The sequence below is a fragment of the Streptomyces sp. NPDC048606 genome, assembly GCF_040650855.1.
Classification (GTDB): domain Bacteria; phylum Actinomycetota; class Actinomycetes; order Streptomycetales; family Streptomycetaceae; genus Streptomyces.
Map to the genome: position 1 here is coordinate 1 of NZ_JBEZIB010000030.1, position 56424 is coordinate 56424.

Here is a 56424-nt window from a genome sequence, read left to right on the forward strand (position 1 = left end):
ATGAAGCCCTGGACGGCGGCCAGGACGGCGTAGTCACCGCAGCCCGGGCACCAGCGGACCTCCTGATCCGACTTGAAGTCCTTCATGGACTGCTTCGCCTCGGCCTTGGGGACCAGGGAGAGCAGGGTGGGAGCGTCCGTCACCTCAGTCATTGATGGCCTCCTTGAGAACCGTCGCGAGCTGCTCCGCCTTGAAGGGCATGCCGTTCACCTGGTTGTACGACCGCGCGTCCACCAGGTACTTCGCCCGGATCAAGGTGGCGAGCTGTCCGAGGTTCATCTCGGGCACCACTACCTTGTCGTAACGCTCCAGGACCTCCCCCAGATTCCTCGGGAAGGGGTTGAGGTGGCGCAGGTGGGCCTGGGCGATGGCCTCCCCCGCCGCGCGCAGCCGGCGGACCGCCGCCGTGATCGGGCCGTACGTCGATCCCCACCCCAGGACGAGGGTGCGGGCGCCGTCGGGGTCGTCGACCTGGAGGTCGGGGACCTCGATGCCGTCGATCTTGGCCTGGCGGGTGCGGACCATGAAGTCGTGGTTGGCGGGGTCGTAGGAGATGTTTCCGGTGCCGTCCTGCTTCTCGATGCCGCCGATGCGGTGTTCGAGGCCGGGGGTGCCGGGCACCGCCCACGGACGGGCCAGGGTCTGCGCGTCGCGCTTGTAGGGCCAGAACACCTCGGTGCCGTCGGCCAGCGTGTGGTTGGGACCCGACGCGAACTGCACCTTGAGGTCCGGCAGGTCCTCCACGTCCGGGATGCGCCAGGGCTCGGAACCGTTGGCGAGGTAGCCGTCGGAGAGCAGGAAGACCGGGGTCCGGTAGGTCAGGGCGATCCGGGCCGCGTCCAGGGCGGCGTCGAAGCAGTCCGCGGCGGTGCGGGGGGCCACGATCGGGACGGGGGCTTCTCCGTTGCGGCCGTACATGGCCTGGAGGAGGTCGGCCTGCTCGGTCTTGGTCGGCAGGCCGGTGGAGGGGCCGCCGCGCTGGATGTCGACGATCAGCAGCGGCAGCTCCAGGGAGACGGCCAGGCCGATGGTCTCGGACTTCAGGGCCACACCGGGCCCCGAGGTGGTGGTGACCGCGAGGGCGCCGCCGAAGGCCGCTCCCAGGGCCGCGCCGATCCCGGCGATCTCGTCCTCGGCCTGGAAGGTCCGTACGCCGAAGTTCTTGTGCCGGCTCAGCTCGTGCAGGATGTCCGAGGCCGGGGTGATCGGGTACGAGCCCAGGTAGAGCGGGAGGTCCGCCTGCTGGGCGGCGGCGATCAGACCGTAGGACAGGGCCAGGTTCCCGGAGATGTTGCGGTAGGTGCCGGTGGGGAAGGCCCGGGTGGCCGGGGCGACCTCGTAGGAGACGGCGAAGTCCTCGGTGGTCTCGCCGAAGTTCCAGCCGGCGCGGAAGGCGACGATGTTCGCCTCGGCGATCTCGGGCTTCTTCGCGAACTTCTGCCGCAGGAAGCTCTCCGTACCCTCCGTCGGACGGTGGTACATCCACGACAGCAGGCCCAGCGCGAACATGTTCTTGCTGCGCTCGGCCTCCTTGCGGGAGAGCCCGAAGTCCTTCAGCGCCTCCACCGTGAGGGTGGTCAGCGGGACCGGGTGCAGGTTGTAGGCGTCCAGCGACCCGTCTTCCAGGGGCGAGGTGGCGTAGCCGACCTTGGCCATGGGGCGCTTGGTGAACTCGTCGGTGTTGACGATGATCTCCGCGCCGCGCGGGACGTCGGCGATGTTGGCCTTCAGGGCGGCCGGGTTCATCGCCACCAGCACGTTCGGCGCGTCGCCGGGGGTGAGGATGTCGTGGTCGGCGAAGTGCAGCTGGAACGAGGACACGCCCGGCAGGGTTCCGGCGGGGGCGCGGATCTCGGCGGGGAAGTTCGGGAGCGTCGAGAGGTCGTTGCCGAAGGACGCCGTCTCCGAGGTGAAACGGTCACCCGTCAGCTGCATGCCGTCACCCGAGTCACCCGCGAAACGGATGATCACACGGTCGACGCGGCGGATTTCCTTGTCGGCTCCACCCGGCTGGGGCGCGGTGCGCTGCTCACCGATGGACCCTCCGGCCCCATCGGCCTGCTCGGCCGGAGTACTGACCTGGCTGGTCACTGAACTGGACCTCCTTCGAGGCGTGGGCGCTCGTTCCCAAGGCCAACCCTACGTCCGCGAGGATGTTCGTCCCTGGGCCGCCCGCATTCTGGACCGCCCGTCCAAGGGGCGGTCTGTCCGACAGACGTCGTGCTCTACACGGAAACTTCCAAACCCCCCGGTGGTCACCCCGAAGGTGACCACCGCGCCTTGCCCGACGGGCCCTACCTGACAGAGTGTCAGTCGATCAGGACTTCAGATAGGTGAGGACCGCCAGTACACGCCGGTGATCCCCGTCACTCGGGGACAGCCCCAGCTTCATGAAGATGTTGCTGACGTGCTTCTCCACCGCCCCGTCGCTCACCACGAGCTGCTTGGCGACCGCCGAGTTCGTGCGCCCCTCGGCCATCAGGCCCAGCACCTCGCGCTCGCGCGGCGTCAGACCGGCCAGCACGTCCTGCTTCCGGCTGCGCCCGAGCAGCTGGGCCACGACCTCCGGGTCCAGCGCCGTACCGCCCCGCGCCACGCGCACCACGGCGTCCAGGAACTCCCGGACCTCGGCCACGCGGTCCTTCAGCAGATACCCCACCCCGGTGGTGGATCCGGCCAGCAGTTCGGTGGCGTACTGCTCCTCCACGTACTGCGACAGCACGAGCACGCCTATGCCGGGGTGATCGCGCCGCAGCCGGACGGCCGCCCGTACGCCCTCGTCCGTGTGCGTCGGGGGCATCCGTACGTCGGCCACCACCACGTCGGGCAGCAGGTCCTCCGCCGCCAGGTCCGCCACCGTCTTGATCAGGGCTTCCGCGTCCCCGACGCCCGCCACGACGTCATGCCCCCGGTCGGTCAGCAGCCGGGTCAGGCCCTCACGGAGCAACACCGAGTCCTCGGCGATGACCACCCGCACCCTGTCTTCCACGTTCAGCAGCTCCCCGTCCACTCGTCGTGCGCGACCCGCTCGGCGGCGGGTCGTGCCTGGCAGAGCCAAGCATCCCAGCTCGACGCGCGGTGGAGGCGCAGTCCCGGCCAACACGTGGGTGGTCGGAGCGAGTTTCGGATGTCCGAGGAGCGTCGGGGCGCTTTTCGGGGCGCGGCGGCCCCGCCGGAGGTCAGTCGCGCCAGGGCAGCTCGGCCGTCACCGTCGTGCCCGCGCCGGCGGGGGAGTCCACCAGCAGGACGCCGTCGACCGCGTCCAGCCGCTCCGTCAGCCCCGCCAGACCGCTGCCGCCGGCCGGATCGGCCCCGCCCCGGCCGTCGTCGGCGACCTGGATCAGCAGCCGCCCGCCGGAGCGCCACACGTCCACGCTCGCGGTCCGGGCCCGGGCGTGCTTGCTGACGTTCTGGAGCAGCTCCGAGACGGTGAAGTAGGCGATCCCCTCGATAGCGGCCGCCGGCCGGGCCGGCAGGTCCACCGACACCTTCACCGGAACGACGCACCGCGAGGCCACCGAGGACAGTGCCGCGTCCAGCCCCCGGTCGGTGAGGACCGCCGGGTGGATGCCGCGCGCCAGGTCCCGCAGCTCCCGCAGGGCGAGCTTCACCTCGCCGTGCGCCTCGTCCACCATCCGGGAGGCGGCCCGCGGGTCCTCCGTCATCTTCTCCTTCGCCAGCCCCAGGTCCATGGCCAGCGCCACCAGTCGGGCCTGGGCCCCGTCGTGCAGGTCCCGCTCGATGCGCCGCAGGTCGGCGGCGGCCGTGTCCACGACCACGCCCCGGTCGGACTCCAGCTCCCGCACCCGGCTGTCCAGCCGCGACGGCCCCAGCAGCGAGGTCACCAGCAGCCGGTCCACCGAGGTCAGCGCACGGATCACCCACGGGGTGGCGAGGGTGAGGGCGGCGCCCATCAGACAGGTCCCGGCGATGCTCAGCGGGGCGTCCAGGTAGAAGGAGTAGTCGCCGTTCTGGAACAGCTGGAGGCCCGGCTGGTTCGTGAAGGCCGGGAAGACCCAGAAGTACAGCGGGTACAGCAGGCTCGCCCACCCGGTGGCCCACAGCGTCAGGGCCAGCGAGAAGGTGAACACCGCCCACGGGAAGTGGACCACCGAGTACAGCACGTGCCGCCAGGCGCTCCCGCTCCGCAGCATCGCTCCCATCGTGGCCATCGCCCCCGACTTCCCGGCCCCGACCGGCGCCGGGGTCGCCACCGCGACCCCCAGCAGGCTCCGCGTCCGGGCCCGCTCCACGTGCCCGAAGCCCCGGCACATCGCCAGTACGCCGAACAGCACCGGCACCCCGACGAAGGTGATCAGCAGCCCGGCGCCCACGCTCACCCCGGTCACGGCGAGGCAGAAGTAGACCCCGCTCAGCGGCAGGCCGATCAGCAGGTAGCCGAACTCCCGCCAGGTCCGCGCCGCCACGGGTGCCCGCAGCACCGACGTGATCCCCTTGCCCTCACCCATGATCCCGACCCGCCCTCTTCGCGTCCGTCCCTACGCCACCAACCCTGCCGCCCGGCCCTACGCCGCCACCATGCGGCGGGTCGGTCTGCGCGCCCGGGGGTTAACCCCACCCCGCCCCGCCCGCGCCCGGCCCCGCGCCCGGTGCCTGCCCCGCCTACGCGCGGTCGCGCCACGGCAGCTCTGCCGACACGACCGTGCCCTCCCCCTCCGGGGAGTCCACCGTGAGCACCCCGTCCACCGCCCGCAGCCGCTCCGCCAGCCCCGCCAGTCCCGTACCGCCGGACAGCAGGGCCCCGCCCCGGCCGTCGTCGCCGACCCGCAGCAGGATCCGCCGCCCCGAGCGCCACACCTCGACCGTCGCGCCGCGCGCCCCCGCGTGCTTGCTGACGTTCTGGAGCAGCTCCGACACCACGAAGTAGGCGATCCCCTCGATGGCCTCCGCCGGCCGGGCCGGCAGGTCCACCGACACCTTCACCGGCACCAGGCACCGCGAGGCCACCGAGGACAGCGCCGCGTCCAGCCCCCGGTCGGTGAGGACCGCCGGGTGGATGCCGCGCGCGAGGTCCCGCAGCTCCCGCAGGGCGAGCTTCACCTCGCTGTGGGCCTCGTCCACCATGGCCGCAGCCCCCTCCGGGTCCTCCAGCAGCTTCTCCTTCGCCAGGCCCAGCCCCATCGCGAGCGCCACCAGCCGGGCCTGGGCCCCGTCGTGCAGGTCCCGCTCGATGCGCCGCAGGTCGGCGGCTGCCGTGTCCACGACCACCCCGCGCCCCGACTCCAGCTCGGCGATCCGCCGCTCCAGCTCGTCCGAGGGGAACAGCAGGCCCCGCACCATCGCCCGGTCGAGGTTCGCGAGCCCGCGCACCACGTAGGGCAGTACGGGCCACAGCACGAACAGGCTCGTCAACGTGACGGTGAAGGTCAGCACCCCCCAGGGCAGCCGGACCACGCCGTACAGCACCGTCCGCCAGGCCACCGGGTCCTTCAGGCACGTCCACAGCCAGGGGAAGAACCCCCCGGCCCGGCCCGGTCCGGGCAGCGGCGAGGGCTCCGCCACCCGCAGTCCCAGCAGCGCCCGCGCGCGGGCGCGGGCCAGCCGGCCGAACTGCCGCGAACCCCACAGGCCACAGGCGAGCAGGGGCAGCCCGACCGCGGTCACGGACAGGCCTCCGGCGGTCGCCAGCATGAAAATGGTGTAAACAAAACCGATCAGCGCCTCCGGCAGATTGCCGAAGAGGTACGCGATCTCCTTCCACGTGGCCCGGTCGAGCACGGGTCGCACGGGAGGAGGGGCATCGGCTTGATCGTTCACGGTCATGCGGCCCAGCCTGCCAATTCCGCTCCGGCGATGCCATGGGGTGGCCAGGCGCCAGTGAACGGGGGATAACCCCACCCCGTGCGGACCAGGCCCTAGACTCCCGTCCGTACCGGATCAACCAACACGATCGACCCCGATCGTCGACAGTGGCCGAGGAGCGAGGAACGGACGTGTCCGACCCAACGGTATCGACCGTGACCGTGATCGCCGCGGACTACTTCCGGAGCTATTCGGTCGTCGGCCTGCTCGCGGTCCTCGGCGTGCTCTTCGTCGCCGTGGCCTTCGGCGCCGGCCGCCTGCTGCGGCCCGTCGTGCCGACCCCCGAGAAGCTGCTGACGTACGAATGCGGCGTGGACCCCGTGGGCGAGGGCTGGGCGCACACCCAGGTCCGCTACTACGTGTACGCCTTCCTCTACGTCATCTTCGCCGTCGACTCGATCTTCCTCTTCCCGTGGGCGACGGTGTTCGCCGCCGCCGGTTACGGCGCCACGACCCTCGTGGAGATGTTCGTCTTCCTCGGGTTCCTGGCCGTCGGCCTGCTCTACGCGTACAAGAAGGGCGTCCTCGAATGGACGTGACACCCCCGTCCGCGGCGACGGCACAGCCCGCCGCGGCAGCCGCGCAGCCCGTGCTCCTCCCCGAACCCAAGCGCCTGGGAGTGCTCTCGCGGCTCGCCCCCGAGCCGATGAAGGTGGTCCTGAACTGGGGCCGCCGCTACAGCCTGTGGGTCTTCAACTTCGGGCTCGCCTGCTGCGCGATCGAGTTCATCGCCGCCTCCATGGCCCGGCACGACTTCATCCGCCTCGGCGTGATCCCCTTCGCACCGGGACCGCGCCAGGCCGACCTGATGATCGTCTCGGGCACGGTGACGGACAAGATGGCCCCGGCCGTCAAGCGGCTCTACGAGCAGATGCCCGAGCCGAAGTACGTCATCTCCTTCGGCGCCTGCTCCAACTGCGGCGGCCCCTACTGGGACTCGTACTCGGTCACCAAGGGCGTCGACCAGATCATCCCCGTGGACGTCTACGTGCCCGGCTGCCCGCCGCGCCCCGAGGCCCTCCTCCAGGGAATCCTCAAACTGCAGGAGAAGATCGCTCGAGAGTCCCTCGCGGAGCGGTACGCGGCCACGCCTTCCGTTTCCCAGCTCACCAGCGGTCTGGTCGCACCCCCGGCCGCCCTCCCGGGAGCCGGCGCGTGAACCTCTACGACACCCTCCCCGACGGGGCGCCGACGGTCTTCGGAGCCGAAGCCGTCGGCAGCTTCGCGTACGACGTCCTGACGGTCGACGTCCCCGTCGGATCCTGGATCCCCGCGCTGGAGATCGCCCGCGACAAGCTGGGCTGCACCTACTTCGACTGGCTCAGCGCCGTCGACGAGCCCGGCACCGGATTCCGGATCTGCGCGCACGTCGTCGCCCTGGAGAACCGGCGTGTACGCCGCCTCCTGCTGCGCACCACCGTCCCGCACGGCGCCCCCTCCCTGCCGTCCGCCGTCTCCGTGTACGCGGGGGCCGAGTGGCACGAGCGGGAGACCTTCGAGATGTTCGGCGTGACCTTCACCGACCACCCGAACCTCGTCCCCCTGCTGCTCCCCGCGAACTTCGAGGGGCACCCGCTGCGCAAGGACTTCGTCCTCGCCGCCCGTGTCGCCAAGGCCTGGCCCGGCGCCAAGGAGCCGGGCGAGGCGCACGACCCCGACGCCCCCAAGCGCCGGCAGATGCTGCCGCCGGGCGTACCGGACCCGAACGACTGGGGCCCCCTCAAGGGCCAGCTCCCGCCGGCCCCCGCCCGCCCGGCCCGCACCCCGCGGGCCGCCGCGGGAGCCGCGGCCGGTGAACGTCCGGCCCGACGCCCCCGCCCCGACGCGGCGGCGGGCGGTGCCCCCGGCGAGGCCCCCGCGCGTCCGGTGCGGCGCAGCCGGTCGGTGTCGGAGGGTTCGGCCAGTCAGGCCGCCGCGGCTCCGGCCGAGGGCGCGGCCCCCGCCGGCGAGGCCCCGGCGCGTCCGGTGCGGCGCAGCCGGTCGGTGTCGGAGGGTTCGGCCAGTCAGGCCGCGACCCCCGCGACCCCGACGCAGCCGACGGCCCCGACCGCTCCGGCGGACCCGGCCGGCGGGCCCGAGGCGCCCGCGCCCCGACGGACCGCGCCGCGCAGCGCCGACGCGCCCTGGCACAACCCGACCCCCGCCTTCGAGGAGGCCCCGGCCGCGCCCCCGGACCCGACGCCCGGGCCCGACGCCGCCTCCGCCCCCGGAAGCGAGCCGAAGCCGAAGCCCGAGCCGAAGCCCGCCCCGGCGCCCGACACCGAGACCGACCCGAAGACCGAACCCGACACCACCGGAGGCGACGCGTGAACGACGTCCTCGACGTCGCCCTGCGACTGATCGTCGTCTTCGCCGTCTTCCTCGTGTTCCCGCTCGTCGTCGGGCAGGCCGAGCACAAGGTGATGGCGCACATGCAGGGCCGCCTCGGCCCCATGTACGCGGGCGGCTTCCACGGCTGGGCCCAGCTCGTCGCCGACGGCGTGAAGTTCGCGCAGAAGGAGGACATCGTCCCGGCCGAGGCCGACCGGCGGATCTTCCAGCTCGCCCCCGCCGTCGCGCTCCTGCCCTACCTCCTCGTCCTCCTCGCCATCCCCATCGGCCCGGGCGAGGGAGCCGTCGGCCAGGTCATCGACGCCGGTCTGTTCTTCGCGCTCGCCGTCATGGGCGTCGGCGTCCTCGGCAGCCTCATGGGCGGCTGGGCCTCCGCGAACAAGTTCTCCCTGCTCGGCGGCCTGCGCACGGCCGCCCAGCTGCTCGCCTACGAGCTGCCGATGCTGCTCACCGCGGCCTCCGTGGCGATGGCCGCCGGGACCGTGTCCCTGCCCGGCATCGTCGAGGCGTTCGAGTGGTGGTGGCTGCCCTGGCAGATCGTCGGCGCGCTGGTCTTCTTCACCGCCGGCCTCGCCGAGCTCCAGCGGCCCCCGTTCGACATGCCCGTCGCCGACTCCGAGATCATCTTCGGCGCGTACACCGAGTACACCGGCCTGCGCTTCGCGCTGTTCCTGCTCGCCGAGTACGCCGGCATCGTCGTCCTGTGCGCCCTGACCACCGTCCTGTTCCTCGGCGGCTGGCACGGTCCCTTCGGCGGTGACGACCTCGCCTGGGTCTGGACCCTCCTGAAGATCGCGGTCCTGGCCTTCGTGGTCATCTGGCTGCGCGTGAGCTACCCCCGCCTGCGCGAGGACCAGCTCCAGAAGCTCGCCTGGACCGTACTCATCCCCCTCGCGCTCGCCCAGATCGCGCTGACCGGCATCGTGAAGGTGGCGATCCAGTAATGCCCCCGATCCCTGGTTCCGGCCTGGCCAAGGGCCTGGCCGTCACCCTGCGCACCATGACCCGGCGGGCCCACACCGCCCAGTACCCCGAGGTGCAGCCCGAGCTCCCGCCCCGCACCCGCGGGGTCATCGGCCTGTTCGAGGAGAACTGCACGGTCTGCATGCTGTGCGCCCGCGAGTGCCCCGACTGGTGCATCTACATCGACTCCCACAAGGAGACGGTGCCCGCCGCCACCCCCGGCGGTCGCGAACGCAGCCGCAACGTGCTGGACCGCTTCGCCATCGACTTCTCCCTCTGCATGTACTGCGGCATCTGCATCGAGGTGTGCCCCTTCGACGCCCTCTTCTGGTCGCCGGAGTTCGAGTACGCGGAGACCGACATCCACGAGCTGACCCACGAGCGCGACAAGCTGCGCGAGTGGATGTGGACCGTGCCGGCCCCGCCCGCCCTGGACCCGGCCGCCGAGGAACCCAAGGAGATCGCCGCCGCCCGCAAGGCCGTGGAGAAGGCCGAGACGGCCGCCGCGGCAGCGGCCGCTGCCGCCGCCGACACCGGGGCGAGTGCCGCCGGCGACACCCCGGCGGGAGACGACGCCTGATGCACCCCGTCCACCACCTCGCCGCGACGGCGGGCACCGGTCCCGGATTCCTCTCCCCGACCGGCGTCGAGATCGCCTTCCTCCTCGTCGGCCTCGCCACCCTCGGCGCCGCCGTCATCACCGTCACCACCCGGCAGCTCGTGCACGCCGCCCTGTGGCTGGTCGTCGCGCTCGGCGGGATCGCCGTCGAGTACCTGCTGCTGACCGCCGAGTTCATCGCCTGGGTCCAGGTGCTGATCTACCTGGGCTCCGTGGTCGTCCTGCTCCTGTTCGGACTGATGCTCACCAAGGCCCCCATCGGCCGCTCCCCGGACGCCGACTCCGGCAACCGGTGGGTGGCCCTCGGCGTGGCCGTCGTCGCCGGACTGTCGCTCGTCTGGGTCGTCGTCGACGCCTTCCGCACCACCTGGATCGACCTCGACGGACCCGCCCAGGGCTCCACCAAGGTCACCGGCGAGATGCTCTTCCAGCACTGGGTGCTGCCCTTCGAGGCGCTGTCCGTGCTGCTCCTCGCGGCCCTGATCGGCGCCATCGTGCTCTCCCGCAGGAACACCCCCGCCGAGGACGCCGCCGACGCCGCCGCCCGCTCCGGCGACCTGAAGGGGCCGCGCTGATGCACCTCGCCTACCCCGCCGTCCTGGCGGCCCTGCTCTTCGCCACCGGCCTCTACGGGGTCCTGGCCCGCCGCAACGCCATCCTGGTCCTGATGTCCGTCGAGCTGATGCTCAACGCCGTCAACCTCAACCTGGTGGCCTTCGACGTCTGGCTGCGCGACACCCTGCACGCCGGCCAGGCCCTCACCCTCTTCACCATCGCCATCGCCGCCGCCGAGATCGGCATCGGCCTCGCCATCGTGCTGATGGTGTACCGCAACCGGGGCACCTCGGACGTCGACCGCCTGCGCGACACCGCCGAGGGCCACGAGCCCGACCAGACCACTGCCCGGCCGGAGGTCGCCGCGTGAGCACCACGACCCTCGCGGTCCTCGTCCCCCTGCTGCCCTTCCTCGGGGCCGTGGCCGGCCTGCTCCTCGGCCGCACCGCGCCCGGCTTCGTCCGCCCCCTGGCGGTCCTGCCGGTCCTGGCCGCCGCCGTCCTCGCCGTCCTCGTCGCCGTCCGCCAGGGCGGGGGCGCGGCCATCGACGCCGCGACCGAACTGACCCCGACCGGCTCCGTCCCCATCGAGCTGGCCTTCCACATCGACGGCTTCGCCGTCCTGGTCGCCGCCCTCGTCGGCGTCGTCGCCACCTGCGTCCAGCTGTACTCGACGGCCTACCTCCGCGAGGACCCGCGCTACCCGTCCTACGCCGCGCTGGTCTCCCTGTTCACCTCCGCCATGCTGCTCGTCGTCTACTCCGGCGACCTGATGGTGCTGCTGGTCGGCTGGGAGATCATGGGCATCTGCTCGTACTTCCTGGTCGGCCACTACTGGGAGACCGAAGCGGCCCGCTCCGCCTCCCTGAAGGCCTTCCTCGTCACCAAGCTCGGCGACGTCCCCTTCCTCATCGGACTCTTCGCGCTCGCCGCCGACGCCGGCTCCTTCCGGATCACCGAGATCCTGGACACCGTCGCCGCCGGCGGACTCGACCACCCGACGCTGATCGCGCTCCTGCTGCTGGCCGGCGTCGCGGGCAAGTCCGCGCAGTTCCCGCTCCACACCTGGCTGCCCGACGCCATGGCCGGCCCCACCCCCGTCTCCGCGCTCATCCACGCGGCGACGATGGTCGCCGCCGGCGTCTACTTCATCGCCCGCCTCCTGCCGGTCTTCGCGGCCTCGCGCGCCGCCCTCGTCGTCATGGCCGTCATGGCCGCCGTCACGATGATCGGCTCCGGTCTCGCCGCCCTCGCGCAGGACGACGTCAAGCGGGTGCTCGCCTACTCCACCGTCGGCCAGCTCGGCTACATGACCGGCGCGCTCGCCGTCGCCGACCGCGGCGCCGCCGTCTTCCACCTGCTGTCCCACGGCGCGTTCAAGGCCCTCCTCTTCCTCGGCGCCGGCGTGATCATCCACGCCGCCGGGACGAACTCCCTCGCCGCCATGTCCCGCATGGACGGCCTGGCCAAGCGCGTCCCCGACGCCTTCTGGACGATGACCCTCGCGCTGCTCGCGCTCGCCGCGATCCCGCCCTTCGCCGGCTTCTTCTCCAAGGAGGCCGTCCTGGTCGCCGCCGAGGAAGCCGCCGCCGGCCACTCCGCCCTCGCCCCGGGCGCCGCAGGCTGGACCGTCCTCGTCTCCGGCGTCCTCGCGGCCCTGCTCACCGCCGCCTACGCCACCCGGCTGTGGCTCATGGCCTTCCGCGGCCGGGGCGCCGCCGCCCCCGACCACGGCCGCGAACCCCTCGCCATGACCGGCGTGCTGTGGCTCCTGGCCGTCCCGACGCTCGGCTTCGGCCTCGCCGCCGGCCCCCTCGCCGACTGGTTCGACGGCGAGCCCCTCACCCCGACCGTCACCACCTCGCTGCTCGGCACCGGCGCCGCCCTCGTCGGCGTGCTCCTCACCTACGGCCTGTGGCAGCGCGCCGCCGTCCGGGCCGCCGCCGGCGCCCGCACCGGGACCGGCATCGAGACCGGCGCCACCGCCTCCGCGGCCGCCGCCCGCTCCGCCGCCGAGACCCCGGAGGTCGCCGAGGTGACGCACGAGCACCCCGCCGCCCCGACCGGCCCCGTCGCCGACCCCGGCTTCGCCCTGCTGGGCCCCCTGCACCGGCACGCCGCCGCCGGCTTCCACGTCGACGCCCTCTACGACCGGCTGTTCGTCCGCCCCACCCGGGCCGCCGCCGCACTGGTCCGCTTCCTCGACCGCGAGGTCGTCGAGACGTACGTCCGCGGCGCGGGCGCCGGCCCCCGGCTGCTCGGCGGCCTCGTCCGCCGGGCCCAGACCGGCAACGTGCAGAGCTACCTGAGCGCCCTGCTCGCCGGCGCCGTGGTCCTGGCGATCGCCACCGCCGTATTCGCCAACGTCAACGCCGGATCGTGAGCCGTGAGTCAGCCGTGATTGATATCAGCCCGTCCGTGATGCAGTTCCTCCTGGCGTTCGTCGTGGCCGCACCCCTCCTCGGGGCCGTCGCCGCCCTCCTGCCGGCCCCGCCCGGCCTCAAGGGCAGGAGCCCCGAACAGGCGGTGCTCCGCCACGGCGTGACCGTCACCGGCGTCATCCTCGCCGCGGCCGTCGCCCTCACCGTCGGCTTCGACCACGACGCCCCGTCCCGCTTCCAGGCGACGACGGACGTCAGCTGGATCCCGGCGCTCGACATCCGCATCCACCTCGGCGTCGACGGCATCTCGCTGCCCCTGCTGCTGATGACCGCGCTGCTGTTCTTCCTCTGCGCGCTCTACAGCTACTTCAGGCTCCCCGAGGGCCCCTCCGCGAAGGCGTTCGTCGCCCTGCTCCTGGTCCTGGAGTCCGGCACCCTCGCCACCTTCGCCGTCCTCGACCTGATGCTGTTCTTCCTCGCGTTCGAGATGGTCCTCATCCCGATGTACTTCCTCATCGCCCGCTGGGGCGGTGCCCAGCGGCAGGCCGCCGCCTGGAGGTTCATCCTCTACACCCTGCTCGGCTCCGTGGTCATGCTGCTCGGCCTGCTGCTCATCGGCCTGAACGGCGGCACCTTCGACATGGTGGCGCTCGCCGCCGACAACGGCCGCGAGCTGTCCCACACCACCCAGCTCCTGGCCGTCCTCGCCATCGGCGTCGGACTCGCCGTGAAGACCCCGATGTGGCCGCTGCACAGCTGGCTGCCGGACGCCCACACCGCCGCCCCCACCGTCGGCTCCGTGCTCCTCGCGGGCGTCATGCTGAAGATGGGCACCTACGGCTTCGTCCGCATCCTGCTGCCCGTCACCCCCGACGGCATGCACACCTTCGCCCCCTACCTCGGGGCCTTCGCCGCCGTCGGCATCGTCTACGGGTCCTTCGCCTGCCTCGCCCTCACCCGCAAGGGCGGCAAGGGCGACCTCAAGCGGCTCATCGCCTACTCCTCCGTCGGCCACATGGGCTTCGTCCTGCTCGGCATCGCCACCATGACCCCCACCGGGGTCAACGGCGCGCTCTTCGCGAACATCGCCCACGGCCTGATCACCGGACTCCTCTTCTTCCTGGTCGGCGCCCTCAAGGACCGCTACGGCAGCAGCGACCTCGACACCCTCGCCGGAGCGACCGGCGCCGCCCTCTACGGCCGCGCCCCCCGCCTCGGCGCCCTCCTCGCCTTCGCCGCCGTCGCCTCCCTCGGCCTGCCCGGCCTCGCCGGGTTCTGGGGCGAGATGCTGGCCCTGTTCGGCGCGTTCGACCCGGCCGAGGGCCTCTCCCGGCCCGCGTTCCTCACGTACATGGCCGTCGGCGCGTTCGGGACCCTGCTCACCGCCGCCTACCTGCTGATCGTCGTACGGCGCGTCTGCATGGGCGACCCGAAGGCGGGCCCCGAGGTCTCCCTCGCCGACGTCCAGCGCTACGAGTTCGCCGCCTGGACCCCCCTCGTCGCCCTCACCGTCCTCGCCGGCCTGTGGCCCGCGGTCCTCCTCGGCCTCACCGACCCGGCCGTCCAGAAGCTCCTCGCAGGAGGCAACTCATGACGGCCCTCACCGTCGCGGCGCCCTCGGCCCCGAACCTCGTGCAGTCCGTCGACTGGCTCGCCATCGCGCCCGTGGTCGTCACCGCCGCCGTCGCCCTGGTCGTGCTCGTCGCGGACCTGTTCCTGCCCGAGCCGCGCAAGCGCCTCCTCGGCTGGGTGTCGGTGGCCGGACTGGCCGCCGCGACCGCCCTGCTGCTGCCGCTGCGCACGGGCGAGCGCACCACGTTCTGCCTCACCGGCGACCCGACCGCGTGCAGCTACACCGCCGACCACTTCGCGCTCGTCGTCCAGTTCCTCGTCCTGGCCGGCGCGCTGGTCACCGCCCTGCTGTCGGTCACCGCCGTCCGCGACGCGCGGATGCCGGCCGGCGAGTACTGGTTCCTGCTGCTGTCCTCGGCCGCCGGCGCGGCCCTGCTGCCCGCCTCCCGCGACCTCGCCACCCTGATCGTCGCCCTGGAGGTCGCCTCCCTGCCCGCGTTCGCCCTCGTCGGCATGCGGCGCGGCGACCGGCTCTCCTCCGAGGCCGCCCTCAAGTTCTTCCTGTCCTCGGTCACCGCGACCGCCGTGTCCCTGCTCGGAGTCAGCTTCGTCTACGCCGCCACCGGCTCCCTGCACCTGACGCAGGTCGCCGACCGGCTCGAAGAGGTCCCCGGACAGCTCGACACCCTCGCCATGGCGGGCGTCGCCCTCACCCTCGTCGGCTTCGCCTTCAAGACCGCCGCCGTGCCCTTCCACTTCTGGGTCCCGGACACCTACGTCGGCGCCCCGCTGCCCGTCGCCGCCTACCTCTCGGTGATCGGCAAGGCCGTCGGCTTCACCGGCCTCGTCCTCGTCACCGTGATCGCCTTCCCGGCGTACTCCGACATCTGGGGCCCCGCCCTGGCCGTCCTCGCCGCGCTCACCATGACCCTCGGCAACGCGGCCGCCCTGCGCCAGTCCGCCGCCCGCCGCGACGGCGCCGTACGCCTCCTCGCCTGGTCCTCCGTCGGCCAGGCCGGCTACCTGCTGGTCCCGATCGCCGCCGCCGCGTACTCCGACCGCGACCAGATCGGCGCGACCGTCGCCTACGCCCTCATGTACGCCGTCGTGAACCTCGGCGCCTTCGCCGTGGCCGCCCTGGTGGCCCGTACGAAGCCCCTCCAGCGCATCGCCGACTACCGCGGCCTGTACGCCGAGCGGCCCCTCGCCGCGCTGTCCCTGGCCTTCTTCCTGCTGTGCCTGGCCGGGCTGCCGCCGGGCATCGTCGGCCTCTTCGCCAAGGTCGCCGTCTTCCGCTCCGCGGTGGACGCCGGCCTCGGCTGGCTCGCCGTGGTCATGGCCGTCAACGTCGTCGTCGCCCTGTACTACTACCTGCGCTGGACGGCGCTCCTCTTCCGCGGCCCGGACCCGGACGCGGACGCGCCGGAGCCCGCCGACCGGGAGGCCCCCGCACCGGCCCGGGCGCCCCGCCCCGTCGTGGTGGCCATCGCCGTCACCGCCGCGACCGCCGTGGTCCTCTCGGGGGCCCCGCAGCTCGTCCTGCGCTTCGCCGCCGGCAGCCTCTTCCCGCAGTAGGGCCGCCCGCACCCCGCCCGTCCGCGAAGGCACCCGTACGAGGACGCGTACGGGTGCCTTCGCGCGTACCCACCCGAACGGCCCAACGGCCACCGCCGCCGCGCCGGCCCCTCCCGCGCGCCCCCGCCGGGGCCCGCCGGGCCGCCCGGTGCCCCGGGGCGGCCCCCGGCGGCCGGGAACCAGACACCTCCACCTCGCGTTGACCAGGAAGGGAGGGTCCACTGGACCGAAGGCCCCGGTATCCGTCACGGGGTTCTCCCACCGCACCACTTGGAGGGCGTACCGTGCACCGCCGGCACAACGGGCTGAAGACCGCCGTACTCCTCGGCGGGATGTCCGCACTCATCATCGTCATCGGAAGCTTCTTCGGACGGACCGGCCTCATCGTCGCCGTCCTCGTCGCCCTCGGGACGAACGCGTACGCGTACTGGAACAGCGACAAGCTCGCTCTACGCGCGATGCGCGCCCGCCCCGTCAGCGAGTTCGAGGCACCCGAGCTCTACCGGATGGTGCGCGAGCTCTCCACCTCCGCGCGCCGGCCCATGCCGCGCCTCTACATCTCCCCGACCGAGGCGCCCAACGCCTTCGCGACCGGCCGCAACCCGCGCAACGCGGCGGTCTGCTGCACCGAGGGCATCCTGCGCATCCTCGACGAGCGCGAGCTGCGCGGGGTCATCGGCCACGAGCTCAGCCACGTCTACAACCGCGACATCCTGATCTCGTCGGTCGCCGGCGCCCTCGCCTCCGTGATCATGTTCCTGGTGAACTTCGCCTGGCTGATCCCCATCGGCCGCTCCAACGACGACGAGGGCCCCGGCCTGCTCGGCATGCTGCTGATCATGCTCCTCGGCCCGATCGCCGCCTCCGTGATCCAGCTCGCCATCAGCCGCTCCCGGGAGTACGAGGCCGACGCCTCCGGTGCCCAGCTCACCGGCGACCCCCTCGCCCTGGCCAGCGCCCTGCGCAAGCTCGACGCGGGCACCAAGCAGCTCCCGCTGCCCCCCGAGCCCCGCCTGGAGACGGCGAGCCACATGATGATCGCCAACCCCTTCCGCCCCGGGGCCGGACTCTCGAAGATGTTCTCGACCCACCCCCCGATGGCCGAGCGCATCGCCCGGCTCGAACAGATGGCAGGACACAGCCGGTGAAAACCATCCTCAACGTCATATGGCTCGTGCTCAGCGGGATCTGGCTGTTCCTCGGCTACTGCCTGGCCGGCGTCCTGCTCTGCATCACCATCATCGGCATCCCCTTCGGCATCGCGGCCTTCCGCATCGCCGTCTACGCCCTGTGGCCCTTCGGGTACACCACCGTCGAGCGCCGCGACGCGGGCGCCGGCTCCTGCGTCGGCAACGTCCTGTGGCTGATCCTCGCGGGCTGGTGGCTGGCCATCGGCCACGTCGTCACGGGCGTCCTGCTCTGCGTCACGATCATCGGCATCCCGTTCGGCATCGCCAACTTCAAGATGGTGCCGCTCTCCCTGCTGCCCCTGGGCCGCGAGATCGTCCCGACGGACGCCCCCTTCGCCACCCGCTGAGGCCCCGGACGCCCCGGTCGCCCCTCCGCGGTCATCCCGAGGGGCGCCCGTTGCACCGGCAAGCATCCGCCCCGCGCGTTCGCGACCGCACAGATCCGGCGGGTGCCGACGACGAAGGGCACAACGCGGGCGGCCGCCGGGCGAACCCGGCGGTCTGCCCCCGTTGTGCCCCTCGGGTCAGACGGAGACGAACGCGATCGTGATGATCAGCGGTAGTTCACGAACTGGATCGCGAAGTCCAGCTCCTTGCCCTTGAGGAGGGCCTGGACGGCCTGGAGGTCGTCACGGCTCTTGGAGCTGACGCGCAGCTCCTCGCCCTGGACCTGGGCCTTGACGCCCTTGGGACCCTCATCGCGGATGATCTTGGCGACCTTCTTGGCGTTCTCCTGGGAGATGCCCTCCTCGATGGAGGCGAAGATCTTGTACTCCTTGCCGGACAGCTGGGGCTCGCCGGCGTCGAGCGCCTTCAGCGAGATACCGCGCTTGACCAGCTTGGTCTCGAACACGTCGAGGACCGCCTTGACGCGCTCCTCGGAGACGGCCTCCATGAGGATCTTCTCGCCGGACCAGGCGATCGTGGCGCCCGTGCCCTTGAAGTCGTAGCGCTGCGAGAGTTCCTTGGCGGTCTGGTTGAGGGCGTTGTCGACCTCCTGCCGCTCGACCTTCGAGACGATGTCGAAACTGGAGTCGGCCATGTGCTGTGGCTCCTTGAAGTCGGCTGTGGTGTGCCCCGAAGGGCGCGGCCGGACATCCCCGGCCCGCTCCGCAAAGCCTAGCCACCACGCCCACGTGCGGCGCAGATCAATCCGGTGGCGAACCACCCCCGCACATCGGGTATCGTTTACGTCGTTGCCAGGGAGCGCCGCCGCAAGGCGGAAAAAATGGCAGCGTCTCTTGGCGGTGTGCCCGAGTGGCCAAAGGGAGCAGACTGTAAATCTGCCGGCTCAGCCTACCCAGGTTCGAACCCTGGCGCCGCCACGCGAGTGGAACCCCCGTTCATCTGCGGAAACGCGGTGACCGGGGGTTTCTTCGTTTTCCGACCCCCGCCGCGAGGGTTCGCCGCCGCGCTCGCCCCTGCGTAGGAGCGGGCGCCGCGAGCCGGACGCTACGGGGCGGTGACCGTCAGGTGGTAGGTCGTGTCCACCCAGAACCCGTTCGTGGCCGAGGCGTCGATCTCCAGGACGAACTGGCCCGCCGGGAGGGGCTCCACCACGCACCACAGACCCCACGCGATCCGGGGTATCCCCACCGCCCCGAACAGCGGCGAGGAGAACTCGGCCACGTCCAGCGGAGAGCTGTTCAGCGCCGCCGACGCCCGGGTCACCTCCATCCGCCACGGCTTCGTCACGAACGGCACGGCCGGACGCTGCGTGTTCAGCACCGGGAAGAACAGCGGACGGCCCGCCGGGATGCCGCACCGGCGCACCACCCGCCCGCCGTAGGTGCCCGCGAGGAACCACACGTCCTCCGGCTGCCGCCACCCCGCGTGCGCGCCCGTCGTGTCGGCCACCGGGCTCTGGTCGAGCGGCGCCGACAGCGCCCACTTCCACCACCGGGCCGCGAGCCGCCCGCCCTCCACCGCGCCGACCTGCCGGTTTCCGTCTCCCATGACCCGCCCCCACCCCTCCGTACGACGACGGCCACCCCCCGGTGGCCGATCCTCGTGACCCTATCGGGCGCCTCCCGCGCACCGATGGGCGCGGCCCGTCGTTCACGGGGCGTGACATGGACATCGGACACACGGGGGAAGGTCGGCGGCGGCGTCCTGATGGCCCTGCTCGGCGCCGGGATCCCGGCCCTGGTGGGGGCGGCGCTGGACAGCCACGTCGGGGAGCCCTACCGCGAGACCCGGCTCTACTTCGGCACAAAGCGCCCGGGCGCCGCGGGCCCCGTCACCCCGGCGGAGTTCACCCGGTTCCTCGACGGCGAGGTCACCCCCGCGTTCCCCGAGGGGTTCACCTTCCACGAGGGGCACGGCCAATGGCGCGACGCGCGGGGCGCGCTCGCCCGCGAGAGCGCGTACGAGGTCGTGCTCCACTACCCGGAGCAGGAGGCCGAGGAGCGCGGGGCGCACGTCGAGGCGATCCGCAGGGCCTACGAGAGGCGCTTCCACCAGGAGTCCGTCGGACGCTCCGACGACAAGCTGGAAGCGGAGTTCTGAGCCGGGCTCAGCGCCCGTCCCACGCCCGTCCGTCGCCCGCCCGACGCCCGGGGCCGGGATCGTCGTCCCCGGCCCGGTCGGCCCCTCAGTTGCCCGCCATGTCCTTCACCGCCACCGACACCGGCGTGGAGCCCTGGACGAGCTCCAGCGTCAGGCCCGCCGTCGCCGGCGTCTCCACCAGCTCCGCCAGCACCGCCGCGACGTCGTCACGGGTCACCGGGCCCCGACCGGCGTGCGCCTCCAGGCGCACCAGGCCCCGGCCGGCGTCGTCGGTCAGCGTCCCCGGCCGCAGGATCGTCCACTCCAGGCCCAGCCGGGTGCGCAGGTGGTCGTCCGCCTCGCCCTTGGCCCGCAGGTACACGTCGAAGACCTCGTCGCCCTCGCGGCGGGCGTCCGAGCCCATCGTGGAGACCATCAGGAAGCGGCGCACGCGGGCCCGTTCGGCGGCGTCGGCGAACAGCACCGCCGCGGCCCGGTCCACGGTGTCCTTGCGCGCGGCCCCGCTGCCGGGACCGGCGCCGGCGGCGAACACCACCACGTCCGCGCCCTGGAGGATGCCCGCCACGTGCTCGACGGAAGCCGACTCCAGGTCGCACAGCACCGGTTCGGCGCCCGCCTCCCGCAGGTCGTCGCCCTGCTCCGGGTCGCGGATGATCCCCGCGACCTCGTACCCGCGCGCGGAGAGCAGCCGCTCCAGCCGCAGCGCGATCCGACCGTGTCCACCAGCGATGACGATGCGCATGTCCCGACCGTACGACGAGCCGGCCGCCCACGCCCGCGATGGTGCGCCCGCGCACCGGGGCGGGATCAGGGCCCGGGCTCCACACGGCCCTGCCTGGGCAGGTCCAGGGCGACCGCCACGGCCGAGTCGCAGTACTCCCGTACGGCACTCGTCCGGGCTACGACGCGCCCCCGGTGGATCACGATCCGGCTGTACGCCAGGGAGAGCACCCCCGCGATCCGCTCCCCGCGCACGGCCAGCAGCTCCGCCGGGAACCCGGCCTCCACCCGGACCTCGGGCAGCGCCATGGCCTCGCGGGCGTGGGCGCTGACGGCCTCGTAGGCCTCCATCGGCCGCAGCCCGCCCTGGGAGGCCAGCAGGTACGCGGCTTCGAGCGGATCGCCCCGGCCCACCGGGTTGCCGGCGTCCCGCAACGCCCCGCTGCCCGCGGCGACCCGGACCCCGGCGGAGCGCAGCAGGCGGACGGGGGCGGTGCGCAGGCCGCGGCGTTCCAGGGCCGCGCAGTCGCCCTGGGGCAGGCAGGTGACCCGTACGCCGGCCGCGGCGAGCCGGTCGGCCGTGCGGGCGGCGACGTCCAGGGGGAGGCGCGACAGACCGCCGCAGGGGCCGATGGTCACGCCGGGCCGCAGCCCCCCGGCCATCGCGGCCAGCCGGGCGAGGCGGCCCGGGTCGTCACCGTCCGTGTGGAGGTCGACGGGGCAGCCGTGTTCGTCGGCCAGTTCCAGGACCGCTTCGAGGAAGCCCGTCGGGTCGGGGTCCAGGTCGGGGCAGCCGCCGATCACGCAGGCGCCCATCTTGACGGCGTCGCGCAGCATGGCGAGCCCGTCGGCGCCGGCGGCCCCCGTCAGCAGTCGGGGCACGGCCACGGCGGTCAGGTCGGCCAGCCCGCGCAGGGAGCGGCGGGCCTGGAGCACGGCCTCCAGCGGGCCGAGCCCGTGGACGTCGCCGATGCGCACGTGGGAGCGGACGGCCGTCGCCCCGTGGCCGAGCTGGAGCAGCGCGGCCTCGGTGGCGCGGCGCTGCACCTCCTCGGGGGCGTACGAGACGGGCCCCTCGGCGTCGGCGGTCAGGGCGGTGTCCCCGTGGGCGTGCGGTTCGGCGGGGGCGGGCAGGAGCAGGTACCCGCGCAGGTCGACCCGGGCCAGGGCGGGCGCGGGGAGGCTGCCCGCCGTGCCGACGGCCTGGATGCGCCCGGCGCCGATGCGGACGTCGACGGTCCGCCCGTCGGTCAGCCGGGCCCCGGTCAGGAGCAGGCCGGTGCCCTCGGGGCCGGGGGTGCCGAGGGGCGGACGGGCCGGGTTCCGGGCGGGCCCGCCGGCCCCGGCCTGGTTCCGCGAGGACGGGGGCGGCGGCTGCTGCGGCTGGCTGTCGGACATCGCGCTCCTGCGGGGGCTCGGGCGGTTCCTGTGCCGTGGCCGCGGCCTGCGGCCCAAGATCACGCAGCGTGCTCAGAGCCTAGGGCGCGGGGGTCTTCGGTTCGCGGAAGGGCGCAATAGTCGTACCGGTGTGTGCCCGGGGGTCGTGGGTCCCGTGCGGTCCCGGCGCCCGCGCCCGTGTCCGTGCCGTCGGACGGGCCCGCGCCGCCGGACGGGCCCGCGCACGCGCCGCCGGGCACACCGCCGCACGCGCCGCCGGGCGCGCCCGCGCGGGCGCGGGCTGTGACCCCGGCCACAAACGGGCCGAAAAACGGCCCGGAAGCCCTCCGGGCGTTGATCGAAATCCCGGCCGGACCTCTTCCGAGGCCAGTCCCCGCAAAGGATTTGGGCGATCGGCCGGCAACCGTGTAATGTCTTCCTCGCTCGCCCCAATAGCTCAGTCGGTAGAGCGTCTCCATGGTAAGGAGAAGGTCTGCGGTTCGATTCCGCATTGGGGCTCTGGTGAGAGAGGTTCCCCACCCTCGGGTGGGGAACGGATCTCATCAAAGCGGCGTAGCTCAGTCGGTAGAGCAAGCGGCTCATAATCGCTGTGTCACCGGTTCAAGTCCGGTCGCCGCTACCCACAGTAGCCGATTGCGGGGTCGGTCTCCCGATCGGCTACTCTTTTATGCGTTCATCCGTCCCATAGTCCGTCAAGGAGCACTCACGTGGCTGCCACCGACGTCCGCCCGAAGATCACGCTGGCCTGCGTGGAGTGCAAGGAGCGGAACTACATCACCAAGAAGAACCGGCGTAACAACCCGGACCGCATGGAGATGAAGAAGCACTGCCCGCGCTGCAACTCGCACACCGCGCACCGCGAGACCCGCTGATCCTGGCGAAGTCTCGAATATAGGCACCGTCATGAGGTCGTCCCCTTCATTGGGGGGCGGCCTTGTGTCGTTTCCGGACCGGGATCTTTCGTGTCCCTTCAACAGGAGGTAGTGAGCCATGGCCCTCGACCAGACCTTCGTGGGGCGGACCTACCCGCCCACCGAGCCGTACGAGGTCGGCCGGGAGAAGATCCGCGAATTCGCGGTCGCGGTGGGTGACGGGAATCCCGCCTACACCGACCCCGAAGCCGCCAAGGCGCTCGGTCACCAGGATGTGATCGCTCCGCCGACTTTCGTGTTCGCGATCACGTTCGCGGCCGCGGGCCAGGTCATCGAGGACCCGCAGCTGGGTCTGGACTACAGCCGCGTGGTGCACGGGGACCAGAAGTTCTCCTACGTCCGCCCCGTGCGGGCCGGCGACCGGCTCACCGTCACCTCCACCATCGAGGCCGTGAAGTCCCTCGCGGGCAACGACATCGTCGACATCCGCGGTGAGGTCCACGACGAATCCGGCGAGCACGTTGTCACGGCGTGGACCAAGCTCGTTTCCCGCGCCCCCGAGGAGGCCTGAGATGACCGCGCAGATCCAGTACGCCGACGTCGAGGTCGGCACCGAGCTGCCGGCGCAGTCCTTCCCCGTGACGCGCGCCACCCTCGTCCGCTACGCCGGTGCCTCGGGTGACTTCAACCCGATCCACTGGAACGAGAAGTTCGCCAAGGAGGTCGGGCTGCCGGACGTGATCGCGCACGGCATGTTCACCATGGCCGAGGCGATCCGCGTGGTGACCGACTGGGCGGGCGACCCGGGCGCGGTCGTCGAGTACGGCGTCCGCTTCACCAAGCCGGTGGTCGTCCCCAACGACGACGAGGGCGCGCGCATCGAGGTCTCCGCGAAGGTCGCCGCCAAGCTGGACGACAACAAGGTGCGGGTGGACCTGGTGGCCATGAGCGCGGGCCAGAAGGTCCTCGGCATGTCCCGTGCGGTGGTCCGGCTCGCCTGAGCGGTCCGCCGCGCCGCCCGGGGCGGCCGGACGGGGGGACCCCGTGGGTACGGGGTCCCCGCCGATCGGGGCGGCCCCACCTCCTTGACGTAGTTAGTGAGTGCGTACTAACTTCGTCGTATGGCAAGGATGAGTGCGGAGGAGCGGCGCGAGAGCGTCATCCGGGCGGCGGTCCGGGAGTTCGCGCGCGGTGGGTACCACGGGACCTCCACCGAGGCGATCGCCAAGCGCGTCGGCGTCTCCCAGCCCTACCTCTTCCGGCTCTTCCCCGGCAAGCAGGCGATCTTCCTCGCGGCCGCCGCGCGCTGCATGGAGACCACCCGCGAGGCCTTCGCCGGCGCCGCCGAGGGGCTGGAGGGGGAAGAGGCCCTGGACGCGATGGCCGGCGCCTACACGCGGCTGATCGCCGAAGACCCGCACGTGCTCCAGATGCAGCTCCAGATGTACGTCACCGTCGCCGCGGCCGAGGCCGCCGGGGACCACGAACTCGGCGAGCTCGTCCGGGCCGGCTGGCTGGAGCTGTGGGACACCGTCGCGGTGCCGCTCGGCGGCGACGTGAAGGGGGTCACCTCCTTCATGGCCCTCGGGATGCTCATCAACACCCTCTCCGCCATGGGGTTCCCGGCCGGGCACCGCATCTGGGAGGGCATCCACCCCGTGGAGGGGGAGCCCGAGAAGGGGTCCGAGGGGCCCGAGGAGTCCCAGGGGTCCGAAGAGCCCGAGGGGCCCGAGGGGGTCGTCGTCGGGGCGGCGTGATCCGCGGGGGCGTTCGCGCCCCTTTTTTTGCCCGAGAAAGTTAGTCAGCAATAACTAACCAATCAGGGGGACCGCAGAGATGGAACAGCCGAAACTCCGGGAGACCGGCAGCCTCAAGGGCCCCGCCGCGTGGGCGCTCGTCCTCACCGGCGTCGCGAGCTTCATGGCCGCCCTCGACAACCTCGTCGTCACCACCGCCCTCCCCGCCATCCGCGCCGACCTCGGCGGCGGACTGGAGGAACTGGAGTGGACGGTGAACGCCTACACCGTCACCTTCGCCGTCCTGCTCCTCTTCGGCTCCGCCCTCGGCGACCGCTTCGGCCGCCGCCGTCTGTTCATCGGCGGCCTCGCGGTCTTCACCGCCGCCTCCGCCGCGGCCGCCCTCGCCCCCGGGATCGACGCCCTCATCGCCGCCCGCGCCGTCCAGGGCGTCGGTGCGGCCGTCATGATGCCGCTCTCCCTCACCCTGCTCACCGTCGCCGTCCCCGCCGCCCGCCGCGGCGTCGCCCTCGGGATCTACGGAGCCGTCGGCGGCATGGCGGTCGCCAGTGGCCCCCTCATCGGCGGCGCCCTCACCGAACACATCTCATGGCAGTGGATCTTCTGGCTCAACGTCCCCCTCGGCCTCGCCCTGATCCCGCTCGCCCGCCTGCGCCTCGCCGAGTCCACCCGACCGGACTCCCGCCTGGACGTCCCCGGCACCCTCCTCATCAGCGGCGGCCTCTTCGGCATCGTCTACGGCCTGGTCAACGCCAACTCCCACGGCTGGACCAGCCCCCGCGTCCTGACCGCCCTGACCGTCGGCACCGTCCTCGTCGCCGCCTTCGTCCGGCACGGCTTCCGCGCCGCGGACCCCGTGCTCCCCATGCGCCTCTTCCGCGACCGGGGATTCTTCGGGATCAACATCGCCTCCCTCCTGATGTACCTCGGGATGTTCGGCTCGGTCTTCCTGCTCAGCCAGTTCCTCCAGGGCGTCGCCGGCTACTCGCCCACCCAGGCCGGCCTGCGCATGCTGCCCTGGACCGGCATGACCGTCCTCGTCGCCCCCGTCGCCGGCATGGTCGCCGACCGCATCGGCGGCCGCCCCGTCGTCGTCACCGGCCTCGCCCTCCAGGCGATCGGCCTCGGCTGGTTCGCGGCGGCCCTCGACACCGACGTCCCCTACGTCGACCTGCTCCCCGCCCTCGTCCTCAGCGGCATCGGCATGTCCCTCTACTTCGCCCCCGCCAACCACGTCCTGATGTCCACGGTCGCCCCCGCCGACCAGGGCAAGGCCTCCGGCACCAACAGCGCCCTCCGCGAGGTCGGCGGCGCCCTCGGCGTGGCCGTCCTCGCCTCCGTCTTCTCCGCCCGCGGCGGCTACGAGACCCCGCGCGCCTTCACCGACGGCACCGTCCCCGCCCTGTGGATCGGCGCGGCCGTCGTCGCCCTCGCCGCCGCCCTGGCCCTGCTCCTGCCCCGCCGCACCCGGCCCGCGCCCGCGCCCACGCCCCCGAACGGCGCCGCCCCCACCGGATCCACCACGGCCGCCGTCCCCGCACGGGCCAGGTGACCGGCCCCCACACCGGCCCCCGCACCCGCCGCCACGCGCAACCGCACCCGGCACCCCCCGAAAGGAACGCGCCGTCATGCCCGACCTCCCCTGGACCACGCCCACCGCGCCCCACCCCGACGCCGAGGTCCACGTCATGGCCTCCCGCTTCGAGACCGCCACCCTCCTCGGCGCCGTACGGTTCTTCCTCAAGGCACCCGGCATCATCAAGCAGCTCCGCACCGCGCCCGGCGCCCACGGAGCCGCCCTGCGCGCCCGCGTCCTCGGCCGCACCTTCGTGACCCTCTCCGCCTGGGCGGACCCGGAGGCACTCCACCGCTTCGCCCGCGCCGAGCCGCACCGCACCAGCGCCCGCGCCGCCGCCGCCCACACCAAGGAGGCCGTCTTCACCTACTGGACCGCCCCGGCCTCCGCCCTCCCCATCGGCTGGGACGAGGCCGAACGCCGCCTCGCCGAGGAACGGAGCCGCCGCGCGACGGGCCACGGGCACGGCCACGGGCAGAGCCACTGAGTGCCCCGCCGTGAAGCGAGGGGGGTGGACCGTACTCTTGTCCACGTGCAGGAACTCCACGATGCCCCCCTCGCCCCGCTGACCACCTTCCGCCTCGGCGGTCCCGCGACCCGGCTCGTCGTCGCGACCACCGACGCCGAGGTCGTCGAGACCGTCCGCGCCGCGGACGCCGACGGCACCCCACTGCTCGTCATCGGCGGCGGCAGCAACCTGGTCATCGGCGACCAGGGCTTCGAAGGCACGGCCCTGCGCATCGCCACCACCGGCTTCACCCTCGACGGCACCACCCTGGAACTCGCCGCCGGCGAGAACTGGAGCGACGCCGTCGCCCGCACCGTCGAAGCCGGCCTCGCCGGCGTCGAATGCCTCGCGGGCATCCCCGGCTCCGCCGGCGCCACCCCGATCCAGAACGTCGGCGCGTACGGGCAGGAGGTCTGCGACACCATCACCGAGGTCGTCGCCTACGACCGCACCACCGACGAGACCGTCACCCTCACCGCCGCCGAGTGCGCCTTCCGCTACCGCGACAGCACCTTCAAGGACCAGCCCGGCCGCTACGTCGTCCTGCGCGTCCGCTTCGCCCTGGAGGACGCGGGCGGCCTCTCCGCCCCCATCAAGTACCCCGAGACCGCCCGCGCCCTCGGCGTCGAGGCCGGCGACCGCGTCCCGGCCGCCCTCGCCCGCGAGACCGTCCTGCGCCTGCGCGCCGGCAAGGGCATGGTCCTCGACCCGACCGACCACGACACCTGGTCCGCCGGCTCCTTCTTCCACAACCCGATCCTCACCGACGAGGCCTACGCCGCCTTCCTCGCCCGCGCCCACGACCGCCTCGGCCCCGACACCGCCCCGCCCGCCTACCCGGCCGGCGAAGGCCGTACGAAGACCAGCGCCGCCTGGCTCATCGACAAGGCCGGCTTCACCAAGGGCTACGGCACCGGACCCGCCCGGATCTCCACCAAGCACACCCTCGCCCTCACCAACCGGGGCGAGGCCACCACCGAGGACCTGCTCGCCCTCGCCCGCGAGGTCGTCGCCGGCGTGCACGAGGCCTTCGGCGTCACCCTCGTCAACGAGCCGGTGACGGTCGGCGTCCGCCTCTGACATGCACTGCCCCCTGCACGGGGCCGGTACGGACCCGACGCGCCTGGTGGGACGCCGGATCAACCGGGTCGTCGCTTCCTGGCACCTCTGCGAAGGCGAACGCTCCGAGGCGCCGCTCGACGTCTGGCTGATCGACGACTCCGGCGACTCCATCCGGATCACCACCGGGTCCGACCAGTGCCTCATCGTCGAATCCGCCACCCCCCACGAGCCCTACGACATGGGGGAGTGGGGGCGCGTCGAGGTCGGCGAGGACCTGGGCCACCACCCCTTCCTGCGCCACCTCGGCGAGACGGTGACCTCCGTCGCCGAGTTCGCGCTGCCCGACCGGGGCCGCACCCACCTGGAGATCGGCTTCCCGGACGGCCGGCGCGTACGGGCCGACTGCCACGAAGGGGACCTGCGGCTCACCCGTTGAGCCAGTGGTCGACCCCCGCCAGCAGCTTGTCCTTCACCTCCTGCGGAGCCGCCGACCCCCGCACCGACTGCCGCGCCAGCTCGGCGAGTTCGGCGTCCGTGAAGGCGTGGTACCGGCGGGCGATCCCGTACTGCGCCGCCAACCGCGACCCGAACAGCAGCGGGTCGTCCGCACCCAGCGCCATCGGCACCCCGGCCTCGAAGAGCGTGCGCAGCGGCACGTCCTCGTGCCGCTCGTACACCCCGAGCGCCACGTTCGAGGCCGGGCAGACCTCGCAGGTGATCTGCCGGTCGGCCAGTCGCCGCAGCAGCCTCGGATCCTCGGCGGCCCGCACCCCGTGCCCGATGCGCGAGGCGTGCAGGTCGTCCAGACAGTCCCGGACCGAGGACGGCCCCGTCAGCTCCCCGCCGTGCGGGGCCGCGAGGAGACCGCCCTCACGGGCGATGGCGAAGGCCCGGTCGAAGTCACGGGCCATGCCGCGGCGCTCGTCGTTGGACAACCCGAAGCCGACGATGCCGCGGTCGGCGTAGCGGACGGCCAGGCGGGCGAGCGTACGGGCGTCCAGGGGGTGCTTCATCCGGTTCGCCGCGATCAGCACCCGCATCCCGAGCCCGGTCTCGCGGGAGGCAGCGTCCACGGCGTCGAGGATGATCTCGACGGCCGGGATCATCCCGCCGAGGAGCGGCGCGTAGGAGGTGGGATCGACCTGGATCTCCAGCCAGCCGCTGCCGTCCCGTACGTCCTCCTCCGCGGCCTCGCGCACCAGGCGGCGGATGTCGTCGGGTTCGCGCAGACAGCTGCGGGCGGCGTCGTAGAGCCGCTGGAAGCGGAACCAGCCGCGCTCGTCGGTGGCCCGGAGTTTGGGCGGCTCCCCGGCGGTCAGCGCGTCGGGCAGGCGCACGCCGTACTTGTCGGCGAGCTCCAACAGCGTCGACGGGCGCATCGAGCCGGTGAAGTGCAGGTGGAGGTGGGCCTTCGGCAGAAGCGTGAGATCGCGTACGTGCTCCATCAGCCGATCCTGCCGCATCGATCACCCGATTGGCAGCGCATTACCTGAACGGGACATTGCCCGAACGCGAATCCGAGGCGCCGCCGAGACCCGGCCGGGTACGCGGGCCGGGTACGCCGCAGGGGCGGCACCCGTGCGGGTACCGCCCCTGCGGCGCGCGTACGTGCGTACGGGCCGGGCCTAGGCCTTGGCCTCCGCGAGGAGCTTCTGGATGCGGGACACGCCCTCGACCAGGTCCTCGTCGCCCAGGGCGTAGGACAGGCGCAGGTAACCCGGGGTGCCGAAGGCCTCGCCCGGGACGACCGCGACCTCGGCCTCGTCCAGGATCAGCGCGGCGAGCTCGACGGAGGTCTGCGGGCGCTTGCCGCGGATCTCCTTGCCGAGCAGGTCCTTGACCGCCGGGTAGACGTAGAACGCGCCCTCGGGGGTCGGGCAGAAGACGCCGTCGATCTCGTTGAGCATCCGCACGATCGTCTGGCGGCGGCGGTCGAAGGCCGTGCGCATCTCGTGCACGGCGTCCAGGTTGCCCGAGACGGCGGCGAGCGCCGCGACCTGGGCGACGTTGGAGACGTTGGAGGTGGCGTGCGACTGGAGGTTGGTCGCCGCCTTCACCACGTCCTTCGGGCCGACGATCCAGCCCACGCGCCAACCCGTCATCGCGTACGTCTTGGCGACGCCGTTGACGATGACGCACTTGTCGGCCAGCTCGGGGACGATCGCCGGGAGCGAGACGAACTTCGCGTCCCCGTAGACCAGGTGCTCGTAGATCTCGTCCGTCAGCACCCACAGGCCGTGCTCGACGGCCCACCGGCCGATGGCCTCGGCGTCGGCCTCCGAGTAGACCGCGCCCGTCGGGTTCGACGGGGAGACGAACAGGACGACCTTGGTGCGCTCGGTGCGCGCGGCCTCCAGCTGCTCGACGGAGACCCGGTAACCGGTGGTCTCGTCGGCGACGACCTCGACCGGGACACCGCCGGCGAGGCGGATCGACTCCGGGTAGGTGGTCCAGTAGGGGGCCGGGACGATGACCTCGTCGCCCGGGTCGAGGATGGCGGCGAAGGCCTCGTAGATGGCCTGCTTGCCACCGTTGGTGACCAGGACCTGGGAAGCGTCCACCTCGTAACCGGAGTCGCGCAGCGTCTTGGCGGCGATGGCGGCCTTCAGCTCGGGCAGGCCGCCGGCCGGCGTGTAGCGGTGGTACTTCGGGTTGCGGCAGGCCTCGACCGCGGCTTCGACGATGTAGTCCGGGGTCGGGAAGTCGGGCTCGCCCGCGCCGAAGCCGATCACCGGACGACCGGCGGCCTTGAGGGCCTTGGCCTTGGCGTCCACGGCGAGGGTGGCGGACTCGGAAATGGCGCCGATACGGGCGGACACCCGGCGCTCGGAGGAAGGCGTTGCAGAGGTCATGCGGCCAATCGTCCCAGACGCCTCCGAGGGCCCGCACACCGTTTCAGTCACCGGACGGAGCAGGTCCGGATGTCTTCTGTTCGACGTCAGGGCCAGGACCACGTACACTCACCTGTCGTTGGTCCTCAACATCCGCCCCAGAGCGTGAGCACTCCGTGCACTCGCCCGGATGCGGTAGGTTGGGGAGCGCAAAGGGTCGTAGCTCAATTGGTAGAGCACTGGTCTCCAAAACCAGCGGTTGGGGGTTCGAGTCCCTCCGGCCCTGCTTCACACTCCGTCTCGGACGTGTGCGCAGGTACGTACTTCGATGCAACGCCGTGCGGCGCAACCGGGCGCGGCTACGGCCACGACCCGGATTCAGGTGAGAGACGTGACGGACGCCCTGGGCTCCATCGACATGCCTGACGCCGAGGACGACACGCGCGAGAAGAAGGCCCGCAAGGGCGGCAAGCGCGGCAAGAAGGGCCCTCTGGGCCGCCTCGCGCTTTTCTACCGCCAGATCGTCGCGGAACTCCGCAAGGTCGTATGGCCCACTCGGAACCAGCTCTCGACGTACACCACCGTGGTGATCGTCTTCGTCGTGATCATGATCGCTCTGGTGACCGTGATTGACTATGGGTTCCAGGAAGCCATCAAGTTCGTCTTCGGCTGATCCCCGCGGAGGGCGGCGCCTTGATGGGTGCCGCCCGTTTTCGCATGTTCCACCACCTTTTGTATCCAGGAAGAAGCAGCCACCGTGTCTGACCCGAACCTGAACGCGAGCCACGACTCCGTCGAGTCCGTCGAGGACGAGCTCGACATCGTCGAGGCGGCAGACGCTGTGGACCCTGACGAGGCGGAGCTCGCCGACATCGAGGCCGGCGACGCCGCCGAAGAGGCCGCGCTCCACGTCGAGTCCGACGAGGACGAGGACGCCGAGGACGACTCCGACGAGGACGCCGAGACCGACGACGACGCGGAGGTCGAGGCCGCCGACGACGTCGAGGTCGAAGAGGTCGAGGCCGAGCCCGCCGAGCCGGTGGACCCGATCCAGGCCCTGCGCGACGAGCTGCGCCTGCTCCCCGGCGAGTGGTACGTCATCCACACCTACGCGGGCTACGAGAAGCGCGTGAAGGCGAACCTGGAGCAGCGTGCGGTCTCGCTGAACGTCGAGGAGTTCATCTACCAGGCCGAGGTGCCCGAGGAAGAGATCGTCCAGATCAAGAACGGCGAGCGCAAGAACGTCCGGCAGAACAAGCTGCCCGGTTACGTTCTCGTCCGCATGGATCTGACGAACGAGTCCTGGGGCGTCGTCCGCAACACCCCGGGCGTCACCGGCTTCGTCGGCAACGCGTACGACCCGTACCCGCTGACCCTCGACGAGATCGTCAAGATGCTCGCCCCCGAGGCGCAGGAGAAGGCCGCCAAGCAGGCCGCCGAGGACGCCGGTCTGCCGGCCCCCGCGGTCAAGCGCACCATCGAGGTCCTGGACTTCGAGGTCGGCGACTCGGTCACCGTCACCGACGGCCCCTTCGCCACGCTCCAGGCCACGATCAACGAGATCAACCCGGACTCGAAGAAGGTCAAGGGCCTCGTGGAGATCTTCGGCCGCGAGACCCCGGTCGAGCTGAGCTTCGACCAGATCCAGAAGAACTGATCTTCTGAGCAAAGCTTCCGAATCAGGTCAGACCGGCCCGCAAAGGGCGGTCTGACCTGCTCGGTTTTTAGCCCCGCACCGATACCCGTTATCGTGGTGCGGTATGCCTCCATCCGGATGACCGGAAGGAAGGCTGAAAACTCTCACTAGGACCCGGAGAGAGCAATGCCTCCCAAGAAGAAGAAGGTCACGGGGCTTATCAAGCTCCAGATCAAGGCCGGTGCGGCCAACCCGGCTCCGCCGGTCGGCCCCGCGCTCGGTCAGCACGGCGTCAACATCATGGAGTTCTGCAAGGCCTACAACGCCGCGACCGAGTCGCAGCGTGGCATGGTCGTGCCGGTGGAGATCACGGTCTACGAGGACCGTTCCTTCACCTTCATCACCAAGACCCCGCCGGCCGCGCGCCTCATCCTGAAGAGCGCGGGCATCGAGAAGGGCTCCGGCGAGCCGCACAAGACCAAGGTCGCGAAGCTCACGCGTGACCAGGTCCGCGAGATCGCCACGATCAAGCTGCCCGACCTCAACGCGAACGACCTCGACGCCGCCGAGAAGATCATCGCCGGCACCGCCCGTTCGATGGGCGTCACGGTCGAGGGCTGATCCAGCCCCTCGCAGTTCCCCAGTGGTAGGGCCAAGCGCTGGTCCGCACCACGACTCCATGCCTGAAGCACTTACACAGGAGCAGAAGTGAAGCGCAGCAAGACTCTCCGCGCTGCGGACGCCAAGGTCGACCGGGACAAGCTCTACGCCCCGCTCGAGGCCGTCCGTCTCGCCAAGGAGACCTCCTCCACCAAGTTCGACGCCACCGTCGAGGTTGCCTTCCGCCTGGGTGTCGACCCGCGCAAGGCCGACCAGATGGTCCGCGGCACCGTGAACCTCCCGCACGGCACCGGTAAGACCGCCCGGGTCCTGGTCTTCGCGACCGGTGACCGTGCTGCGGCCGCGGAAGCCGCCGGCGCCGACATCGTCGGCGACGACGAGCTGATCAACGAGATCGCCAAGGGCAACCGCCTCAACGAGTTCGACGCCGTTGTGGCGACCCCGGACCTCATGGGCAAGGTCGGCCGCCTCGGCCGCGTGCTCGGTCCGCGTGGTCTCATGCCGAACCCGAAGACCGGCACCGTCACCATGGACGTCGCCAAGGCTGTCACCGAGATCAAGGGTGGCAAGATCGAGTTCCGCGTCGACAAGCACTCGAACCTGCACTTCATCATCGGCAAGGTCTCCTTCACCGATGAGCAGCTCGTCGAGAACTACGCCGCGGCCCTGGACGAGATCGTTCGTCTGAAGCCGTCGGCCGCCAAGGGTCGCTACATCAAGAAGGCCGCCCTGGCCACCACGATGGGCCCCGGCATCCAGCTGGACTCCAACCGCACCCGGAACCTCCTCGTCGAGGAAGACCCGGCTGCTGTCTGAGTGGTCCGAGCCTGAAGGCTCGCCCGTCACGCAGTGACACGAACGGGCCCTCCGCCCCCTCCACAGGGGTCGGGGGGCCCGTTCCTTTTCTGGCGCGATCACGACGGGCGCGCGACCGGTGATCTCCGTAGGGTCGAAGATCCGATCGAGGAACACACCAGGGGTGGGGACTCCATGCGTACGTACGGTACGAAGACCGCGGGGGCCGCGCTGGCCGTGACACTGCTCGTGGCGGGGGCCACCGGCTGCGAGGGCGGCGCGAAGGCGGACGGGGGGAAGGCGGGCACCACCGCGTCCCCGTCGGCGACGGGAACGGGGAAGGCCGACGGCGGGGCCGCGCAGGCCTCCCCGGCCGCCTACCTGGAGAAGGCGAAGCGGAGCTCCGCCGACATCACCTCCGTGCACTACACGATGAAGGGCTCCGTGGCGGGCCAGGAGGTCATCGGGGACGTCACCATGCGCCTGAGGCCGTCCGTGGCGATGGACATGACGATCGAGACGGGCGACGGGGATTCGACGGGCTTCCGGATGCTCGACGGGGTCGCCTACCTGGGGACGCAGGGCGCGTGGTTCAAGCTCGACGTGCCCGACCGGGCCGGGAGCGCGGGCGGGGCCGCGGGCGGGGGCGTCAACCGCTCCGGGGAGGTGCCCGGCGACCGGGCCGACGGGCTGCTGGCCGCCCCCGACCTCAGGATGGTCGGCGACGAGATCGTGGCCGGGGAGAAGACCAAGCACGTCAGCGGCACGGTCGCGGTGGAGGCGATGAAGGCCGCGCCGGCGGCGGATCCCCAGGCGCGGGCCCGGCAGGAGGCCCTGGTGCGGCAACTGGAGTCGCAGGGCGTGAAGAGCCTGGTGACGGACATGTGGATCGACGAGTCCGGTCGCACGCAGCAGGTCCGCACCCGGGGCGAGGGCACCGCCGGGCCGCTCGACGTCACCGTGAAGTTCGTTTCGTACGACCAGGCGGTGAACATCACGGCGCCCCCGGCCGATCAGCTCGCCGATCTTTCCGAGCTCACGCGGCCCTGAACCCGGGCTGACCTGGGGGAACGCGCGGAGGCGGCCCCGTGGGGGAGGGGCCGGGACGGGCGGATTTGCTTGACGTCGGATCGTTCGCGTACGCTTCCCCAGAAGCCAAAGACCGCTGGTCGTTGCCGTGCCCGCAAGGGAACGGTGGCCGAAGGATCCGCTGCGAGCGGACGTCCTGCGCAGGTGTTCGTGGAAAGCTCCTGAATCTGATTCGGTTGAGCCCTGCCCCGTGCGCTTGCGCCGGGGCGTTTTGTTTGTCCAGCCCCTTCTGAGCGGTCCTCATCACCCGGAAGGAGGCCGACGCTCTATGGCAAGGCCCGACAAGGCTGCTGCGGTAGCCGAGCTTGAGGACCAGTTCCGCAGCTCGAACGCCGTTGTGCTGACCGAGTACCGGGGTCTCACCGTCGCGCAGCTCAAGACGCTGCGTCGTTCGCTCGGTGAGAACGCCCAGTACGCCGTGGTGAAGAACACGCTGACCAAGATTGCGGCCAACAACGCCGGGATCACCTCGCTCGACGACCAGTTCACCGGTCCGACGGGCGCCGCCTTCATCACCGGTGACCCGGTGGAGTCGGCGAAGGGTCTTCGTGACTTCGCCAAGGAGAACCCGAACCTCATCATCAAGGGCGGTGTCCTTGACGGTAAGGCGCTGACCGCCGATGAGATCAAGAAGCTCGCGGACCTCGAGTCCCGCGAGGTTCTGCTCAGCAAGCTGGCCGGCGCGTTCAAGGGCAAGCAGTCCCAGGCTGCCTCGCTCTTCCAGGCGCTGCCGTCGAAGTTCGTCCGCACCGCGGAAGCGCTTCGCGTCAAGCTCGCCGAGCAGGGCGGTGCCGAGTAATTCGGCTCGCGCACTGATCTACGCCGCCTAGTGCGTGGGTCGTAGCGGGCCGTTACGCCCGCCTCTCTATACATCCGGCACCTGCCGAATTAGTGGAAGGATCGCCCATCATGGCGAAGCTCTCTCAGGACGACCTCCTCGCCCAGTTCGAGGAGATGACCCTCATCGAGCTCTCCGAGTTCGTGAAGGCCTTCGAGGAGAAGTTCGACGTCACCGCCGCCGCGGCCGTCGCCGTTGCCGGTCCGGCCGGTCCGGGCGCCGTTGCCGAGGCCGAGGAGGAGAAGGACGAGTTCGACGTCATCCTCACCGGTGCGGGCGACAAGAAGATCCAGGTCATCAAGGTCGTGCGCGAGCTGACCTCCCTGGGTCTGAAGGAGGCCAAGGACCTCGTCGACGGCACCCCGAAGCCGGTCCTCGAGAAGGTCAACAAGGAGGCCGCTGACAAGGCCGCCGAGGCCCTCAAGGCCGCCGGTGCCGGTGTCGAGGTCAAGTAACACCTCTGAGGCCCTCTGAGGCCTCTTCAAGGGGCGATCACCCGTAAGGGTGGTCGCCCTTTGGCGTATCCGCAGTGCCTGACTTGCCCTGGTCTCGTTGGGGAGTAGGGTGATCATCGTTGCCTCGAAGCAGGGTCCAGAGATGATCCGCTCGGAGCACGGGCCCTTGACGAACGGCCGACGGCGCGCAATTCTCAGACCCGTCGCCGACTCGGACAGCCGGACCGGTTCAATCCGGGATCCGAGGCATGGATCGACTACGAAGAGGGCAGTACTGATACGCGCTCTGTGTACGAGAGTCGCGACGTTGGACACGGATCCGTTCGGACGCCGTGTGGGTTGGAACGACGTGGGGAAGGCCTGTTGCCGGTTTCCGGAAACCTGGTCTGGACATCAGTGAGCCAAGTGGCTACACTGACCCTTTGCGCTGCCTGTTAGCTGCCCCCTGCCCGTCGCCAGGGGCATGCCCACGCTCGAGCACACCTGACTGATCGTCTCTGACCTGGTCTTTTGCCCGGATCGGAAACGCCTGTCGTCTGTGCCGACTGGGACCGGTACGCGCGTAGTGAGTCCGAGCCCTCGGAAGGACCCCCTCTTGGCCGCCTCGCGCAACGCCTCGACCAATACGAACAACGGTGCCAGCACCGCCCCGCTGCGCATCTCCTTTGCAAAGATCAAGGAGCCCCTCGAGGTTCCGAACCTCCTGGCGCTGCAGACCGAGAGCTTTGACTGGCTGCTCGGCAACGCCGCCTGGAAGTCTCGCGTCGAGTCGGCGCTCGAGAGTGGACAGGACGTCCCCACCAAGTCCGGTCTGGAGGAGATCTTCGAGGAGATCTCGCCGATCGAGGACTTCTCCGGGTCGATGTCGCTGACGTTCCGCGACCACCGGTTCGAGCCGGCGAAGAACTCCGTCGACGAGTGCAAGGAGCGCGACTTCACGTACGCGGCGCCGCTCTTCGTCACGGCCGAGTTCACGAACAACGAGACCGGTGAGATCAAGTCTCAGACGGTCTTCATGGGCGACTTCCCGCTCATGACCAACAAGGGCACCTTCGTCATCAACGGCACCGAGCGCGTCGTCGTGTCGCAGCTCGTCCGTTCCCCGGGTGTCTACTTCGACTCCTCCATCGACAAGACGTCCGACAAGGACATCTTCTCCGCCAAGATCATCCCCTCCCGGGGTGCCTGGCTGGAGATGGAGGTCGACAAGCGCGACATGGTCGGTGTCCGCATCGACCGCAAGCGCAAGCAGTCCGTCACCGTCCTCCTGAAGGCTCTCGGCTGGACCACCGAGCAGATCCTCGAGGAGTTCGGCGAGTACGAGTCCATGCGCGCCACCCTGGAGAAGGACCACACCCAGGGCCAGGACGACGCGCTGCTCGACATCTACCGCAAGCTGCGCCCGGGCGAACCGCCGACCCGCGAGGCCGCTCAGACGCTGCTCGAGAACCTCTACTTCAACCCGAAGCGCTACGACCTCGCGAAGGTCGGCCGCTACAAGGTGAACAAGAAGCTCGGCGCCGACGAGCCGCTCGACGCCGGTGTGCTCACCACCGACGACGTCATCGCGACGATCAAGTACCTCGTGAAGCTCCACGCGGGCGAGACCGAGACCATCGGTGAGTCGGGTCGTTCGATCGTCGTCGAGACCGACGACATCGACCACTTCGGCAACCGTCGTCTGCGCAACGTCGGCGAGCTCATCCAGAACCAGGTCCGTACGGGTCTCGCCCGTATGGAGCGCGTCGTGCGCGAGCGCATGACCACCCAGGACGTCGAGGCGATCACGCCGCAGACCCTGATCAACATCCGGCCGGTCGTCGCCTCCATCAAGGAGTTCTTCGGCACCAGCCAGCTGTCGCAGTTCATGGACCAGAACAACCCGCTGTCGGGTCTGACGCACAAGCGTCGTCTCTCGGCGCTGGGTCCCGGCGGTCTCTCCCGTGAGCGGGCCGGCTTCGAGGTCCGTGACGTGCACCCGTCGCACTACGGCCGCATGTGCCCGATCGAGACCCCCGAAGGCCCGAACATCGGTCTGATCGGCTCGCTCGCGTCCTACGGTCGCGTCAACGCGTTCGGTTTCATCGAGACCCCGTACCGCAAGGTCGTCGACGGCCAGGTCACCGACGAGGTCGACTACGTCACCGCCGACGAGGAAGACCGCTTCGTCATCGCCCAGGCGAACGCCCGCCTCGACGACGACCTGCGCTTCACCGAGGGTCGCGTCCTGGTCCGCAAGCGTGGCGGCGAGGTCGACTACGTCGAGCCGTCCGACGTGGACTACATGGACGTCTCGCCGCGCCAGATGGTGTCCGTCGCCACCGCGATGATCCCCTTCCTCGAGCACGACGACGCCAACCGCGCCCTCATGGGCGCGAACATGATGCGCCAGGCCGTTCCGCTCATCAAGGCGGAGGCCCCGCTCGTCGGCACCGGCATGGAGTACCGCTGCGCGGTCGACGCCGGCGACTCGATCAAGGCGGAGAAGAACGGTGTCGTCCAGGAGGTCTCGGCCGACTACATCACCGTCGCCAACGACGACGGCACGTACACCACGTACCGCGTCGCCAAGTTCTCCCGCTCGAACCAGGGCACCTCGGTCAACCAGAAGGTCATCGTCAACGAGGGTGACCGGATCATCGAGGCCCAGGTCCTCGCCGACGGTCCGGCGACCGAAGAGGGCGAGATGGCCCTCGGCAAGAACCTGCTCGTCGCGTTCATGCCGTGGGAGGGTCACAACTACGAGGACGCGATCATCCTGTCGCAGCGCCTCGTGCAGGACGACGTTCTCTCCTCGATCCACATCGAGGAGCACGAGGTCGACGCCCGTGACACCAAGCTCGGCCCCGAGGAGATCACCCGGGACATCCCGAACGTCTCCGAGGAGGTCCTCGCGGACCTCGACGAGCGCGGCATCATCCGCATCGGCGCCGACGTCGTCGCCGGCGACATCCTCGTCGGCAAGGTCACGCCCAAGGGTGAGACCGAGCTGACCCCCGAGGAGCGCCTGCTCCGCGCGATCTTCGGTGAGAAGGCCCGCGAGGTACGTGACACCTCGCTCAAGGTGCCCCACGGTGAGATCGGCAAGGTCATCGGTGTCCGCGTCTTCGACCGCGAGGAGGGCGACGAGCTTCCTCCGGGCGTGAACCAGCTGGTCCGCGTCTACGTCGCCCAGAAGCGCAAGATCACCGACGGTGACAAGCTCGCCGGCCGTCACGGCAACAAGGGTGTCATCTCCAAGATCCTCCCGATCGAGGACATGCCCTTCCTGGAAGACGGCACCCCGGTCGACATCATCCTCAACCCGCTGGGTGTCCCGTCCCGAATGAACCCGGGACAGGTCCTGGAGATCCACCTCGGCTGGCTCGCCAGCCGCGGCTGGGACGTCTCCGGCCTCGCGGACGAGTGGGCGCAGCGCCTCCAGGCGATCGGCGCGGACCAGGTCGCCCCCGGCACCAACGTCGCGACCCCGGTCTTCGACGGTGCCCGCGAGGACGAGCTGGCCGGCCTGCTCCAGCACACCATCCCGAACCGCGACGGCGAGCGCATGGTGCTCCCGACCGGTAAGGCGCGCCTGTTCGACGGCCGCTCCGGCGAGCCGTTCCCGGACCCGATCTCGGTCGGGTACATGTACATCCTCAAGCTGCACCACCTGGTCGACGACAAGCTCCACGCCCGTTCGACCGGTCCGTACTCGATGATCACGCAGCAGCCGCTGGGTGGTAAGGCGCAGTTCGGTGGTCAGCGCTTCGGTGAGATGGAGGTGTGGGCGCTTGAGGCTTATGGCGCCGCGTACGCGCTCCAGGAACTCCTGACGATCAAGTCCGACGACGTGACCGGCCGCGTGAAGGTCTACGAGGCCATCGTCAAGGGCGAGAACATTCCCGAGCCGGGCATTCCCGAGTCCTTCAAGGTGCTCATCAAGGAAATGCAGTCGCTCTGCCTCAACGTGGAGGTGCTGTCCTCGGACGGCATGTCCATCGAGATGCGCGACACCGACGAGGACGTCTTCCGCGCGGCGGAGGAGCTCGGTATCGACCTGTCCCGGCGCGAGCCGAGCAGCGTCGAAGAGGTCTGACGGGCCTGGCCGGGGGATCCGAGTGATCCCCCGGCCGCCCCGGGACCGTTCAGACCATGATTGAGACTCGACCCCGAAAGAGGGATTGACGCACAGTGCTCGACGTCAACTTCTTCGACGAGCTGCGGATCGGCCTTGCCACCGCGGACGACATCCGAACCTGGTCGCACGGCGAGGTCAAGAAGCCGGAGACCATCAACTACCGCACCCTCAAGCCCGAGAAGGACGGACTCTTCTGCGAGAAGATCTTCGGTCCGACCCGGGACTGGGAGTGCTACTGCGGCAAGTACAAGCGTGTCCGCTTCAAGGGCATCATCTGTGAGCGTTGTGGCGTCGAGGTCACGCGCGCCAAGGTGCGCCGTGAGCGGATGGGCCACATCGAGCTCGCCGCTCCCGTCACCCACATCTGGTACTTCAAGGGCGTTCCGTCGCGTCTTGGCTACCTGCTCGACCTCGCGCCGAAGGACCTCGAGAAGGTCATCTACTTCGCCGCGTACATGATCACGTTCGTCGACGACGAGCGCCGTACCCGCGACCTGCCGTCGCTGGAGGCCCACGTCTCCGTCGAGCGCCAGCAGATCGAGAACCGCCGTGACGCGGACCTCGAAGGCCGTGCCAAGAAGCTGGAAAGCGACCTGGCCGAGCTTGAGGCCGAGGGCGCCAAGGCCGACGTGCGCCGCAAGGTGCGCGAGGGTGCCGAGCGCGAGATGAAGCAGCTCCGCGACCGCGCCCAGCGCGAGATCGACCGCCTCGACGAGGTGTGGAACCGCTTCAAGAACCTCAAGGTCCAGGACCTGGAGGGCGACGAGCTCCTCTACCGCGAGCTGCGTGACCGCTTCGGCACGTACTTCGACGGTTCGATGGGTGCCGCGGCGCTGCAGAAGCGCCTGGAGTCCTTCGACCTGGAGGAGGAGGCCGAGCGCCTCCGCGAGATCATCCGCACCGGCAAGGGCCAGAAGAAGACCCGTGCGCTCAAGCGCCTCAAGGTCGTCTCCGCGTTCCTGCAGACCAGCAACAGCCCCAAGGGCATGGTGCTCGACTGCGTGCCGGTCATCCCGCCGGACCTGCGTCCGATGGTGCAGCTGGACGGTGGCCGCTTCGCGACCTCCGACCTGAACGACCTGTACCGCCGCGTGATCAACCGCAACAACCGCCTGAAGCGCCTTCTCGACCTCGGTGCCCCCGAGATCATCGTGAACAACGAGAAGCGCATGCTCCAGGAGGCCGTGGACGCCCTCTTCGACAACGGTCGTCGTGGTCGCCCGGTCACCGGTCCCGGCAACCGTCCCCTGAAGTCCCTCAGCGACATGCTGAAGGGCAAGCAGGGTCGATTCCGTCAGAACCTCCTCGGCAAGCGCGTGGACTACTCCGCGCGTTCCGTGATCGTCGTCGGTCCGCAGCTGAAGCTGCACCAGTGTGGTCTGCCCAAGGCCATGGCGCTGGAGCTCTTCAAGCCGTTCGTGATGAAGCGCCTGGTCGACCTGAACCACGCGCAGAACATCAAGTCGGCGAAGCGCATGGTCGAGCGCGGCCGCACGGTCGTCTACGACGTGCTCGAAGAGGTCATCGCCGAGCACCCGGTGCTGCTGAACCGTGCGCCCACGCTGCACCGTCTCGGCATCCAGGCCTTCGAGCCCCAGCTGGTCGAAGGCAAGGCCATCCAGATCCACCCGCTCGTCTGCACCGCGTTCAACGCGGACTTCGACGGTGACCAGATGGCCGTGCACCTGCCGCTCTCCGCGGAGGCGCAGGCCGAGGCCCGCATCCTGATGCTGTCCTCGAACAACATCCTCAAGCCGGCCGACGGCCGTCCGGTCACGATGCCGACCCAGGACATGGTCCTCGGTCTGTTCTTCCTGACCACCGACGGTGAGCTCCGTGACGTCAAGGGCGAGGGCCGCGCGTTCGGCTCCACCGCCGAGGCGATCATGGCGTTCGACGCCGGCGAGCTGGCGCTCCAGTCGTCCGTCGACATCCGCTTCCCGGTGGGCACCATCCCGCCGCGCGGCTGGGTGGCGCCGGTCGCCGAGGAGGGCGAGCAGGAGTTCCAGCCGGGCGACAGCTTCCGTCTGAAGACCACCCTGGGTCGCGCGCTCTTCAACGAGCTGCTGCCCGAGGACTACCCGTTCGTCGACTACTCGGTGGGCAAGAAGCAGCTCTCCGAGATCGTCAACGACCTGGCGGAGCGCTACCCCAAGGTGATCGTGGCGGCGACGCTCGACAACCTGAAGGCGGCCGGCTTCCACTGGGCGACCCGTTCGGGCGTCACCGTGGCCATCTCCGACGTCGTCGTGCCCGAGGCCAAGAAGGCCATCGTCGCGGGCTACGAGGCGCAGGACGAGAAGGTCCAGAAGCAGTACGAGCGCGGTCTGATCACCAAGGACGAGCGCACGCAGGAGCTCATCGCGATCTGGACCAAGGCGACCAACGAGGTCGCCGAGGCGATGAACGCGAACTTCCCCAAGACGAACCCCATCTTCATGATGGTTGACTCGGGTGCCCGAGGAAACATGATGCAGATGCGACAGATCGCCGGTATGCGTGGTCTGGTGTCGAACGCGAAGAACGAGACCATCCCGCGTCCGATCAAGGCGTCCTTCCGTGAGGGCCTCACCGTTCTGGAGTACTTCATCTCCACGCACGGTGCCCGTAAGGGTCTGGCGGACACCGCCCTGCGTACCGCCGACTCGGGTTACCTCACCCGTCGTCTGGTGGACGTCTCGCAGGACGTCATCATCCGCGAGGAGGACTGCGGCACCGAGCGCGGCCTCAAGCTCAAGATCGGTGTCAAGGACGAGGCGGGTGTCCTGCGCAAGGCGGACGACGTCGAGACCTCCGTGTACGCCCGCATGCTGGCCGAGGACGTCGTCATCGACGGCAAGGTCATCGCGCCGGCCAACGTGGACCTCGGTGACGTGCTCATCGACGCCCTCATCGCGAACGGCGTCGAAGAGGTCAAGACCCGCTCGGTCCTGACCTGTGAGTCCGCCGTCGGCACCTGTGCCTTCTGCTACGGCCGCTCGCTGGCCACCGGCAAGCTGGTCGACATCGGTGAGGCGGTCGGCATCATCGCCGCCCAGTCCATCGGTGAGCCCGGTACCCAGCTGACGATGCGTACCTTCCACACCGGTGGTGTGGCCGGTGACGACATCACGCAGGGTCTGCCGCGTGTCGTCGAGCTCTTCGAGGCCCGTACCCCGAAGGGTGTCGCCCCGATCTCCGAGGCCGCCGGTCGCGTGCGGATCGAGGAGACCGAGAAGACGAAGAAGATCGTCATCACGCCCGACGACGGCAGCGAGGAGACGGCGTTCCCGATCTCCAAGCGCGCCAAGGTCATCGTGCACGAGGGCGACCACGTCGAGGTGGGCCAGAAGCTCACCATGGGTGCCACCAACCCGCACGACGTGCTGCGCATCCTCGGCCAGCGCGCCGTCCAGGTCCACCTGGTCGGCGAAGTCCAGAAGGTCTACAACTCGCAGGGCGTGTCGATCCACGACAAGCACATCGAGATCATCATCCGGCAGATGCTGCGCCGCGTGACGATCATCGAGTCCGGCGACGCGGAGCTCCTGCCGGGCGAGCTCGTCGAGCGCTCGAAGTTCGAGACCGAGAACCGTCGTGTGGTCACCGAGGGCGGTCACCCCGCCTCCGGTCGTCCGCAGCTGATGGGTATCACCAAGGCCTCGCTGGCGACGGAATCCTGGCTGTCGGCCGCCTCCTTCCAGGAGACGACCCGAGTCCTGACGGACGCGGCGATCAACGCCAAGTCCGACAGCCTCATCGGCCTCAAGGAGAACGTCATCATCGGTAAGCTCATCCCGGCCGGTACGGGTCTGTCCCGCTACCGCAACATCCGGGTCGAGCCCACCGAAGAGGCCAAGGCCGCGATGTACTCGGCCGTCGGCTACGACGACATCGACTACTCGCCCTTCGGCACCGGGTCCGGCCAGGCCGTCCCGCTGGAGGACTACGACTACGGCCCGTACAACGGCTGAGGTCTGAGCAGTAGGTAGAGAACCGCAGGGCGGTCACCCGAGAGGGTGACCGCCCTGCGGCGTTGGGTACGGGGTGTGCGGGCCGGGGTGGGCGGGCCGTACGGGGTGTGTACGGCTCCCGGGGTGGGTCAGCGGGTGTGCCCGCCGCCCTGCCGGGGTTGCTGCGGCTGCTGGGGGAGGGCGGGGGCCGGCTGTCGGCCGGGGACCCGCGGCGGTGTGCCCGGGGCGCGGGGCGTGGCCGGGGGCGCTCCGCCGCCGCGCAGCCGGGCGGCCTCGGCGACCGTGACCGCCCCGATGGGCCCGGTGGCGGGCGCGGTGGCGGGCGCCGCGGTGGGTGCGGCGGGGGGCGCCGCGGTGGGTGCGGCGGTCGTGGGTGCGGCGGGTGTGGCGGGTGCGGCGGCCGTGGGGCCGTTCGTGGCCGCCGCGGGGGCGTTCGCGCGCGCGGCGTCGGCCGCCGCCGCGAACTCGGCGCGGTCCAGGAAGGGGCCGGGGGTCACCTTCCAGGGGGTGACGTTCGGGTCCACCTCCTGGCGGACCACCCGTTCCATGAGGGTGGCCATCTCGACGGGCCCGATGCCTCCGGGCACGGGGGTGATGTTCTGCGGGATCCCGGCGGCCTCGGGGCGGATGTCGCCCCGTACGCTGCCGTCCGCCTGCGGGACGAAGCCGGAGTCGATCACGACCCGGTGGTGGGGGCGGATGTGGTCGGGGCCCAGGATGCCGGGGTTGCCCGTCACGGAGATGACGATGTCGGCGTCGCGGACGTGGCGCAGGTCGTCGCCCTGGTCCAGGGTGATCGGGTCGTGGCCGTTCTCCCTGAGGAGTCCGACGACGCCCTGTCCGACGAAGCCGTTGCTGCCGACCACGGCGATGGTGGGCATGTCCCGGGCGAAGGGCTCGGCGACCCGGTAGATGCCCTCGGCGGTGGCGCAGGCCGCGTAGGGGGAGCGCCCCTTGAGGAGGGCGTCGATGTCCTTCGCGGGGTCCAGGTGCGCGACGACCGGCATGAGGTGCGGCGGCGGCGGGAACTGGATGATGATCGAGCGGGTGCTCGGGTCCGCGTTGTGGCTCTCCAGGACCCGTTGGAAGCCGGCGCGGTCGATGCCGGGCGGCAGGATCACGTGGTCGGCCTGGAAGCCGAGGTGCTCGAAGGCCTTCACCTTCTGCTCGGCCGACACCCGGGAGGCCTCCAGGCGGATCCGCCAGTCCGGCGGGTCGGTCGGGGCCGGGCTGAACCGGATGATCGCGACCTTCTGTTCGCGGGGCTGGACGACCTCCCGGTAGTGCGCGTACAGCTCGCGGGCCTGGCGCAGTACGTCGCGGCCCGAAACCGGTTCCGTCACGTCAGGGGGTCCAGTCCGGCCAGGACCTCGGCGACGGGCGCCAGCGGGCGTCCGCCGAAGAGCCGGGTCACCTCGTCCGCGGTCAGCTCACGGTCGCCCTCGTAGCCGTCGGCGTAGCCGTTCGCGGTCACCGCGAGGGAGACGGCGGTGAAGGTCTCGGGGCCGGGGACGTAGTGGTAGGAGAAGTCGCCGAAGTGCGCGATCCACAGGACGGCGCTGAGCTGTGGGCTGAGCTTCTCGCGGAGCAGGGGCAGGACGGCGTTGGCGACGGCCGAGAAGTCGTACGTGATCCCGCGGTCGTCCGGGTTGTCGGCCAGTTCCGACACGACGGCCACGGCATGGCCGGTGGCCGGGTCGTACGCCGCGCGCAGCAGGGCGTGGGCCTCGCCGGCGAGGGGGTGTCGCCACCGGAACAGCTGGGTGATCTGTGGAAGTTCCATGGGTCTCTCCGGTTCGGGTGGTCGCGTCACTCGGGACGTGCGGTCAGAACTCGTCGACCACCGGTGCGGGCTTCGCCCGGTGGGCTCCCACCTTGCACCCGGCGAACGGGCCCGTCGGGCTGCGCAGTTCGCCCAGCACGGCGCCCAGGTGGTCGCGGTGCCACAGGGCCGGCCCGCTCGGCCCGGCCGCGGGGTCGGTCAGCTCCTGCCACGCCAGCCACAGGCCGTGCAGCCGGGCGACCGCTTCCAGGTGCTCCCACCAGCGCGGGCACCAGGGCGAGGAGGAGCCGACCTCGCGGCCGTAGACGGGCAGCAGCAGGGCGTGCACCCAGGTGACGAGGAGCCGCAGCTCCTCGTCGTACTCCGCTCCGTCGAGGTAGAGGATGAACAGCGGCGGCGCGCCCTCCTCGGCGGGGACCGCCTCGGCGGGCATCTCCATCGGCGCGGTCATCGCAGGGCCTCCCGCGCGGCGCGGGCCGTGATGGCCTGGACCTCGGCCTGTGCGGCCGCCTGGATGCGGTCGGCGCCGGGCTCCTTGTACCAGGGCCGCAGCCGGATCAGGGCCGGCCGGACACCGGTGGCCATCAGCAGCGCGGTGCCCTTGGGCAGGGCCCGGATCCGGTCCGCGGGCAGGATCCGCTCCAGCCGGTACGAGGTCGAGCGGCTGCGGCCGTCCTTGCTGCGGGAGGTGCTGACCGTGCTCACGTCCTGCTCGCCGACCAGCTTGGAGATCTTCTCCACGAAGTCGGCGTCGTCGAGACCGGCACCCAGCAGCTTGATCGTCGCCGCGCCCCAGAGGGCGTCCATGCCGGCCTCGCCCCACACGCGCGAGCCCTGCCGGTAGCTCTGGAGCAGCGTCACGATGTTGATGCCGCGCGAACCGAGGTGCGAGTACAGGTCGGGCAGGTCGGAGATCCGGCAGACGTTCGCCGCCTCGTCGAGGACCGCCGTCATCGGCGGGTCGAGGCGCCCGCCCATGCGCTCGGCCGCCCGGACGCCGGCCCGCAGGACGGAGTCGGCGAGCGCCGCGATCACCCCGGCGGCCGAGCCGCCGCCGTCCTTCGACAGCAGGTACAGGGTGTCGGTGCCCAGGACGTGGTGGTCGGGCCGGAACTCGGGGCGCACCGGGTCCGGGCTCACCCAGGCCACGATGCGGGGGTCGAGGAGGCAGGCCACGGACTGGCGGGCCGTCTCGTAGATGCCGTCACGGGTCTCGACGGCGCCCTGGATGGTGCCGCGCAGCTGTTCGGCGAGGGCGGTCATCCCGGCGTCGCGCAACAGGTCGATCGGGGCGCGGTCGGCGGGGTCGGCGAGCCAGCCGAGGACCTCCTCGACGCCCTTGCCGCCCTTGCTCGCGGCGTGGAACAGCGCGGTGAGGGTGTTCTGGGCGGCGGAGATCCAGAAGTCCCGCTTGGAGGCGTCGTCGTTGACGGCGCTCATGAAGTGCCCGGCCAGCCGGCGGGCCCCCTCGATGTCGCGGGCGTCGGCGAGCATGTCCCACCACAGGGCGCGGGGGGTGTGCGCGATGCCCTGCGGGTCGAACGTCCAGACCTGGCCGACGCGTTCGCGTTCGGCGCGGGTGACGGCGTACACGTCCGACTTGTTGGAGGTCAGCAGGACGCAGCCGCGGGCGCGCAGGACCCGGGGGACGGCGATGCCGGTGGACTTGCCGGCGCGGGGGGCCATCAGGTCCAGTTCCACGTCCTCGTAACTGGAGCGCAGTTCGGGGCCGTTGGGCTCCAGGTTGCCCAGCAGGTTGCCCCGGTCGTCGGGGCTGAGCTTGCCGTCGGTGAGCTTCTTCAGGCTCGGGCGCAGTTCCAGCGCGCGGGCGGCGGCGCCCTTGGGGAGCATCGACCGCAGCTCGCGGCGACCGGCCAGCCCCTCCGAACCACCGAACGCCCTGCGCACCAGCAGCACCAGGGCCACGACCAGCCCCAGCAGCATCCCGAACGTCACCGCGATCCCGGCGCCCGCCACCGCGGGGGAGGCCCCCGGCCAGAGCGGCCCCGGCCCCTCCCGCACCAGCGTCGCGAGGGTGCTCAGCGCGAACGGGGGCGGGTTCCAGCCCGCGCCCGACACCGCCGCGCCCAGCGTGCCGCCCAACCAGGCCGACAGGAAGCCGACGAAGACGGCGGCGGCCACGGCCACGACCAGCCAGGGCAGCAGGTCCTCGGCGGAACCCCCGCCCTTCTTGCGGGGCGTGCGCCCCGTCACCGACCGCGCCATCAGCTGCCCTCCCCGGACTTCGACAGCGCGACCCTGTCCGACTCGGTCCACCGGTTGTTCGTGTTGTGCAGGGCCTTCTCGGTCTCCGTGATGGCCACCTTGATCGGGATGCCCGGCCGGCCACCCACCTTGATCAGGAACCGGCCCCGGCCGGGCGGCTCGGCGTTCGCCGTCGGGTTGGCCCACCCGGGCGGCGAGGACCAGGACGACACCAGGTCGATCTCCCGCTCCGACATGCCGATGACCTTGCCGAGCTCCTCCATCTCGGTACGCGGCAACCCCGCGCACACCACCATCCCCGCACGCTCGACGAAGCCGCGGGCCTTGGCCCGGTCCGCCTCGCTGCCCAGCGCCTCGGCGTCCTTCAGGGTGTGGGTGATCTTGGCGTCGCCCAGGCCCAGCGAACGGTTCAGACGGGTCAGGGCGTCGATGCGCTCCACGATGCCGGACGCCGCGCGCAGCGGACGCCACAGCTCGTCCAGGACGGTGAAGAACCAGCGCTGCGGGGCCAGGCCCGCGTCGGCGAGCGCGTGCGCGGCGGCGACCGTGCCGAGCCCGTCCGACCAGGCCGCGAGCATCGCCGCCGCCGTCAGCTGGGTGTCCGCCTCACCGATGCGGGAGATGTCCACGCACACGGCCGGCGCGTTCGGGTTGATCCGCGTGGAGGTCTCCGTGGCGAACGTGTCGCCCAGCGGGCCGTCCAGGATGCCGATCAGCGAACGGTGCAGGGGGTCGACGGCCTCCTGGTACCGCTCCTGGTTCCCGCGGTCCAGGGTGACCGCGCGGACCCGGTCCGGACCCTCGTCGAGGACCCGCAGGAGGTCGGGCAGCAACGGCGGCTTGCCCGGCGCGGCCCGCTCCTTGAGGTGGTGCAGGCACGCCGACAGCACCGACTGCTCGTGGTCGTCCATCGGACGCCCGCGCATGATGGTGATCAGCGCCGCCACCATGTTGAGGACACGACCGTGCGCCTCCGCCTGGAGCACCCGACCGGCCTCCCCGCCGATGCGCTCCGCCGCCTCGCCCATCGCCCCCGGGTCCAGGACGTTGATGCCGCCGACCCCGCGCCCGATGGAGATCACCTGGCCGCCGAGGGCCCGTACGGTGTCCGCGTAGTCAGGCTTCAGGTCGCCGAGGACCAGCGGCACCACACCGGTCGCCGTCATCCCGATCAGCATCCGGTTGACCAGCGTCGACTTGCCCAGACCCGGCATGCCGAGCATGAACAGCGACGGGTTCGAGATGTACCGCGCCCGGGTGAACCACGAGATCGGATCTCCGCACACCGTCGCACCCGTGTGCAGGTGCTGACCCAGCGGCACGCCCGTCATCGGCGCGCCCGACCCCGCCGCGAACGGCCACAGACCGCACGCCTGCACGGTCGTGGCACGCCACATCGACGGCGGGTCCATGTTCGCGACCTGCCCGCCGCCCGGCCCGGCCCAGCCACGCGACGGCGCCACGGGTATCCGCGGCGCCCGGGGTGCCTGCGGCTGCTTCTTGCTCACAGGGTCTCCCTGAGCTGGTACGGGATGAGGGTGTGCTCCCACGGCAGGAGGCCGACGGGCAGGGTGCAGGTGAACGCCGCCGCCTGCATGCGGTCGGCGGGACGCATCAGGATCCGGGAGGAGGCCTGGAGGTTGCGCACGGTGATCGACGCGTCCGCGAGCTGCTCCTCGTCGGCGACGGTGACCGTGACCATCATCGAGAACTCGACGAGGCCGGCGCCCGAGGCCTCCTCGGCGGCCGTCTGCTCCGCCGCCCGCATCTCCGACGCGGCACGGGCCTGGACCAGGCCGCGCTGCGAGCCGGCCATGAAGTGCGCGGAACGGCGGTCCGCCTCCACGATCCGCGCGGACGTCGCCGGGTCGATGGGCCGGTAGACGAGGCTGACGCGCTTGCGGCGGGTGCCCTGCGCCGGCTCCAGCAGACCGCGCAACACGCTGGAACGCACGGTGCCGCGCGGGGCCAGCGTCAGCATCCACGTCCGCGAGACGCCGGAGTCGTGCTTGTAGCCGTCCACCGTCTCCACGGCGGCGGCCGGACCCGCGTCGTGCCACTGCAGGCCGGTGACGCCGTGCTCGGCGCGCACGTTGAGGACGTCCGGGGCGATCGCCGGGTCGTAGGCGACCCGCACGATCTCCGAGATCTGCTCCGCCGACATCGGGGACGCGGAACCGCCACCGGCGGCGACCAGGCCCGACAGCAGCGACGGCAGGCGCATCGACAGGTCGGTGATCACGTCCTCGGTCTTGCGGCGCGGACCGGGCACCGCCCCGTAGGTGAGGGCGATGTACGTGTGCATCTCGGAGGAGGCGGACGGGTAGCGGGCCACGACCTCCTCCATCACCGCGCGCGCCGCCGGCGGGGCGTCGGGCACGATGCGCGGCAGCACCTCGGCCGCGAGCCGGGTACCGGTGTCGGGGGCCGTCTCCACGACGACCTGCGCGCCACGCAGACCGGGCTCGTGCGACAGCCGGGCCAGCCAGTCGCCCCAGGACGCCACCCAGATGTCGACCTGCTGCGGGTCGACGAGGGAGCCGCCGTCCGGCTCACAGGCCAAGACGATGGTGAACAGGTTGCGGCCCGGGTGGTGCAGGACGCCGAACGAACGCCCGTACGCGTCGTTGCCCTCCAGCATCTTCACGCGGGCGAGCATCCCGGGCGGGGAGAAGTGCCCGCCGGGGCGCCGGGAGAGCGGGCCGGAGACGTACGAGGTCGAACCGTTGGCCTTGCGCTTCATCCAGCCGATCCGCACGGCCACCATCTGGTAGACGTTGCGGCCGTCGGCGGTGCGCAGGGCGAGCGGCCCGACGACCAGCGCGAGCGGTATCAGGACCCCGATGGCCGCGGCGAGCGAGATCAGCGAGGCGAGCAGCACGACCACGAGCCCGCCGAACGCGATGACGGTCCCGAGCAGGCCGAGCGGCCCGAGGCCGGGCCTGCGGGGGCGCCGCCAGTTGCCGTAGGTAGGCCGCGCCATGGATTCGGTGGCCATGGGATTCCTTTCGGGTTTGGTTCGGGCTCAGCGGGTCCGGCCGGGGGCCGGGGGATTCTGGCGCGGGACCTGGGGGGCGGTGGTCCGGGTGGAGGGCGTCGCCGGAGCGGCACCCGTACGCGAGGACCGCAGCCGCCCGGCGGCGGCGACGCTGACGCTGACGCGGGTGTCGCCCTGCTGGAAGGCGGGGGCCTGAGCCTGGGCCGGGCCCTGGCCCTGCCCCTGTCCCTGGGCGGGGACGCCGGCCTTCGTCGCCGCCTGCGGGAAGGTCCCCCGGTCGGTGGTGATGAGCCCGGTGGCGAGCCCCCGCTCGGCGAGCTTCTCGGCGTTCTCCCGGCCGATGGAGTAGCCGCGGGCGGCGTCTCCCTGGGCGTAGAGGCCCTTGATCATCGCCTCCGGGGCCATGCGGCCGCCGTAGTGGTCCGGGTCGCGGCCGGCCTCGTAGTTGACGCGACCGCGCTGCCAGCGCTCGGCGTTCTGGGCCAGGCACTGTTCGAGGGGGACCTCGACGGAGAGGATGACGCGCTGCTCGTAGCCGCCCTTGCCGAGTTGATCCAGCAGGACGGCGTTCTTGTCCAGGTTCTTGAGGGTGGCGTCGTAGAGCAGGTTGTACCCCTCACGCCGGGCCCACCGCTCGAAGGTGTCCTGGAGACGCGAAGACTCCTCGTGGATGAGCGAGGCCATCTCCGAGGGGGCCAGCTCGCGTCCGTGGGGCAGCGCCGTGAGCTCGGGGCCGAGCCGGGGGAGTCCGCCGTGCTTGAAGATCGCGACCTTGAACTCGTCGGGATCCAGGGGGACGTAGTGGTCCAGGTTCACCCCGTGCGCGGCGGCGAGCGAACGCCCGAGTTCGGAGTCCTGCCCCTGCCACGTCTCCAGGTTGCTCTGGGCCGATCCCTTCCCGGCGCCGGGCGCACCCGCCGTCAGCAGGACGGCACGGCCGCCACGGGGGCGGTCACCGTACTTCGCCTTGAAGTCGTCCAGCACCGCCCGGTGCAACTGCTGCCGCTCGCGGGTCCATCCGATGCCGTCGTTGTGCAGGCGGACGGTGGCGTGGGGGCTGTCGGGAGCCAGGTCACCGCCGGTCCGCATGCGGTTCTGGAGCACCCGGTACAGGTCCTGGTACACCTCGCTCATACGGCACGCTGCCGGTAGCGACGGGTGATCTCCTCGTAGTCGTCATAGGTGATGTCCCCGAGGGTGACCGAGCCATAGACGACGTGGAGGGTGTTGTCCTGGTACGAGGGTTCGTTGTCGTCCGGGTCGAACGCGTCCTCTTCGAACTCCCAGGCGGCGACGGTCGCGATCATTTCCTCGCGGGCGATACCGCCTTTCGCGTAGCGGTCGAGGTAGGCGCGAAGGGAGGGCTTGTCGGTCATCGGCGTTTCCTTACGGCTCAACGGGTGCGGCCGGGGGCCGGCGGGGTCTGGCGGGGGACCTGGGGGGCGGGTCCCTGGGCCGGTGGCGTGGTGGGGGCGGTTCCCGCCCGGGGCGAACGCATGCGGCCGGCGGCGGCGATGCCGATGCGGGTGTCCTCGCGCTGGAAGGCGGGGGACTGCGTCCGGCCCTGGGCGGCCGTGGCCGCCGTCTGCGGGAAGGTGCCCCGGTCGGTGGTGATCAGGCCGGTGGCCAGGCCCGCCTCGGCGAGCTTCTCGGCGTTCTCGCGTCCGATGGAGCGCCCGGAACCGGTGGTGTTCTTGTCGTAGAGGGCCTTGATCATCTGATCGGGGGACATCCGCCCGCCGTAGGGGTCGTCGCCCCGCTCGAACTTCAACCGGCCCTGGTACCAGCGGTCCATGTTCTGGGCGAGCGACTGTTCACGGGTGACCTCGACGGAGAGGATGACGCGCTGGCCGTACTTCTGCTCGCTGAGCCCGTGGAGCAGACCGGCCGCTTCCTTGTGATTGGCGAGGGTGGCGTCGTAGAGCAGGTTGTAGCCGCGCTCCCGCGCCCACTCCTCGCACTGTGTGCGCAGATCCAGGGCCTCCCTGTGGAGGAGCCCGGAGAGCTCGGCGGGGGTGAGCTCCCGGCCGTCCGACAGGGCCATCGCCTCGGGGGCCAGCCTGGGCGCACCGCCGACTTCGAAGAGTCGCTCCTTGAAGTCGTCGGGATTGAGGACGACGTAATCGTCGAGGTCCAGGCCGTGCACGGCTGCCAGTTGGCGGCCGAGGTCCGAGTCCTCCCGCTGCCATCCGGCGAGCTGCCCCTGGGTGAACCCCTTGCCCGCTCCCGGAGCGCCGGCCGTCATCAGGACGGCGCGACCGCCTTGGGGTTTGTGGGCGTTGTCCGCCTTGAAGCGCTCGACGATCTCGCCTTGTACGGCCATGCGCGCACGGTCCCAGTCGGCGTTGCGTCCGAACGCGGCGAGCGTGTCCCCGGGTCCGGGGGAGAGGTCGCCCCCGCGCTTCATCCGCTCCTGGATCTCGGCGTAGAGCCGGAGGTACTCGTCGTTCACTCCCCGTACGCTCCCCGGCGGCGCATGATCTCCTCGTAGTCGTCCTGGGTGATGCGGTGCTGGAGCACGCCACCTCTGAGCACGCTGAACGTGTTGTCCTGGTGGATGGGCTCGATGACCAGCTCGTCCCAGACCTCTTCCTCGAAGTCCCAGGCGGCGACGGTGGCGATCATCTCCTCGCGGGGGACGCCGCCTGCCGCGTAGTGCTTCAGGTAGGCGCGCAGGGAGGGCTTCTCGGTCACGGTGGGTTCCTTTCGAGCGACCTGCTGCCGACGGTGGGGTGGCGCACGCCGAGGCGCGCACCACCCCACCGTCGGTGACTACTGGTTGTGGCCCTTCATACCGTCGTTGTCGTCCAGGGAGCCGGTGACTTCCTTCGCGGCGTTGATGCCTGCCTGGGCGACCACCGCGGCGGCCTGGATCGCGACGCCCGCGGGGCCGGCTGCCGCCGCCGCACCGCCGGCCGCTGCGCCACCCGCGGCGCCGCTGGCACCACCGGCACCGGCACCGCCGGAAGGGGCTCCGGCACCGGCGGACGGGGAGCCCTCGGGGCCCTTGCCGCCACCTCCGCCGCCACCTCCGCCGCCACCGCCGCCCCCGGCTCCGGAGGCGATGCTGACGGCACCGGAGGCGACACTGCTCGCGAAGTTCATCGCGACCGTTCCACCGGAGGTGCCGCCGAGGGCCGCCGTCGCGGGGACGACCAGCTTGAGCATGGCGGGGAGCGCGAAGACGGACAGGATGAGCATGCCCATGCCCGCGATGACGCTGTCGAGGTTCTTGCCGTCCTGGGTCATCGACGTCGCCGAGTAGATGATCAGCGCGGCGGCGGGCTTGTAGAGCAGCCAGGCGATGGTCCAGCCGAGGTGCTTCTTCCACCAGCCGTCGCCCCAGCCCGTCATGGAGGACGCGGCGGCGATGGGCATGGTGCCGATCAGCATGATCAGCACACCCAGCCGGATGTACATCAGGATGATCTGGATGAAGCTCGACAGCATGACGAGGATGCCGAACACGATGATCGTGCCCGGACTCGTCAGGGCGGTGAACCCGACGATCTTCTCGGCGTTCTCGCCCAGGTTGGCCTTCGCGTAGACCTCCTTGGCGTAGGCGTCGGAGGCCGCGTAGAGGGCCTGGGCGACGACCGGCGCCATGGCGCTCACGAGGATGACCTTCCACATCCCCATGAAGGCCTGCTGCATCGACTGGCCCTTGCGCTCGTAGGCCATGCGGAAAGCGGCGAAGAGGACGGACGCGACGGCGACGTAGCCGACGATCCAGCTCGTCTCGGTCATGATGGCGTTGAGGCCGGTGCCCTTTTCGGGGTTGAGGGTGGAGCCGTTGCCCACCTTCAGCCACACGCCGTTGAGGCTTCCGAGCACCTCACCGACAGCTTTGCCGATGGCCTGAGCGAAGGCTCCTACGGCGCCGTCGGCGACTGCGCCGCCGATGTTCTTGACGCCGTCCTTGGCACAATCGATCGGAGAGCCGAGGCAGTCGCCGATGCCGCTGACGATGTCGCCGGGGCTCGGGATGTTAGGAGCCACTGCCGCCTCCCCACAGCACGAAGCCGTCAGGACCGCCCACTTGGGACATGCCCTCGCTGAGCGATCCGGTCAGCGTCGGGCGCAGCTTCCAGTCGCCGTCCTCCCAGACCGTCGACGCGGTCAGGGCGGCGTAGCTGCCGTCAGCGGTCCGGAGTAGAACCATGGTCGTTGCCTGGTCCTTCGAGGCGGTGAGGACCCTGAACCCGAGGTAGCTGCCGTTGCTGCCGGGGGCGCCGGTCTGGTTCTTGTCGTCCACCTTGCCGCGTCGTGCGATGAACTGGTCGCGGCCGGCGCCTCGGGCCAACTGCTTCTCGGCGACCACCTTCCAGTCCGAGCCGCTCATCTTCGAGGAGATGGCGTGCACGGCCATCACCGCACCGAGAGGGGTGCGGGCGAAGCAGGACCACACCGGGCCGTCGACCTTCAGGGGGCCGGCGGTCGGAGACGAGGGCAACAGATTCGTCTGATAGGTCATCCACTTCAGGTCGGCCGGGCCCTGCGTCGGCACGGCCTGGTCCGCGTCGTTCGTGCTGCACCCCGCCGGGCGGCCTTCCGCCGCGCCGGACGGGTTGCCCGACGGCTGTCCGGACGGCGCTCCGGAGGACTTGCCGGACGCCGACGTGGACGGCTGAGGCTGCCCGGTGTCGTTGGTCGTGCCGTCGTCCGTCAGGAGGACGAATCCGCCGATCAGGAACATCGACAGCAGGAACGCGGCCGAGATCAGCCACCCGCGCTGCTGCCAGAACGGCTTGTCCCACTCGCCGCTGTTGCCACGGGATCCTCGGGAAGCCATCGGTCAGCCTCCCGGGTCAGTTGAAGACGAACGACACGAGGGGACCGGCCGTGGCGACCAGGACGCAGCCGCCGAGGACCATGCCGAGGCGGCCCATGTGCTCGGAGCCCTCGCCGCGGCGCATCGATATCGCCATCATGGCGCCGGTGATGAGGACGCCCGCCACGCCGGCGGCGGTGCCGGCCCAGGCCGCGATGCCGAGGACGTCGTTCACCTTGTTGGTGAGCTCCGTCGGTGCCTTCATCTGGGGATTCGGGACGTCGGCCGCGAGGATGACCGCGGCATCGCGAACCTTGCTGAACATGAAAATTCCCCCTGATTAATGTCTACATCGGCCAAATCGCCGAAGATACTGCGGTATTGAGATTCATTTGCCGACGGCATCATGGCAGGGATGGCCGACAAGGTGATCGTATGAGGCCGGCTCGTGACCGGCCTGGGACATATTTCGTCGGTGGTGCGTCGCCTCAGCCGTTCAGCAGGAAAGCGACGACCGGCCCCGCGGTGGCGCCGATGATGCACGCCCCCAGGACCGTGGCCAGCTGGGTGAGGTGTTCGTCCCCGCCGCCCGCGCGCAGGGCGATCGCCATGCGGGATCCGACGATGATCACTCCGAGCACCCCCGCGGCGGTGACCAGCCAGGCCATCCAGCCGAGCACGGTGTTGAGGGGTGCGGTGACGTCGGCCCCGACGGCCAGCGTCCATTCCATTGCGTGGCCCCTCTCTACGGGTCTCACTGACTGTTGATCAGTTTGGACAGCGCGGAAGCCTCCCGGGGCGCCGGACCCGACAGGTCGCCCATGCGCCAGTTCGGCATCCAGGGGACCCGGTGGATCGTGATGACCGAACTGATCACCTTGATGCGTTTGGCCAGCTCA

Annotated in this window: 55 protein-coding genes, 4 tRNA genes and 1 pseudogene (1 of these 60 only partly in view); 34 read left to right on the forward strand and 26 right to left on the reverse strand. The window is 71.0% G+C overall.

The window, feature by feature from the left end; all coding sequences use genetic code 11:
- The 5 genes and pseudogenes from AB0D01_RS28085 to AB0D01_RS28105 all read right to left on the reverse strand — a co-directional run.
- A pseudogene (locus tag AB0D01_RS28085) lies at positions 1-152 on the reverse strand (2-oxoacid:ferredoxin oxidoreductase subunit beta); the annotation flags it as partial.
- Positions 145-2091, reverse strand: a complete 1947-nt coding sequence (locus AB0D01_RS28090; RefSeq protein ID WP_363060032.1) for a 2-oxoacid:acceptor oxidoreductase subunit alpha — start codon at positions 2089-2091, stop codon at positions 145-147. The gene AB0D01_RS28090 and the pseudogene AB0D01_RS28085, both read right to left, overlap by 8 nt.
- A 226-nt stretch (positions 2092-2317) precedes the next feature.
- Positions 2318-2977, reverse strand: a complete 660-nt coding sequence (locus AB0D01_RS28095; RefSeq protein ID WP_363060217.1) for a response regulator transcription factor — start codon at positions 2975-2977, stop codon at positions 2318-2320.
- A 202-nt stretch (positions 2978-3179) separates the two neighbouring features.
- Complete coding sequence (locus tag AB0D01_RS28100) at positions 3180-4469, reverse strand: sensor domain-containing protein (protein ID WP_363060034.1); 1290 nt, start codon at positions 4467-4469, stop codon at positions 3180-3182.
- A gap of 154 nt (positions 4470-4623) precedes the next feature.
- The gene (locus AB0D01_RS28105) at positions 4624-5784 is read right to left on the reverse strand and encodes a sensor domain-containing protein (RefSeq protein ID WP_363060036.1); all 1161 of its coding nucleotides are present in this window, start codon (positions 5782-5784) and stop codon (positions 4624-4626) included.
- Positions 5785-5954: 170 nt separating this feature from the next.
- Here AB0D01_RS28105 and AB0D01_RS28110 point away from each other — a divergent pair, with 170 nt between their 5' ends.
- From AB0D01_RS28110 to AB0D01_RS28165, 12 genes are all read left to right on the forward strand, one after another.
- The gene (locus AB0D01_RS28110; RefSeq protein ID WP_363060038.1) at positions 5955-6362 is read left to right on the forward strand and encodes an NADH-quinone oxidoreductase subunit A; all 408 of its coding nucleotides are present in this window, start codon (positions 5955-5957) and stop codon (positions 6360-6362) included.
- Positions 6353-6982 (forward strand): NADH-quinone oxidoreductase subunit B family protein, encoded by a 630-nt coding sequence (locus AB0D01_RS28115; RefSeq protein WP_363060040.1) that lies wholly within the window; start codon positions 6353-6355, stop codon positions 6980-6982. The genes AB0D01_RS28110 and AB0D01_RS28115 overlap by 10 nt, the downstream gene beginning before the upstream one ends.
- The gene (locus tag AB0D01_RS28120) at positions 6979-8133 is read left to right on the forward strand and encodes an NADH-quinone oxidoreductase subunit C (protein ID WP_363060042.1); all 1155 of its coding nucleotides are present in this window, start codon (positions 6979-6981) and stop codon (positions 8131-8133) included. Before AB0D01_RS28115 ends, AB0D01_RS28120 begins: the two co-directional genes overlap by 4 nt.
- Positions 8130-9098, forward strand: coding sequence for a complex I subunit 1 family protein (locus tag AB0D01_RS28125; RefSeq protein ID WP_363060044.1), 969 nt, complete (start codon positions 8130-8132; stop codon positions 9096-9098). Before AB0D01_RS28120 ends, AB0D01_RS28125 begins: the two co-directional genes overlap by 4 nt.
- Positions 9098-9697, forward strand: a complete 600-nt coding sequence (locus AB0D01_RS28130; RefSeq protein WP_363060046.1) for an NADH-quinone oxidoreductase subunit I — start codon at positions 9098-9100, stop codon at positions 9695-9697. Before AB0D01_RS28125 ends, AB0D01_RS28130 begins: the two co-directional genes overlap by 1 nt.
- A complete protein-coding gene (locus tag AB0D01_RS28135) occupies positions 9697-10311 on the forward strand; it encodes an NADH-quinone oxidoreductase subunit J (protein WP_363060048.1) in 615 nt (204 codons plus the stop codon). Before AB0D01_RS28130 ends, AB0D01_RS28135 begins: the two co-directional genes overlap by 1 nt.
- Complete coding sequence (gene nuoK / locus AB0D01_RS28140) at positions 10311-10661, forward strand: NADH-quinone oxidoreductase subunit NuoK (RefSeq protein ID WP_363060050.1); 351 nt, start codon at positions 10311-10313, stop codon at positions 10659-10661. Before AB0D01_RS28135 ends, nuoK begins: the two co-directional genes overlap by 1 nt.
- Entirely contained in the window at positions 10658-12673 is a 2016-nt protein-coding gene (locus AB0D01_RS28145; protein WP_363060052.1) for an NADH-quinone oxidoreductase subunit L, read from the forward strand. Before nuoK ends, AB0D01_RS28145 begins: the two co-directional genes overlap by 4 nt.
- A 38-nt stretch (positions 12674-12711) precedes the next feature.
- Entirely contained in the window at positions 12712-14265 is a 1554-nt protein-coding gene (locus tag AB0D01_RS28150; RefSeq protein WP_363060219.1) for an NADH-quinone oxidoreductase subunit M, read from the forward strand.
- A complete protein-coding gene (locus tag AB0D01_RS28155; RefSeq protein WP_363060054.1) occupies positions 14262-15818 on the forward strand; it encodes an NADH-quinone oxidoreductase subunit N in 1557 nt (518 codons plus the stop codon). The genes AB0D01_RS28150 and AB0D01_RS28155 overlap by 4 nt, the downstream gene beginning before the upstream one ends.
- A 284-nt stretch (positions 15819-16102) precedes the next feature.
- Positions 16103-16966, forward strand: coding sequence for a zinc metalloprotease HtpX (gene htpX / locus AB0D01_RS28160; protein ID WP_363060056.1), 864 nt, complete (start codon positions 16103-16105; stop codon positions 16964-16966).
- Positions 16963-17355, forward strand: a complete 393-nt coding sequence (locus AB0D01_RS28165) for a YccF domain-containing protein (protein WP_363060058.1) — start codon at positions 16963-16965, stop codon at positions 17353-17355. Before htpX ends, AB0D01_RS28165 begins: the two co-directional genes overlap by 4 nt.
- A 206-nt stretch (positions 17356-17561) precedes the next feature.
- Here the strand turns inward: AB0D01_RS28165 and AB0D01_RS28170 are convergent, their stop codons facing one another.
- Complete coding sequence (locus AB0D01_RS28170) at positions 17562-18050, reverse strand: YajQ family cyclic di-GMP-binding protein (protein WP_363060060.1); 489 nt, start codon at positions 18048-18050, stop codon at positions 17562-17564.
- Between the two features lie 201 nt (positions 18051-18251).
- Between AB0D01_RS28170 and AB0D01_RS28175 the strand changes: the two genes are divergently transcribed.
- Positions 18252-18333 (forward strand) — tRNA-Tyr (locus AB0D01_RS28175).
- Positions 18334-18460: 127 nt separating this feature from the next.
- Here AB0D01_RS28175 and AB0D01_RS28180 read toward each other — a convergent pair.
- Positions 18461-18964 carry a hypothetical protein gene (locus tag AB0D01_RS28180; RefSeq protein ID WP_363060062.1) on the reverse strand — a complete coding sequence of 168 codons (504 nt, stop codon included), beginning with the start codon at positions 18962-18964 and terminating at the stop codon, positions 18461-18463.
- Positions 18965-19075: 111 nt separating this feature from the next.
- Here AB0D01_RS28180 and AB0D01_RS28185 point away from each other — a divergent pair, with 111 nt between their 5' ends.
- Positions 19076-19516 carry a DUF3574 domain-containing protein gene (locus AB0D01_RS28185; protein WP_363060064.1) on the forward strand — a complete coding sequence of 147 codons (441 nt, stop codon included), beginning with the start codon at positions 19076-19078 and terminating at the stop codon, positions 19514-19516.
- Between the two features lie 85 nt (positions 19517-19601).
- Here AB0D01_RS28185 and AB0D01_RS28190 read toward each other — a convergent pair whose 3' ends face one another.
- Together AB0D01_RS28190 and AB0D01_RS28195 are read right to left on the reverse strand one after the other, a co-directional pair.
- Entirely contained in the window at positions 19602-20258 is a 657-nt protein-coding gene (locus AB0D01_RS28190; RefSeq protein ID WP_363060066.1) for an SDR family oxidoreductase, read from the reverse strand.
- 65 nt (positions 20259-20323) lie between these two features.
- Positions 20324-21634 (reverse strand): amidohydrolase family protein, encoded by a 1311-nt coding sequence (locus AB0D01_RS28195; protein WP_363060068.1) that lies wholly within the window; start codon positions 21632-21634, stop codon positions 20324-20326.
- A 425-nt stretch (positions 21635-22059) separates the two neighbouring features.
- On the opposite strand from AB0D01_RS28195, the gene AB0D01_RS28200 reads away from it, so the two are divergent.
- From AB0D01_RS28200 to AB0D01_RS28245, 10 genes are all read left to right on the forward strand, one after another.
- Positions 22060-22132 (forward strand) — tRNA-Thr (locus AB0D01_RS28200).
- Between the two features lie 48 nt (positions 22133-22180).
- A tRNA-Met gene (locus AB0D01_RS28205) sits at positions 22181-22253 on the forward strand.
- A gap of 88 nt (positions 22254-22341) precedes the next feature.
- Positions 22342-22506, forward strand: a complete 165-nt coding sequence (gene rpmG, locus AB0D01_RS28210) for a 50S ribosomal protein L33 (protein WP_007265873.1) — start codon at positions 22342-22344, stop codon at positions 22504-22506.
- A gap of 118 nt (positions 22507-22624) precedes the next feature.
- Positions 22625-23077, forward strand: coding sequence for a MaoC family dehydratase N-terminal domain-containing protein (locus AB0D01_RS28215; protein WP_363060070.1), 453 nt, complete (start codon positions 22625-22627; stop codon positions 23075-23077).
- 1 nt (position 23078) lies between these two features.
- Positions 23079-23507 carry a MaoC family dehydratase gene (locus AB0D01_RS28220; protein ID WP_363060072.1) on the forward strand — a complete coding sequence of 143 codons (429 nt, stop codon included), beginning with the start codon at positions 23079-23081 and terminating at the stop codon, positions 23505-23507.
- A gap of 120 nt (positions 23508-23627) precedes the next feature.
- Positions 23628-24263 (forward strand): TetR/AcrR family transcriptional regulator, encoded by a 636-nt coding sequence (locus AB0D01_RS28225; protein WP_363060074.1) that lies wholly within the window; start codon positions 23628-23630, stop codon positions 24261-24263.
- Between the two features lie 79 nt (positions 24264-24342).
- A complete protein-coding gene (locus AB0D01_RS28230; RefSeq protein ID WP_363060075.1) occupies positions 24343-25815 on the forward strand; it encodes a DHA2 family efflux MFS transporter permease subunit in 1473 nt (490 codons plus the stop codon).
- 76 nt (positions 25816-25891) lie between these two features.
- The gene (locus tag AB0D01_RS28235) at positions 25892-26326 is read left to right on the forward strand and encodes a DUF3291 domain-containing protein (RefSeq protein ID WP_363060077.1); all 435 of its coding nucleotides are present in this window, start codon (positions 25892-25894) and stop codon (positions 26324-26326) included.
- A 24-nt stretch (positions 26327-26350) separates the two neighbouring features.
- Positions 26351-27427, forward strand: a complete 1077-nt coding sequence (locus AB0D01_RS28240) for a UDP-N-acetylmuramate dehydrogenase (RefSeq protein WP_363060079.1) — start codon at positions 26351-26353, stop codon at positions 27425-27427.
- A gap of 1 nt (position 27428) precedes the next feature.
- A complete protein-coding gene (locus tag AB0D01_RS28245; RefSeq protein WP_363060081.1) occupies positions 27429-27845 on the forward strand; it encodes a hypothetical protein in 417 nt (138 codons plus the stop codon).
- Here AB0D01_RS28245 and AB0D01_RS28250 read toward each other — a convergent pair.
- Together AB0D01_RS28250 and AB0D01_RS28255 are read right to left on the reverse strand one after the other, a co-directional pair.
- Entirely contained in the window at positions 27835-28854 is a 1020-nt protein-coding gene (locus AB0D01_RS28250) for an adenosine deaminase (protein WP_363060083.1), read from the reverse strand. The genes AB0D01_RS28245 and AB0D01_RS28250 overlap by 11 nt on opposite strands.
- A 180-nt stretch (positions 28855-29034) precedes the next feature.
- The gene (locus AB0D01_RS28255) at positions 29035-30261 is read right to left on the reverse strand and encodes a pyridoxal phosphate-dependent aminotransferase (protein WP_363060085.1); all 1227 of its coding nucleotides are present in this window, start codon (positions 30259-30261) and stop codon (positions 29035-29037) included.
- 192 nt (positions 30262-30453) lie between these two features.
- On the opposite strand from AB0D01_RS28255, the gene AB0D01_RS28260 reads away from it, so the two are divergent.
- The 10 genes from AB0D01_RS28260 (at position 30454) to AB0D01_RS28305 (ending at position 43747) form a co-directional block, all read left to right on the forward strand.
- Positions 30454-30526, forward strand: a tRNA-Trp gene (locus AB0D01_RS28260).
- Between the two features lie 105 nt (positions 30527-30631).
- On the forward strand, positions 30632-30913 hold the full coding sequence (gene secE / locus AB0D01_RS28265) for a preprotein translocase subunit SecE (protein ID WP_363060087.1): 282 nt from the start codon (positions 30632-30634) through the stop codon (positions 30911-30913).
- An 84-nt stretch (positions 30914-30997) separates the two neighbouring features.
- Positions 30998-31897 (forward strand): transcription termination/antitermination protein NusG, encoded by a 900-nt coding sequence (gene nusG, locus AB0D01_RS28270; protein ID WP_363060089.1) that lies wholly within the window; start codon positions 30998-31000, stop codon positions 31895-31897.
- 165 nt (positions 31898-32062) lie between these two features.
- Complete coding sequence (gene rplK / locus AB0D01_RS28275; RefSeq protein WP_249767327.1) at positions 32063-32497, forward strand: 50S ribosomal protein L11; 435 nt, start codon at positions 32063-32065, stop codon at positions 32495-32497.
- A gap of 87 nt (positions 32498-32584) precedes the next feature.
- Complete coding sequence (gene rplA / locus AB0D01_RS28280) at positions 32585-33313, forward strand: 50S ribosomal protein L1 (protein WP_363060091.1); 729 nt, start codon at positions 32585-32587, stop codon at positions 33311-33313.
- 174 nt (positions 33314-33487) lie between these two features.
- Complete coding sequence (locus AB0D01_RS28285; RefSeq protein ID WP_363060093.1) at positions 33488-34342, forward strand: hypothetical protein; 855 nt, start codon at positions 33488-33490, stop codon at positions 34340-34342.
- A 307-nt stretch (positions 34343-34649) separates the two neighbouring features.
- A complete protein-coding gene (gene rplJ / locus AB0D01_RS28290) occupies positions 34650-35180 on the forward strand; it encodes a 50S ribosomal protein L10 (protein ID WP_266574556.1) in 531 nt (176 codons plus the stop codon).
- Positions 35181-35290: 110 nt separating this feature from the next.
- Positions 35291-35674 (forward strand): 50S ribosomal protein L7/L12, encoded by a 384-nt coding sequence (gene rplL / locus AB0D01_RS28295; RefSeq protein WP_363060095.1) that lies wholly within the window; start codon positions 35291-35293, stop codon positions 35672-35674.
- A 595-nt stretch (positions 35675-36269) separates the two neighbouring features.
- Complete coding sequence (rpoB, locus tag AB0D01_RS28300; protein ID WP_363060097.1) at positions 36270-39752, forward strand: DNA-directed RNA polymerase subunit beta; 3483 nt, start codon at positions 36270-36272, stop codon at positions 39750-39752.
- 95 nt (positions 39753-39847) lie between these two features.
- A complete protein-coding gene (locus AB0D01_RS28305) occupies positions 39848-43747 on the forward strand; it encodes a DNA-directed RNA polymerase subunit beta' (RefSeq protein ID WP_363060099.1) in 3900 nt (1299 codons plus the stop codon).
- Between the two features lie 128 nt (positions 43748-43875).
- Here the strand turns inward: AB0D01_RS28305 and AB0D01_RS28310 are convergent, their stop codons facing one another.
- The 15 genes from AB0D01_RS28310 to AB0D01_RS28380 form a co-directional block, all read right to left on the reverse strand.
- Positions 43876-45090 carry a tetrahydrofolate dehydrogenase/cyclohydrolase catalytic domain-containing protein gene (locus tag AB0D01_RS28310; protein ID WP_363060101.1) on the reverse strand — a complete coding sequence of 405 codons (1215 nt, stop codon included), beginning with the start codon at positions 45088-45090 and terminating at the stop codon, positions 43876-43878.
- Positions 45087-45530, reverse strand: coding sequence for a hypothetical protein (locus tag AB0D01_RS28315; RefSeq protein ID WP_363060102.1), 444 nt, complete (start codon positions 45528-45530; stop codon positions 45087-45089). The genes AB0D01_RS28310 and AB0D01_RS28315 overlap by 4 nt, the downstream gene beginning before the upstream one ends.
- A gap of 43 nt (positions 45531-45573) precedes the next feature.
- Positions 45574-45981, reverse strand: coding sequence for a DUF4913 domain-containing protein (locus AB0D01_RS28320; RefSeq protein WP_363060104.1), 408 nt, complete (start codon positions 45979-45981; stop codon positions 45574-45576).
- Positions 45978-47756: a TraM recognition domain-containing protein gene (locus AB0D01_RS28325; RefSeq protein ID WP_363060106.1), complete on the reverse strand. Its 1779-nt coding sequence runs from the start codon at positions 47754-47756 to the stop codon at positions 45978-45980. Before AB0D01_RS28325 ends, AB0D01_RS28320 begins: the two co-directional genes overlap by 4 nt.
- Positions 47756-49168 (reverse strand): ATP/GTP-binding protein, encoded by a 1413-nt coding sequence (locus AB0D01_RS28330; RefSeq protein WP_363060221.1) that lies wholly within the window; start codon positions 49166-49168, stop codon positions 47756-47758. Before AB0D01_RS28330 ends, AB0D01_RS28325 begins: the two co-directional genes overlap by 1 nt.
- Before the next feature lie 92 nt (positions 49169-49260).
- Positions 49261-50754, reverse strand: coding sequence for an SCO6880 family protein (locus AB0D01_RS28335; RefSeq protein WP_363060108.1), 1494 nt, complete (start codon positions 50752-50754; stop codon positions 49261-49263).
- Positions 50755-50781: 27 nt separating this feature from the next.
- Positions 50782-51888 (reverse strand): zeta toxin family protein, encoded by a 1107-nt coding sequence (locus AB0D01_RS28340; protein ID WP_363060110.1) that lies wholly within the window; start codon positions 51886-51888, stop codon positions 50782-50784.
- On the reverse strand, positions 51885-52130 hold the full coding sequence (locus AB0D01_RS28345) for a hypothetical protein (protein WP_363060111.1): 246 nt from the start codon (positions 52128-52130) through the stop codon (positions 51885-51887). The genes AB0D01_RS28340 and AB0D01_RS28345 overlap by 4 nt, the downstream gene beginning before the upstream one ends.
- A 17-nt stretch (positions 52131-52147) precedes the next feature.
- A complete protein-coding gene (locus AB0D01_RS28350; protein WP_363060113.1) occupies positions 52148-53206 on the reverse strand; it encodes a zeta toxin family protein in 1059 nt (352 codons plus the stop codon).
- Positions 53203-53448 carry a hypothetical protein gene (locus AB0D01_RS28355; RefSeq protein ID WP_363060115.1) on the reverse strand — a complete coding sequence of 82 codons (246 nt, stop codon included), beginning with the start codon at positions 53446-53448 and terminating at the stop codon, positions 53203-53205. Before AB0D01_RS28355 ends, AB0D01_RS28350 begins: the two co-directional genes overlap by 4 nt.
- Positions 53449-53526: 78 nt before the next feature.
- Entirely contained in the window at positions 53527-54753 is a 1227-nt protein-coding gene (locus tag AB0D01_RS28360; protein ID WP_363060117.1) for a hypothetical protein, read from the reverse strand.
- On the reverse strand, positions 54743-55546 hold the full coding sequence (locus AB0D01_RS28365) for a hypothetical protein (protein ID WP_363060119.1): 804 nt from the start codon (positions 55544-55546) through the stop codon (positions 54743-54745). Before AB0D01_RS28365 ends, AB0D01_RS28360 begins: the two co-directional genes overlap by 11 nt.
- 16 nt (positions 55547-55562) lie before the next feature.
- A complete protein-coding gene (locus tag AB0D01_RS28370) occupies positions 55563-55850 on the reverse strand; it encodes a hypothetical protein (protein ID WP_363060121.1) in 288 nt (95 codons plus the stop codon).
- A gap of 163 nt (positions 55851-56013) precedes the next feature.
- Positions 56014-56256 carry a hypothetical protein gene (locus AB0D01_RS28375; protein ID WP_363060122.1) on the reverse strand — a complete coding sequence of 81 codons (243 nt, stop codon included), beginning with the start codon at positions 56254-56256 and terminating at the stop codon, positions 56014-56016.
- Positions 56257-56279: 23 nt separating this feature from the next.
- Positions 56280-56424, reverse strand: the final stretch of a protein-coding gene (locus tag AB0D01_RS28380) for a DUF6668 family protein (protein WP_363060223.1). 248 nt of this gene lie beyond the right edge of the window; the window shows 145 of its 393 coding nt (coding positions 249-393); its start codon lies off the right edge, out of view; its stop codon occupies positions 56280-56282.

What these genes read in the sequence shown, in the direction of transcription:
- AB0D01_RS28340 (WP_363060110.1), bottom strand. Translation starts at nt 51,888, where the DNA reads ATGAGCGAGGTGTACCAGGACCTGTACCGGGTGCTCCAGAACCGCATG.
- AB0D01_RS28330 (WP_363060221.1), bottom strand. Translation starts at nt 49,168, where the DNA reads ATGGACCCGCCGTCGATGTGGCGTGCCACGACCGTGCAGGCGTGCGGT.
- AB0D01_RS28320 (WP_363060104.1), bottom strand. Translation starts at nt 45,981, where the DNA reads ATGACCGCGCCGATGGAGATGCCCGCCGAGGCGGTCCCCGCCGAGGAG.
- AB0D01_RS28225 (WP_363060074.1), top strand. Translation starts at nt 23,628, where the DNA reads ATGGCAAGGATGAGTGCGGAGGAGCGGCGCGAGAGCGTCATCCGGGCG.
- AB0D01_RS28115 (WP_363060040.1), top strand. Translation starts at nt 6,353, where the DNA reads ATGGACGTGACACCCCCGTCCGCGGCGACGGCACAGCCCGCCGCGGCA.
- AB0D01_RS28155 (WP_363060054.1), top strand. Translation starts at nt 14,262, where the DNA reads ATGACGGCCCTCACCGTCGCGGCGCCCTCGGCCCCGAACCTCGTGCAG.
- AB0D01_RS28370 (WP_363060121.1), bottom strand. Translation starts at nt 55,850, where the DNA reads ATGTTCAGCAAGGTTCGCGATGCCGCGGTCATCCTCGCGGCCGACGTC.
- AB0D01_RS28215 (WP_363060070.1), top strand. Translation starts at nt 22,625, where the DNA reads ATGGCCCTCGACCAGACCTTCGTGGGGCGGACCTACCCGCCCACCGAG.
- AB0D01_RS28375 (WP_363060122.1), bottom strand. Translation starts at nt 56,256, where the DNA reads ATGGAATGGACGCTGGCCGTCGGGGCCGACGTCACCGCACCCCTCAAC.
- AB0D01_RS28250 (WP_363060083.1), bottom strand. Translation starts at nt 28,854, where the DNA reads ATGGAGCACGTACGCGATCTCACGCTTCTGCCGAAGGCCCACCTCCAC.
- AB0D01_RS28130 (WP_363060046.1), top strand. Translation starts at nt 9,098, where the DNA reads ATGCCCCCGATCCCTGGTTCCGGCCTGGCCAAGGGCCTGGCCGTCACC.
- AB0D01_RS28105 (WP_363060036.1), bottom strand. Translation starts at nt 5,784, where the DNA reads ATGACCGTGAACGATCAAGCCGATGCCCCTCCTCCCGTGCGACCCGTG.
- AB0D01_RS28365 (WP_363060119.1), bottom strand. Translation starts at nt 55,546, where the DNA reads ATGGCTTCCCGAGGATCCCGTGGCAACAGCGGCGAGTGGGACAAGCCG.
- AB0D01_RS28150 (WP_363060219.1), top strand. Translation starts at nt 12,712, where the DNA reads ATGCAGTTCCTCCTGGCGTTCGTCGTGGCCGCACCCCTCCTCGGGGCC.
- nuoK (WP_363060050.1), top strand. Translation starts at nt 10,311, where the DNA reads ATGCACCTCGCCTACCCCGCCGTCCTGGCGGCCCTGCTCTTCGCCACC.
- AB0D01_RS28190 (WP_363060066.1), bottom strand. Translation starts at nt 20,258, where the DNA reads ATGCGCATCGTCATCGCTGGTGGACACGGTCGGATCGCGCTGCGGCTG.
- AB0D01_RS28230 (WP_363060075.1), top strand. Translation starts at nt 24,343, where the DNA reads ATGGAACAGCCGAAACTCCGGGAGACCGGCAGCCTCAAGGGCCCCGCC.
- AB0D01_RS28315 (WP_363060102.1), bottom strand. Translation starts at nt 45,530, where the DNA reads ATGGAACTTCCACAGATCACCCAGCTGTTCCGGTGGCGACACCCCCTC.
- rplJ (WP_266574556.1), top strand. Translation starts at nt 34,650, where the DNA reads ATGGCAAGGCCCGACAAGGCTGCTGCGGTAGCCGAGCTTGAGGACCAG.
- AB0D01_RS28100 (WP_363060034.1), bottom strand. Translation starts at nt 4,469, where the DNA reads ATGGGTGAGGGCAAGGGGATCACGTCGGTGCTGCGGGCACCCGTGGCG.
- AB0D01_RS28220 (WP_363060072.1), top strand. Translation starts at nt 23,079, where the DNA reads ATGACCGCGCAGATCCAGTACGCCGACGTCGAGGTCGGCACCGAGCTG.
- AB0D01_RS28345 (WP_363060111.1), bottom strand. Translation starts at nt 52,130, where the DNA reads ATGACCGACAAGCCCTCCCTTCGCGCCTACCTCGACCGCTACGCGAAA.
- AB0D01_RS28235 (WP_363060077.1), top strand. Translation starts at nt 25,892, where the DNA reads ATGCCCGACCTCCCCTGGACCACGCCCACCGCGCCCCACCCCGACGCC.
- AB0D01_RS28195 (WP_363060068.1), bottom strand. Translation starts at nt 21,634, where the DNA reads ATGTCCGACAGCCAGCCGCAGCAGCCGCCGCCCCCGTCCTCGCGGAAC.
- rplK (WP_249767327.1), top strand. Translation starts at nt 32,063, where the DNA reads ATGCCTCCCAAGAAGAAGAAGGTCACGGGGCTTATCAAGCTCCAGATC.
- AB0D01_RS28255 (WP_363060085.1), bottom strand. Translation starts at nt 30,261, where the DNA reads ATGACCTCTGCAACGCCTTCCTCCGAGCGCCGGGTGTCCGCCCGTATC.
- rplL (WP_363060095.1), top strand. Translation starts at nt 35,291, where the DNA reads ATGGCGAAGCTCTCTCAGGACGACCTCCTCGCCCAGTTCGAGGAGATG.
- AB0D01_RS28245 (WP_363060081.1), top strand. Translation starts at nt 27,429, where the DNA reads ATGCACTGCCCCCTGCACGGGGCCGGTACGGACCCGACGCGCCTGGTG.
- AB0D01_RS28335 (WP_363060108.1), bottom strand. Translation starts at nt 50,754, where the DNA reads ATGGCCACCGAATCCATGGCGCGGCCTACCTACGGCAACTGGCGGCGC.
- AB0D01_RS28170 (WP_363060060.1), bottom strand. Translation starts at nt 18,050, where the DNA reads ATGGCCGACTCCAGTTTCGACATCGTCTCGAAGGTCGAGCGGCAGGAG.
- AB0D01_RS28180 (WP_363060062.1), bottom strand. Translation starts at nt 18,964, where the DNA reads ATGGGAGACGGAAACCGGCAGGTCGGCGCGGTGGAGGGCGGGCGGCTC.
- AB0D01_RS28135 (WP_363060048.1), top strand. Translation starts at nt 9,697, where the DNA reads ATGCACCCCGTCCACCACCTCGCCGCGACGGCGGGCACCGGTCCCGGA.
- AB0D01_RS28325 (WP_363060106.1), bottom strand. Translation starts at nt 47,756, where the DNA reads ATGGCGCGGTCGGTGACGGGGCGCACGCCCCGCAAGAAGGGCGGGGGT.
- AB0D01_RS28285 (WP_363060093.1), top strand. Translation starts at nt 33,488, where the DNA reads ATGCGTACGTACGGTACGAAGACCGCGGGGGCCGCGCTGGCCGTGACA.